This window comes from Xanthomonas sp. 4461 (genome assembly GCF_024806475.1).
Lineage (GTDB): Bacteria > Pseudomonadota > Gammaproteobacteria > Xanthomonadales > Xanthomonadaceae > Xanthomonas > Xanthomonas arboricola_F.
In genome coordinates, this window is the sequence record NZ_JANTYV010000002.1 from 847,539 (window position 1) to 905,209 (window position 57,671).

General features: G+C 61.2%; 43 protein-coding genes. 13 read left to right on the forward strand and 30 right to left on the reverse strand.

Annotated elements, in window-relative coordinates; translation table 11 throughout:
• The first annotated feature begins 104 nt into the window (after positions 1 to 104).
• The 4 genes from FHY19_RS11390 (at position 105) to FHY19_RS11405 (ending at position 6,555) form a co-directional block, all read left to right on the forward strand.
• Positions 105 to 680, forward strand: a complete 576-nt coding sequence (locus FHY19_RS11390; RefSeq protein WP_259166156.1) for a (2Fe-2S)-binding protein — start codon at positions 105 to 107, stop codon at positions 678 to 680.
• Positions 653 to 1,741, forward strand: coding sequence for a xanthine dehydrogenase family protein subunit M (locus FHY19_RS11395; RefSeq protein ID WP_259166157.1), 1,089 nt, complete (start codon positions 653 to 655; stop codon positions 1,739 to 1,741). The genes FHY19_RS11390 and FHY19_RS11395 overlap by 28 nt, the downstream gene beginning before the upstream one ends.
• Positions 1,738 to 4,035 (forward strand): xanthine dehydrogenase family protein molybdopterin-binding subunit, encoded by a 2,298-nt coding sequence (locus tag FHY19_RS11400; RefSeq protein WP_259166159.1) that lies wholly within the window; start codon positions 1,738 to 1,740, stop codon positions 4,033 to 4,035. The genes FHY19_RS11395 and FHY19_RS11400 overlap by 4 nt, the downstream gene beginning before the upstream one ends.
• Before the next feature lie 234 nt (positions 4,036 to 4,269).
• A complete protein-coding gene (locus tag FHY19_RS11405; protein ID WP_259166160.1) occupies positions 4,270 to 6,555 on the forward strand; it encodes a glycoside hydrolase family 3 N-terminal domain-containing protein in 2,286 nt (761 codons plus the stop codon).
• 108 nt (positions 6,556 to 6,663) lie between these two features.
• Here the strand turns inward: FHY19_RS11405 and FHY19_RS11410 are convergent, their stop codons facing one another.
• Positions 6,664 to 9,198, reverse strand: a complete 2,535-nt coding sequence (locus tag FHY19_RS11410; RefSeq protein WP_259166161.1) for an excinuclease ABC subunit UvrA — start codon at positions 9,196 to 9,198, stop codon at positions 6,664 to 6,666.
• Positions 9,199 to 10,837: 1,639 nt separating this feature from the next.
• Complete coding sequence (locus FHY19_RS11415; protein ID WP_259166163.1) at positions 10,838 to 11,476, reverse strand: HD domain-containing protein; 639 nt, start codon at positions 11,474 to 11,476, stop codon at positions 10,838 to 10,840.
• A 147-nt stretch (positions 11,477 to 11,623) separates the two neighbouring features.
• On the opposite strand from FHY19_RS11415, the gene FHY19_RS11420 reads away from it, so the two are divergent.
• Complete coding sequence (locus FHY19_RS11420; RefSeq protein ID WP_259166164.1) at positions 11,624 to 12,370, forward strand: EAL domain-containing protein; 747 nt, start codon at positions 11,624 to 11,626, stop codon at positions 12,368 to 12,370.
• 340 nt (positions 12,371 to 12,710) lie between these two features.
• On the opposite strand, the gene FHY19_RS11425 is transcribed toward FHY19_RS11420, so the two are convergent.
• The 3 genes from FHY19_RS11425 to FHY19_RS11435 all read right to left on the reverse strand — a co-directional run bounded on the left by FHY19_RS11425 (position 12,711) and on the right by FHY19_RS11435 (position 15,563).
• Positions 12,711 to 13,016, reverse strand: a complete 306-nt coding sequence (locus FHY19_RS11425) for a UBP-type zinc finger domain-containing protein (protein ID WP_259153168.1) — start codon at positions 13,014 to 13,016, stop codon at positions 12,711 to 12,713.
• Positions 13,013 to 14,722 carry an FAD-dependent oxidoreductase gene (locus FHY19_RS11430; protein WP_259166165.1) on the reverse strand — a complete coding sequence of 570 codons (1,710 nt, stop codon included), beginning with the start codon at positions 14,720 to 14,722 and terminating at the stop codon, positions 13,013 to 13,015. The genes FHY19_RS11425 and FHY19_RS11430 overlap by 4 nt, the downstream gene beginning before the upstream one ends.
• 211 nt (positions 14,723 to 14,933) lie before the next feature.
• A complete protein-coding gene (locus FHY19_RS11435; protein ID WP_259166166.1) occupies positions 14,934 to 15,563 on the reverse strand; it encodes an alpha-ketoglutarate-dependent dioxygenase AlkB in 630 nt (209 codons plus the stop codon).
• Positions 15,564 to 16,263: 700 nt separating this feature from the next.
• Between FHY19_RS11435 and FHY19_RS11440 the strand changes: the two genes are divergently transcribed.
• Positions 16,264 to 18,618: a GH92 family glycosyl hydrolase gene (locus tag FHY19_RS11440; RefSeq protein WP_259166168.1), complete on the forward strand. Its 2,355-nt coding sequence runs from the start codon at positions 16,264 to 16,266 to the stop codon at positions 18,616 to 18,618.
• Positions 18,619 to 18,780: 162 nt separating this feature from the next.
• Here the strand turns inward: FHY19_RS11440 and FHY19_RS11445 are convergent, their stop codons facing one another.
• From FHY19_RS11445 to FHY19_RS11485, 9 genes are all read right to left on the reverse strand, one after another.
• Complete coding sequence (locus tag FHY19_RS11445) at positions 18,781 to 19,320, reverse strand: hypothetical protein (protein WP_259166171.1); 540 nt, start codon at positions 19,318 to 19,320, stop codon at positions 18,781 to 18,783.
• Positions 19,321 to 19,418: 98 nt separating this feature from the next.
• On the reverse strand, positions 19,419 to 21,542 hold the full coding sequence (locus FHY19_RS11450; protein WP_259166173.1) for a peptidase domain-containing ABC transporter: 2,124 nt from the start codon (positions 21,540 to 21,542) through the stop codon (positions 19,419 to 19,421).
• A 533-nt stretch (positions 21,543 to 22,075) separates the two neighbouring features.
• The gene (locus FHY19_RS11455; RefSeq protein WP_259166176.1) at positions 22,076 to 23,272 is read right to left on the reverse strand and encodes an HEXXH motif-containing putative peptide modification protein; all 1,197 of its coding nucleotides are present in this window, start codon (positions 23,270 to 23,272) and stop codon (positions 22,076 to 22,078) included.
• Between the two features lie 19 nt (positions 23,273 to 23,291).
• On the reverse strand, positions 23,292 to 24,509 hold the full coding sequence (locus FHY19_RS11460; RefSeq protein WP_259166179.1) for a radical SAM protein: 1,218 nt from the start codon (positions 24,507 to 24,509) through the stop codon (positions 23,292 to 23,294).
• A 115-nt stretch (positions 24,510 to 24,624) separates the two neighbouring features.
• Entirely contained in the window at positions 24,625 to 24,810 is a 186-nt protein-coding gene (locus FHY19_RS11465) for a hypothetical protein (protein ID WP_259166181.1), read from the reverse strand.
• Positions 24,811 to 24,977: 167 nt separating this feature from the next.
• A complete protein-coding gene (locus tag FHY19_RS11470) occupies positions 24,978 to 26,207 on the reverse strand; it encodes an FtsX-like permease family protein (RefSeq protein ID WP_259166182.1) in 1,230 nt (409 codons plus the stop codon).
• An 8-nt stretch (positions 26,208 to 26,215) separates the two neighbouring features.
• A complete protein-coding gene (locus FHY19_RS11475; protein WP_259166183.1) occupies positions 26,216 to 27,553 on the reverse strand; it encodes an ABC transporter permease in 1,338 nt (445 codons plus the stop codon).
• A 1,120-nt stretch (positions 27,554 to 28,673) separates the two neighbouring features.
• Positions 28,674 to 29,546: an NAD(P)H-hydrate dehydratase gene (locus FHY19_RS11480; protein ID WP_259166185.1), complete on the reverse strand. Its 873-nt coding sequence runs from the start codon at positions 29,544 to 29,546 to the stop codon at positions 28,674 to 28,676.
• Complete coding sequence (locus tag FHY19_RS11485; protein WP_259166186.1) at positions 29,546 to 30,334, reverse strand: histidine phosphatase family protein; 789 nt, start codon at positions 30,332 to 30,334, stop codon at positions 29,546 to 29,548. The genes FHY19_RS11480 and FHY19_RS11485 overlap by 1 nt, the downstream gene beginning before the upstream one ends.
• A gap of 172 nt (positions 30,335 to 30,506) precedes the next feature.
• On the opposite strand from FHY19_RS11485, the gene FHY19_RS11490 reads away from it, so the two are divergent.
• On the forward strand, positions 30,507 to 31,136 hold the full coding sequence (locus tag FHY19_RS11490) for a TetR/AcrR family transcriptional regulator (RefSeq protein WP_259166187.1): 630 nt from the start codon (positions 30,507 to 30,509) through the stop codon (positions 31,134 to 31,136).
• Between the two features lie 111 nt (positions 31,137 to 31,247).
• Here FHY19_RS11490 and FHY19_RS11495 read toward each other — a convergent pair whose 3' ends face one another.
• The 6 genes from FHY19_RS11495 to FHY19_RS11520 form a co-directional block, all read right to left on the reverse strand.
• A complete protein-coding gene (locus FHY19_RS11495; protein WP_259166189.1) occupies positions 31,248 to 32,453 on the reverse strand; it encodes a hypothetical protein in 1,206 nt (401 codons plus the stop codon).
• A 54-nt stretch (positions 32,454 to 32,507) separates the two neighbouring features.
• On the reverse strand, positions 32,508 to 33,998 hold the full coding sequence (locus tag FHY19_RS11500) for a M48 family metalloprotease (RefSeq protein ID WP_259166190.1): 1,491 nt from the start codon (positions 33,996 to 33,998) through the stop codon (positions 32,508 to 32,510).
• Between the two features lie 5 nt (positions 33,999 to 34,003).
• Positions 34,004 to 34,390, reverse strand: coding sequence for a hypothetical protein (locus FHY19_RS11505; protein ID WP_259166192.1), 387 nt, complete (start codon positions 34,388 to 34,390; stop codon positions 34,004 to 34,006).
• Positions 34,383 to 36,014 carry a CHASE2 domain-containing protein gene (locus FHY19_RS11510; protein WP_259166193.1) on the reverse strand — a complete coding sequence of 544 codons (1,632 nt, stop codon included), beginning with the start codon at positions 36,012 to 36,014 and terminating at the stop codon, positions 34,383 to 34,385. The genes FHY19_RS11505 and FHY19_RS11510 overlap by 8 nt, the downstream gene beginning before the upstream one ends.
• A gap of 268 nt (positions 36,015 to 36,282) precedes the next feature.
• Positions 36,283 to 36,552: a hypothetical protein gene (locus FHY19_RS11515; RefSeq protein ID WP_259166194.1), complete on the reverse strand. Its 270-nt coding sequence runs from the start codon at positions 36,550 to 36,552 to the stop codon at positions 36,283 to 36,285.
• The gene (locus tag FHY19_RS11520; RefSeq protein ID WP_259166374.1) at positions 36,549 to 36,845 is read right to left on the reverse strand and encodes a hypothetical protein; all 297 of its coding nucleotides are present in this window, start codon (positions 36,843 to 36,845) and stop codon (positions 36,549 to 36,551) included. Before FHY19_RS11520 ends, FHY19_RS11515 begins: the two co-directional genes overlap by 4 nt.
• A 231-nt stretch (positions 36,846 to 37,076) precedes the next feature.
• Here FHY19_RS11520 and FHY19_RS11525 point away from each other — a divergent pair, with 231 nt between their 5' ends.
• From FHY19_RS11525 to FHY19_RS11535, 3 genes are all read left to right on the forward strand, one after another.
• Positions 37,077 to 38,963 (forward strand): DUF2075 domain-containing protein, encoded by a 1,887-nt coding sequence (locus FHY19_RS11525; RefSeq protein WP_259166195.1) that lies wholly within the window; start codon positions 37,077 to 37,079, stop codon positions 38,961 to 38,963.
• Between the two features lie 228 nt (positions 38,964 to 39,191).
• Complete coding sequence (locus tag FHY19_RS11530; protein ID WP_119129183.1) at positions 39,192 to 39,476, forward strand: hypothetical protein; 285 nt, start codon at positions 39,192 to 39,194, stop codon at positions 39,474 to 39,476.
• Entirely contained in the window at positions 39,473 to 40,375 is a 903-nt protein-coding gene (locus tag FHY19_RS11535; protein WP_259166197.1) for a nucleotide-binding protein, read from the forward strand. Before FHY19_RS11530 ends, FHY19_RS11535 begins: the two co-directional genes overlap by 4 nt.
• A gap of 698 nt (positions 40,376 to 41,073) precedes the next feature.
• Here the strand turns inward: FHY19_RS11535 and FHY19_RS11540 are convergent.
• The 4 genes from FHY19_RS11540 to FHY19_RS11560 all read right to left on the reverse strand — a co-directional run bounded on the left by FHY19_RS11540 (position 41,074) and on the right by FHY19_RS11560 (position 45,046).
• The gene (locus FHY19_RS11540; protein ID WP_259166199.1) at positions 41,074 to 41,604 is read right to left on the reverse strand and encodes a MarR family transcriptional regulator; all 531 of its coding nucleotides are present in this window, start codon (positions 41,602 to 41,604) and stop codon (positions 41,074 to 41,076) included.
• A gap of 1 nt (position 41,605) precedes the next feature.
• Positions 41,606 to 43,021, reverse strand: coding sequence for an XVIPCD domain-containing protein (locus FHY19_RS11545; RefSeq protein WP_326521120.1), 1,416 nt, complete (start codon positions 43,019 to 43,021; stop codon positions 41,606 to 41,608).
• Positions 43,022 to 43,044: 23 nt separating this feature from the next.
• Positions 43,045 to 43,680, reverse strand: coding sequence for a hypothetical protein (locus FHY19_RS11555; RefSeq protein WP_259166375.1), 636 nt, complete (start codon positions 43,678 to 43,680; stop codon positions 43,045 to 43,047).
• 775 nt (positions 43,681 to 44,455) lie between these two features.
• Positions 44,456 to 45,046 carry a TetR/AcrR family transcriptional regulator gene (locus tag FHY19_RS11560; protein WP_259166202.1) on the reverse strand — a complete coding sequence of 197 codons (591 nt, stop codon included), beginning with the start codon at positions 45,044 to 45,046 and terminating at the stop codon, positions 44,456 to 44,458.
• A 71-nt stretch (positions 45,047 to 45,117) separates the two neighbouring features.
• Here FHY19_RS11560 and bdcA point away from each other — a divergent pair, with 71 nt between their 5' ends.
• The 3 genes from bdcA to FHY19_RS11575 all read left to right on the forward strand — a co-directional run bounded on the left by bdcA (position 45,118) and on the right by FHY19_RS11575 (position 48,300).
• A complete protein-coding gene (gene bdcA / locus FHY19_RS11565) occupies positions 45,118 to 45,831 on the forward strand; it encodes an SDR family oxidoreductase (RefSeq protein ID WP_259166205.1) in 714 nt (237 codons plus the stop codon).
• A gap of 254 nt (positions 45,832 to 46,085) precedes the next feature.
• Complete coding sequence (locus FHY19_RS11570) at positions 46,086 to 46,949, forward strand: hypothetical protein (protein ID WP_259166209.1); 864 nt, start codon at positions 46,086 to 46,088, stop codon at positions 46,947 to 46,949.
• A 25-nt stretch (positions 46,950 to 46,974) separates the two neighbouring features.
• Positions 46,975 to 48,300, forward strand: a complete 1,326-nt coding sequence (locus tag FHY19_RS11575) for an XVIPCD domain-containing protein (protein ID WP_259166210.1) — start codon at positions 46,975 to 46,977, stop codon at positions 48,298 to 48,300.
• 439 nt (positions 48,301 to 48,739) lie between these two features.
• Here the strand turns inward: FHY19_RS11575 and FHY19_RS11580 are convergent, their stop codons facing one another.
• The 6 genes from FHY19_RS11580 to hflK form a co-directional block, all read right to left on the reverse strand.
• Positions 48,740 to 51,403, reverse strand: a complete 2,664-nt coding sequence (locus FHY19_RS11580; protein ID WP_259166212.1) for a M1 family metallopeptidase — start codon at positions 51,401 to 51,403, stop codon at positions 48,740 to 48,742.
• Between the two features lie 174 nt (positions 51,404 to 51,577).
• Positions 51,578 to 52,870 carry an adenylosuccinate synthase gene (locus tag FHY19_RS11585; protein ID WP_259166215.1) on the reverse strand — a complete coding sequence of 431 codons (1,293 nt, stop codon included), beginning with the start codon at positions 52,868 to 52,870 and terminating at the stop codon, positions 51,578 to 51,580.
• A gap of 437 nt (positions 52,871 to 53,307) precedes the next feature.
• Complete coding sequence (locus tag FHY19_RS11590) at positions 53,308 to 53,493, reverse strand: DUF2065 family protein (RefSeq protein ID WP_259166217.1); 186 nt, start codon at positions 53,491 to 53,493, stop codon at positions 53,308 to 53,310.
• Positions 53,494 to 53,992: 499 nt separating this feature from the next.
• Entirely contained in the window at positions 53,993 to 54,457 is a 465-nt protein-coding gene (locus FHY19_RS11595) for a transposase (protein ID WP_259166218.1), read from the reverse strand.
• A gap of 756 nt (positions 54,458 to 55,213) precedes the next feature.
• Entirely contained in the window at positions 55,214 to 56,077 is an 864-nt protein-coding gene (locus tag FHY19_RS11600; RefSeq protein ID WP_259166219.1) for a protease modulator HflC, read from the reverse strand.
• Positions 56,074 to 57,216: an FtsH protease activity modulator HflK gene (gene hflK, locus FHY19_RS11605; protein WP_259166221.1), complete on the reverse strand. Its 1,143-nt coding sequence runs from the start codon at positions 57,214 to 57,216 to the stop codon at positions 56,074 to 56,076. Before hflK ends, FHY19_RS11600 begins: the two co-directional genes overlap by 4 nt.
• Positions 57,217 to 57,671 lie beyond the last annotated feature (455 nt).

Below are 57,671 nucleotides of genomic sequence, written 5' to 3' on the forward strand. Positions count from 1 at the left end.
GCGCGATCGCAGCATCGCTACCTCTACACCGTCCCTACACCGCACCTTGACCCTGCGAGGGTCAAGGTGAGGGCCCTCCTCCCAGCCATCGCCACGGGGTTCGCATGAATGCCACGCCCGCCATTGCCGATCACACGGCGCCGGCAACCGCCACCGCTGCGCCAACCTACCCGGTCAACCTGCGCATCAACGGTCAGCCCTATCACCTGCAACTGGAAGCCTGGGTCAGCCTGCTCGATCTGCTGCGCGACCGGCTCGATCTCACCGGCAGCAAGAAAGGCTGCGATCACGGCCAGTGCGGTGCATGCACGGTGCTGGTCGATGGCCGCCGCATCAATAGTTGCCTGACCCTTGCGGTCATGCAGGACGGCGCCGACATCACCACCGTCGAAGGCCTGGCCGATGGCGAGCAACTGCATCCCCTGCAGCGCGCCTTCATCGCGCACGATGCATTCCAGTGCGGGTACTGCACGCCGGGTCAGTTGTGTTCTGCGGTCGGCCTGCTCAACGAAGGCAAGGCGCACGACCGCGACCAGGTGCGCGAACTGATGAGCGGCAATCTCTGCCGCTGCGGTGCGTATCCGCAGATCACCGACGCGGTGATGGAGGTGATGGGCAAGCCCGGCGACAGCAGCGACAGCGCTGCAACGCCGTGGACGCCAGGGACGGTGCCGGCATGATCCCGCTCACTTACACGCGCCCGGACAACGTCGATGGGGCGCTCACTGCGCTTGCAGTGCGCGGCAGCGACCCGCATCCGGTGCCTGCCGAAGCCCCCGTACGCCTGATCGCCGGCGGCACCAATCTCACCGATTTGATGAAGCTGCAACTGATGCGGCCCAGCAGCCTGGTCGACATCAACCGCCTGCCGCTGGACAGCATCAGCGCATTGCCGGCGGGTGGCTTGCGTCTGGGCGCGCTCGCGCGCAACGCCGACACTGCGTATCACCCGGACGTGGAAACGCGCTACCCGTTGCTGAGCGCAGCGATCCTGGCCGGCGCCTCGCCGCAGATCCGCAACATGGCCAGCAACGGCGGCAACCTGTTGCAACGCACGCGCTGCATGTATTTTTACGACCATGCCACGCCGTGCAACAAGCGCGAGCCGGGCACGGGGTGCTCGGCTTGCGGCGGGCTGACCAAATACCACGCCATTCTCGGCGCCAGCGCGCACTGCATTGCCACGCATCCGTCCGACATGTGCGTGGCGCTGGCGGCACTGGACGCAGTCGTACATGTGCAAGGCCCCAATGGCGAACGCGACATTCCCTTTGCGCAGTTCCACCGTTTGCCGGGCGATCATCCGGAGCTGGACAGCACGCTGGCAGCGGATGAATTGATCGTGCACATCGATCTGCCCGATGCGCGGCGCTTCGCTGCGCACAGTGCCTATTTGAAGATTCGCGAGCGCCTGTCGTATGCCTTTGCGCTGGCCTCGGTCGCCGCAGCGCTGGAGTTGGCAGAAGACGGCAGCATCCGCGAGGTGCGCGTCGCACTGGGCGGGGTGGCGCACAAGCCCTGGCGCAATCCCGAGGCCGAAGCGCAGCTGGTGGGCAAGCCGGCCACGGCAGAGAGTTTCGGCAGCCTGGCCGATGCGCTCCTGCAAGGCGCGCAATCGCAGGGCGAAAACGCCTTCAAACTGCCGCTGGCCCGGCGCGCGATCGTGCGTGCCTTGGACGTCGCCCGTAAGGGCACCATCGACAACCGCGGGCGAACCAGCGCGCTGGAGGAATCGCCATGAACGCACGCAGCATCGATCTATCCAACAGCGACCTGACGCCACCGGTTGCCGATATTGGCACTGGTTATCGCCCCACCGGCACCGGCGTCACCCGCATCGATGGGCGCGCAAAGGTCACCGGCCAGGCGCGCTACGCCGCCGAATGGCCAGTGCCGGATCTGGCCTATGGCGTTGTGGTCAACAGCAGCATTGCCAAGGGCGAGATCGTCGCCTTCCATCTCACCGCTGCACGCGCAGTGCCCGGCGTGCTGGACATCATTACCCATGAGAACCGCCCGCATATGCGTGGCATGGACCTGTTCTACAAGGACATGACCGCACCGGCCGGCTCGCCGTTCCGGCCCCTGTACGACAACAAGATCCTGTACAGCGGCCAGCCGATTGCCCTGGTGGTGGCCGACACCTTCGAAGCGGCGCGCCACGCGGCCCACCTGGTGGAGGTGGAGCTGCTGCAGGATCCGCACGACACCAACCTGATGACCAACCTGGACCGTGCGCACAAACCCAAGGCCATGAAGGCCGGTTTCTCGCCGCCGCCCAAGGACAAGGGCGAGCCGGAGACCGCCTTTGCCAATGCCGCAGTCCAGGTCCAGGCCGACTATTACAGCGGCGTGGAGCATCACAACCCGATGGAGCTGTTCGCCTCCACCGTGATCCGCGATGACGACGGCCACTTCACCATCTACGACAAGACCCAGGGCTCGCAGAACAGCCGCTGGTACGTCTCGCATGTGTTCGGTTTGAGCAAGCGCAAGGTCACCGTGCGCAATCCCTACGTGGGCGGTGCCTTCGGCTCCGGGCTGCGCCCGCAGTACCAGTTGCCGCTTGCGGTGATGGCCTCGATCCTGCTGGACCGTTCGGTACGCGTGGTGCTGACGCGGCAACAGATGTTCACCTTCGGCCATCGCCCGGAGACATTGCAGCGGCTCAAGCTCGGTGCCGACCGCGATGGCCGCCTGCGCGCGATCTGGCACGAGGCCATCGCCGAGACCTCGCGGATCGAGGACTACGTCGAGGTGGTGGTCAACTGGAGCGGGCAGCTGTACGCCTGCGACAACGTGCACCTGGGCTACAACCTGGTGAGCCTGGATCAGTTCAGCCCGATGGACATGCGCGCGCCCGGCGCCGCACATGGCGTGCATGCGCTGGAAGTGGCGATGGACGAGTTGTCGTATGAACTCGGCATGGATCCGTTGGCGCTGCGTTTGAAGAATTACGCCGAGGTCAACCCGGCCGATGACAAGCCTTATTCCAGCAAGGCGCTGCGCGCGTGCTACCAGCAAGGAGCCGAGCGCTTCGGTTGGGCGCAACGCCCCTTGCAACCGCGCGCCCGCAAGGAAGGCAACGAGTGGGTCGGCTGGGGCATGGCCACCGGGCAATGGGATGCGATGCAGATGTTTGCGCGTGCACACGCGGTATTGCATGCCGATGGCCGGCTGGTGGTGAGCAGTGCGGCCAGCGATATCGGCACCGGCACGTATACGGTGATGGCGATGATCGCTGCCGAATCACTGGGCTTGCCGCTGGAGCAGGTCACCTTTCAACTCGGTGATTCCACGCTGCCGGTCGCCCCGATCGAAGGCGGCTCCTCGCATGTCGCCACAATTGGCTCGGCGGTGGATGGCGTGTGCGGCAAGTTGCGCACGCGGCTGCTGCGCCTGGCCCAGGCCTTGCCCGATTCGCGCTTTGCACGGGTCAAGCTGGACGATGTGGTGTTTGCCGACGGCACGCTTGCGTTGCGCGCCGACGCCAGCAGCGCGGTTGCATTGCCCGAGTTGCTGCGCGCGGCCGCACTGGAGCAGATCGAAGACAAGTTCCTGCTGCTGCCCAATGTACTCAAGCAGCGTAAATACACCCGCGCCACGCACGGGGCGGTATTCGTGGAAGTGCGTGTGGACGAAGAGCTGGGCACGGTGCGCGTGACCCGCGTGGTCAGCGCGATCGCGGCCGGGCGTATTCTCAACCCGATCACTGCGCGCAGCCAGATCGTTGGCGGCGTGGTCTGGGGCATCGGCCAGGCATTGCACGAACACACCCAGTCCGATCACCGCTTCGGCCGTTTCATGAATCACGATTTTGCGACGTACCACGTCTCGGCCAATGCCGATATCCACGACATCGATGTGATCTTCGCCGACGAGGACGACCGTGTCGTCAGCAGCCTGGGCGCAAAAGGCGTGGGCGAAATAGGCTTGGTCGGTGTCTCGGCGGCGATCTGCAATGCGATCTTCCATGCCACCGGAAAGCGCATCCGCAGCACACCGATGACACCGGACAAGGTGATGGCGGATTAGGTCAGCCGGGCGTTGTGCGCGCGATGTACAACGCCTGGCCTGGATGCAGCACGACGGTGGGCCGACTACATCTATGCAGCGGGCCTTCGCGCGCGTACACGACAACGATGTGCTTTACCGGTTTGTGATCGATCTGCAGGCCGGTGCGCTGTAGGCGCTCGGAAAGCGAAAGCGATCTGATTGCCCGGCTCGCCCATGTTGTAGCGTGCACTCACGCCACCCAAGAATCCTCACATGTCTCCACGCACGACGCGACGCCAATTGCTGGGCGGTGCAGTCGCGCTAGGCCTGCTCGCACGCGTTCCCGCGGGCTGGGCGCTGCCGCCTGGACCGGGGCGCACGCCTGCTTTCATCGACGTCCTGATCGCGCGCATGAGCGTTGAAGAAAAAGCCGGCCAGCTCAGCTTGTTCAGCTCGGCGCAGCAAGATGGCAAAGCGGTCGTCGCCAACCCGCTCGCCCGCTCTGCGGATGGGGACGATCAGCTGGCTGCCGCCCGGGCCGGGCGGCTGACCGGGGTTTTCAATGGCTCTAATGTGCGCTGGCACCAGCAACTGCAGAAGGCAGCATTGCAAAGTCGGCTGCGCATTCCGTTGTTGTTCGCCGCCGATGTGATCCATGGCTACACCACCGTCTTTCCGGTACCGTTGGCCGAAGCGGCCAGCTTCGAACCAGAGCTGGCGCAGCGCACGGCGCGTGCAGCCGCCATGGAAGCCAGTGCCGTCGGCATCGATTGGACCTTCGCGCCGATGGTGGACATCGCCCGCGATGCACGCTGGGGCCGCGGTGTCGAGGGCGCTGGCGAGGACGTGCTGCTGGCACGGCGGTTCGCACAGGCGCGGGTGCGCGGCTTTCAGGGCGATGCGGGATTGGCCGATGCCGATGCGATGGCAGCCTGTCCAAAACATTTCGCCGCCTATGGCGCGGCCGAAGGCGGGCTGGATTACAACCGTGTGGATGTCTCCGAGCGGACTCTGCGCGAGGTCTACTTCCCGCCGTTTCAGGCCGCCTTCGCTGCCGGCGCGGTCACCACCATGGCCGCCTTCAACGAACTGTCGGGCGTTCCGGCAACGGCCAACGCATGGTTGCTGGATGGCGTGCTGCGGCGGGAGTGGGAGTACCAAGGCCTGGTCGTGTCCGACTTCAGCGCCGACCAGGAACTGGTGGCGCACGGCGTTGCAGCCGACGACCGCGAGGCAGCCAGGCTGGCCTTCATGGCCGGGGTGGACATCAGCATGGAAAGCAGCCTGTATCTGCGCTACCTGCCTGCCCTGGTTGCCGCAGGCGAGGTGCCGATGGCACGGCTGGATGCTTCGGTACGCCGCGTCCTGACCTTCAAGGCGGCGTTGGGGCTGTTCGACGATCCGTTCCGGCGCATCCGCCCCAGGCTCGCGCAGTCGCGTCAGCGCCGCGCCGAGACCTTGGCGCTGGCGCGCGAAGCGGCATGCAAATCGGTGGTGTTGCTGAAGAACGACGGCCAGTTGCTTCCCTTGCGACGCAGCGGCCAGCGCATTGCCCTGATCGGGCCGATGGCGCGCGACTGGCTCAATCACGCCGGGCCATGGAGCTTGTTCGACGAAGAAGACAACAGCAACACCCTGGCCGCTGCACTGTCGGGCGCGCTGCAGGACCCCGATGCGCTGCGCGTGGAAGACGGTTGTGGGTTCGATCACGCCCTGCCGGGCGGCATGCAGGCGGCAGTGGCGGCCGCCGGCGATGCCGATGTGGCGCTGCTGGCCATCGGTGAGCCGCTGAGCTATTCGGGCGAGGCGCAATCGCGCAGCGAGATCAGCATCCCCGACATACAGCAGCAATTGCTGGCTGCCGTGATCGCCACTGGTACGCCGGTGGTCGTGCTGCTGAGCACCGGCCGCGCACTCGCGCTGGAGGGGCCGGTGCTCAGCAGCGCGTCGATCCTGGTCAGCTGGTTCCTGGGTTCGGAGGCGAGCGGCGCTTTGGCCGACATCCTGTTCGGTACACATGCGCCATCGGGCCGCTTGCCGGTGAGTTTTCCGCACGCCGCAGGCCAGGTGCCCTACTTCTATGCCCACCCCGCCAGCGGCCGCCCCAACCCGCGGCCGGATGTCCTGGAGCCGTATAAAACGCACTACCGAACGGTGCCCAACACCGCACTGTTTCCTTTCGGCCACGGGTTGACCTATGGCCGCATCGAATACGCCGAGCTGCGCTTGAGCGATACGTCGATGACCGCGACCGGCAGCCTGCGCATCAGCGCGCGCATCCATAACCGCGGCACACACGATGCCGAAGAAGTGGCGCAGCTCTACATCCGCGACCGCAGCGCCAGCGTCACCCGCCCGGTGCGCGAGCTGAAGGATTTTCGCAAGCTTGCGGTGCCGGCAGGCAGCAGCGTGGAGGTGGAGTTCGTGCTGCGCCGTGAGGCGTTGTTGTTTATCGGCCAGGCCTTGAAACCAACCGTGGAGCCCGGCGTGTTCGATGTGTGGGTGGCGCCTTCTGCCGAAGCGTCGGGCGTATCGGCGAGTTTTGAATTGATGGGCTGAGTACGAACCGCCATCGGAATGGCTCAGCCGACGCCATCCGTCCACCGGCACGCGGCTGTACGACATGACGTACGAGACTCACGCACGGGCTGGCAGCAGCGTCTCGACTCACTCCCCGCGTAACACCTGCGCCAGAAACGGCGCAGTGCGGCTGGCGCGATGTTGCGCGACCACATCCGGCGTTCCGGCCACCACCACCGTACCGCCGGCACCGCCCGCGCCCGGGCCCATGTCCAGCACCCAATCGCTGCTGGCGGCCACGCGCATGTCGTGCTCGACCACGATCACCGTATTGCCGGCGTCCACCAGGCCTTGCAGCTGACGCATCAAGGTATCCACGTCGGCAGGGTGCAGGCCGGTGGTGGGCTCGTCCAGCACGTAGACGGTGTCGCGCCTTTGGGCGCGCTGCAGTTCGGTGGCCAACTTGATGCGCTGCGCTTCGCCTCCGGACAACTCGGTGGCCGGCTGGCCAAGGCGCAGATAGCCCAGCCCCACTTCACGCAACACCTGCAGCGGGCGCAGCACGCTGGCATCGTCGGCAAAGAAGGTGGCGGCCTGGTCCACCGTCATCTCCAGCACCTGCGCGATGGTGTGCCCGCGCAGTTCGATCTCCAGCGTCTTGGCGTTGTAGCGCGCGCCGTGGCAGGTCGGGCATGGCGCATAGACGCTGGGCATGAACAGCAGTTCCACCGACACCGAGCCCTCGCCTTCGCAGGTCGCGCAGCGGCCCTTGGCCACGTTGAAGGAGAATTGCCCTGGATCGTAGCGACGGCGGCGTGCGGTGGGGGTGGCCGCAAACAGCTTGCGTACCGGATCGAACAACCCGGTGTAGGTAGCCAGGTTGGAGCGCGGCGTGCGGCCGATCGGCTTTTGATCCACCCGCACCAGCCGCCGTACCTGATCGAGCCCGCCGACGATCGCCCCACCCAGCGGCACCTGCGTGCCGCGCTCCAGCGGTTCCAGCGCTTCGTCGTCCTCTGCCTGCGCTTGCCCAAGATGCGCGGCCAGCAATTCCACCAATGCCTGGCTCACCAACGACGACTTGCCCGAGCCGGACACGCCGGTGACCGTGCTAAACACACCCAGCGGCAGGTCCACATCCAGCGCGCGCACGTTGTTGCGGGTGATGCCGCGCAGCTGCAGCCAGCCGGTCGCAGTGCGCGCATGGCGCTGCACCGCCGGTGACGCGCCAAACAGATAACGTCGCGTGGACGATGCCTCCACCGCCTCCAGTCCCGCCGGCGGGCCGCTGTACAGCACCTTCCCGCCGTGGAGACCCGCCGCAGGGCCCACGTCGACGATCCAGTCGGCGTGGCGGATCACATCCACCTCATGCTCGACCACGAACACCGAATTACCCGCAGCCTTCAACTGGTCCAGCGCACCGAGCAGCGCCTGCGCATCGGCCGGGTGCAAGCCCGCCGATGGCTCGTCCATCACATACACCACGCCGAACAATTGCGAGCGGATCTGCGTGGCAAGCCGCAGGCGTTGCAGCTCGCCCGGCGACAGCGTGGGCGTGCTGCGCTCCAGGCTGAGATAGCCCAGGCCCAGTGCCTGCACCACGGCGATCCGCGCGCGCAGATCTGCCGCAATCCGTTGCGCGGCGATCACCTGTTCCGGGTGCTGCGCTGCGCCCCTCTTCTTCGCCTGTGGCCGCACATCGGCATCGGCCGCCGGGCGCAACAACTCGGCTACCTCATCCAGTGGCCTGCGCGACAGCTCGCCGATATCGAGCCCGGCAAAGGTTACCGACAGCGCCTCGCGCCGTAGCCGCTTGCCATCGCATTGCGGGCACAGCGTGCTGACCAGATAAGGCGCCACACGCTTTTTCATCTGCGCGCTCTGCGTAGTGGCAAAGGTGTGCAGCACATAACGACGTGCACTGGTAAAGGTGCCCATGTAGCTGGGCTCTTCCTTGCGTTTGAGTGCGCGCTTGACCTCGTCCAGGCCATAGCCGGCGTACACCGGCACCACCGGTTGCTCGTCGGTGTACAGAATCCAGTCGCGGGTTTTCTTGGGTAACTTGTGCCACGGCAGGTCCACATCGATGCCCAGCGTGGTCAGGATGTCGCGCTGGTTTTGCCCATGCCAGGCGCCCGGCCAGGCTGCCACGGCACGGTCGCGGATGCTCAGGTTGCGGTCCAGCACCATGGTGGCTTCGGTGGCGTCGTAGATGCGGCCCAGGCCGTGACAGGTCGGGCAGGCGCCGGCCGGCGTATTGGGCGAAAACCCGTCTGCATAGATGATGTCCTGCCCGGGCGGATAACTGCCCGCGCGCGAATACAGCATGCGCAGCGAGTTGGAGATGGTGGTAACGCTGCCCACCGACGAGCGCGCGCTCGGCGCGCCGCGCGCCTGCTGCAGGGCCACCGCCGGCGGCAGCCCATCGATGGCATCCACTTCCGGCACGCCCACCTGATCGATCAGGCGCCGCGCATAGGGCGAGATCGAATCCAGATAGCGGCGTTGCGCCTCGGCGAAGATGGTGCCGAACGCCAGCGACGATTTGCCCGAGCCGGACACGCCGGTGAACACCACCAGCGCATCGCGCGGGATGTCCACGTCTACATTCTTGAGGTTGTGCTCGCGCGCACCGCGCACACGCACCAGGCCGGAGGACGACGAGATTGCGTTGGACATGACCACCAGACCGACATTCGACAGCGCACTAGCCTAGCGCGGCGCGCATGCAGCCGATGTCAGTGTTAACCGCGAGTCCTGCGGCGCTTGAATCAACCAACTCGCTGATCGCCTTGGAATGCGACGATCGAGGGCGCGGTGCCCTCACCGCTTGTGGGTCAAGCCGTGAACCCGTCCCTGGGACCTGGGTGGCGGCATCCATGCCGCCATACGGTCCCGCAATCGGCGAGGACACCGCACCAGACACTTTTCTGGCTGCTTTACTGAAAACACCGACCATCTTGACTGGTCCTTGCGCGTCCACCGTCGCGGGACCTTACGCGGCATGGATGCCGCGTAAGAGCTTAAAGGGACGTACTTGCAGCGTGTCCCGCGATGGTGGGCGGGCAAGGGCCCTGCAGCAAACTCGCAGCGCCGAGGGCGCGGTGCCCTCACCGCTCGCGGGACACGCCGCAAGTACGTCCATGTAGGCTCGGTGCCGGCATCCATGCCGCCACACGGTCCCGCGAGCGGCGATGACACCGCACCAGAGAATTGGTCGGTCGCTTTAAAAAACTGCTGTTCGCGAGTTGCGGCTTGCTGGTGCGGGCCTCAGAACTGCAATGAGCTAGCGAGTCAGGAGCATCCCATGCATTGCTTGCAACCCTGCACACCGACCGTCCCGACTGGTCCTTGCCCGCCCCCGTCGCGGGACCTTACGCGGCATGGATGCCGCGTAAGAGCTTACAAGGATGTACTTGCAGCGTGTCCCGTGACGGTGGGCGGGCAAGGGCCCTGCCGCAAATTCGCGGCGTCGAGGGCGCGGTGCCCTCACCGCTAGCGGGACACGCCGCAAGTACGTCCATGTAGGCTCGGTGGCGGCATCCATGCCGCCACACGGTCCCGCAATCGGCGAGGACACCGCACCAGAGAGTTGGTCGGTCGCTTGAGAAGAAACTGGTGTTATCGCGAGTTGCGGTTTGCTGGTGCGGGCTACAGAACTGCAATGAGCTAGCGAGTCAGAAGCATCCCATGCATTGCTTGCAACCCTGCACACCGACCATCCCGACTGGCCCTTGCCCGCTCACCGTCGCGGGACCTTACGCGGCATGGATGCCGCGTAAGAGCTTACAAGGATGTACTTGCGGCGTGTCCCGTGACGGTGGGCGGGCAAGGGCCCTGCAGCAAACTCGCAGCGGCGAGGGCGCGGTGCCCTCACCGCACCAGAGAGTTGGTCGGTCGCTTGATAAGAACCTGGTGTTATCGCGAGTTGCGGCTTGCTGGTGCGGGCCACAGAACTGCAATGAGCTAGCGAGTCAGAAGCGTCCCATGCATTGCTTGCAACCCTGCACACCGACCATCCCGACTTGTCCTTGCCCGCGCACCGTCGCGGGACCTTACGCGGCATGGATGCCGAGTAAGAGCTTACAAGGACGTACTTGCAGCGTGTCCCGCGATGGTGGGCGGGCAAGGGCCCTGCAGCAAACTCGCAGCGGCGAGGACACCGCACCAGAGAGTTGGTCGGTCGCTTAATAAAAACTGGTGGTGCGGCATCGATGCCGCGTAAGCGCCTGGCGGGACGTACTTCCAGCGTGGCCCTACGATGGTGGGCGGGTAAGGCCCTGCAGCCAGGCCGCGGATCAGCCTCTCTACAGCCCGATCACCCCAACGCATGCGCCGACACCGGCTGCTCGCCGGTCTCGGCCAATGCCTGCATGCGTGTCACCACACCGGTGAACAACCGCGCTGTGGCGGCATCGCGCGTACGAAAGATGGCTTCCAGCTCGCCGTAGTACCACAGCGTGCCTTCGCGGCCGGCAGTGAACACACTGAAGATGTCCTGGCCCACGGCGGGGTTTTCCAGGTCCTGCACGATGCTGCGCGCGTTATAGAGCTTGTCGCAGCCGGACACCAGCAATGCGCGCTCCGGCGTCTTGCGCAGATGCTCCAGGTAGGCCAGCTTGCGCTCGCGCCAATCGCGCTTGCGTGCACGCTCGGTGTTGTCCACCTCGGCCTTGTCTTCGGCGGTCGCGTCGGTGCAGGCCATCACGATGTCGGCCACCGCATCGCCGAACTGCGCACGGATCGAGGCTTCGTGCCCGCCGCCGCAGTCCTCCACCACATCGTGCAGCAAGCCGGCGATCGCCTGCTCTTCATCGCCGCCGCATTCCAGTACCAGCGTGGACACGCCGAGCAAGTGGCTCAGGTACGGAATCTGCGTCCCCTTGCGCACCTGTCCGGCATGGGCGATGCGTGCGTAGTCCACGGCCAGGGCGTAACGTTCGGTGAGAGCGGTCATGGGGCGTCCGATGCGAGGGATGTCGCATTATCCCCGAGCCAGACCACACGCAGGGTGAGGATGCTGCGATGCGCAATTGGCTCAATGACGCGCCATTGCGGCCGATAGGATTAGGCTCGATCCACACCGCACGATTGTGTCTACGTCATGACCCAAGTTCCTGTTTGCAACGCCTGCCGCGATGGCCAAGCATTTCCCACCGCCATCACCATGGCTTTCCAGCCGATCGTCGATGTCGCCAGGCGCAGCATCTATGCCGGTGAGGCATTGGTGCGCGGCATCAATGGCGAGTCGGCCGGCAGCATCCTGGCCGCGGTGGATGAGCGCAACCGCTACGCCTTCGACCAGGCCTGCCGCATCAAGGCGATCGAATGCGCCGCGCAGATCGCGCTGCCGGCCTTGCTGTCGATCAACTTCATGCCCAATGCGGTCTACAACCCCGAGCACTGCCTGCGCGCCACGCTCTCGGCCACTGCGCAACATGGTTGGCCGCTCGATGCGATCATTTTCGAGGTCAGCGAGCAGGAACACCTCGCCGATCCGGCGCATCTGCTGGAGATCCTGCGCACCTACCAGGCGCGCGGCCTGAAGACCGCCATCGACGACTTCGGCGCCGGCTATGCCGGGCTCGGCCTGCTGGCCGACTTCCAGCCGGACCTGCTCAAGCTGGACATCGCACTGATCCGCGGCATCGACACCGACCGCAGCCGCCAGGCCATCGTGCGCCATGTCGCCCGCATGTGCGAGGAACTCGGCATCGCCGTCATTGCCGAAGGAATCGAACAAGCCGACGAATACCGCACCCTGCGCGACCTGGGCATTCACCTGCAACAAGGCTACCTGTTCGCCCGCCCGCAGATCGGAGCGCTACCGCAGGTGCAGTGGCCGGCGTAAGCGCTAACAACGCATGCGCATCCGCCAGGCCTGCGCGGCTGGCGCCCGGGATCGGCACGCGTAGACAGCGGTTCCGGCCGCGCCGCCCGCAGCACACCCTCTGATGACCGCCCGCTACGTCGTGTTGGCCACACTGGCTCCGCGTGCACGCGTGCGCGCCGGTCAATCACCCAATGACGCACGCTCAGAGCGACCAGCATCAAACGCAATCACCATGCAAGGCGCTCGCAAGGGACACCAAGCAGAGGCATGCGCTCTTACGATTCCCGATTCCCGATTCCCGATTCCCAGCGGCGCCTGGTAGCCCAACAGCGACTCCGCCAACCATCCAGCGCCGCCTTCATACATACCGCGGTATCGGCCCCAGCTGCGGCGTCTGGTCCGGTAGCTCCACTTCCACTTCATCTACGTAGCACCAGCCCCAGCCTTCGGGCGGGTCATAGCCCTCGATGATGGGATGGCCGGTGGCGTGGTAATGCGCCGTGGCGTGTTTGTGCGGCGAATCATCGCAGCAACCGACATGGCCGCAGCTTCGGCACAGGCGCAGATGCACCCAGGCACTGTCGATGGCAAGACACTCTTCACAGCCGCGCGCACTGGGCGTGACGTCTTCAATCTGCGTGGTGTGGGTGCAAGGGTGGCTCATGCGGTGGTCGACTCCTGATTGGCGCTGGCCAGTTCGGAAGCCGGCACCGGGTTGGCCTGATGGGCCAGGTATTGATGGATCTGCGCCACCACGGCGGCGCCCTCGCCCACGGCGGCAGCCACGCGCTTGACCGAGCCGGCACGCACATCGCCGATGGCGAACACGCCGGGGCGATTGGTCTCCAGCGGCAGACACGCAGGCACGCCATCGCCGCGCGCGGTCCCGGTAACGACAAAGCCGCGCTTGTCGGTCTGCACACACTCCTGCAGCCAACCGGTATTAGGGTCGGCACCGACGAACAAGAACAGGTGCCGCAACTCTACGCGCGTGGTTGCACCGTCATCGCGCGTTCGCAGCACCGCCGCCTGCAGCCCACGATCGTGGTCGCCTTCCAGCGCGGTCACTTCGGTGCCGGTATGCAATTGCACGTTGGGCAACGCGGCGATGCGCTCGATCAGGTATTGCGACATCGAGGCTTCCAGCCCCGTGCCGCGAATGATCAGGTGCAGCTCCTGCACGCGCGGCGCCAGAAACGCCACCGCCTGCCCTGCAGAATTGCCGCCGCCCACCAGGGCCACCACACCGCCCTCGCACAGGCGCGCTTCCACCGGCGAGGCCCAGTACGACACGCCATGGCCTTCGAAGCGCTCCAGTCCTTCAATTTCGGGGCGTCGATAACGCGCACCGGAGGCGATCACCACGGTGCTGGCCAACACCTGTTTGCCATCGGCCAGGTCCAGATGCAGCGCACCATCGTCGCGCCCGCATTCCAGCGTTGCCGCCTCGATCGGGATGGCCAACTCGGCACCGAATTTCAGCGCCTGGTTGTAGGCGCGGCCGGCCAGCGCCTGGCCGGAAATGCCGGTCGGAAAGCCCAGATAATTTTCGATGCGTGCCGACGCGCCGGCCTGGCCGCCGATGGCGCGCTGATCCATCACCAGCACCGACAAGCCTTCGGACGCGGCATACACCGCCGTCGCCAGACCCGCAGGGCCGGCGCCCACAATCGCAACGTCGTAGCGCTTGTCCGGGTCGATATCCGGCGTCATGCCCAGGCAATGCGCAGCTTCGGCATCGCTGGGCTGGCGCAGCACCCGGCCGCTGGGGCACACCATCACCGGCAGATCCTGCTCCTGGATGCCCAGCCGCTCGACCAGGGCGCGGCCCTCGGCATCGGACACATCCATCACCGTGTTGGGATAGCCGTTACGGGTCAGGAACCCCTGCAAACGGGTCAGATGCGGGTCGTCCGGCTCACCGATCAACACCGAGCCCGACGCATCGCCCTCGATCAGGCCGACCCGGCGCAGGATCAGCGCACGCATCACCACCTCGCCCACTTCGGCCGAGCTGATCATCAGCGCACGCAGATGCGCGGTGTCGAATGGCAGCGCCAGGCAGCCCTGCTGGCCGGCACGCCCAGCCGCCAGCGATGCGCGCCCGGCCAGCTGACTCACCTCACCGGTGAACTGGCCGGGCGTGTGCCGGGTAATCGGCTTTTCGTTGCCCAGCCCGTCGCGACGCACCACCTCGATGGCGCCTTCCAGCACCACCCAGACCGGGGCGTGCGCATCGCCGACTTCGAACACGATTTCGCCGGCCTCGAACCGCTGCGCCGGCCCGCTAGCGAAGCGCCGCGTGATTGCCAATTGGCCCGCGTCCAGCTCGGGAAACATCTGATGGTGACGGGTAGCGTCCAGAGGCATGGATCGGCAGCGTTTGAGGGGGGTGCATGCAAGCATGGCCAGTGGTGACGGCAATGGCAATCACCCGAAATGGGCAATGTCAGCCACGCCGGGCGCAACCTAGAGGCAAGCGCACGCGAGCGCAGGCCGCTATCAAAGTAACGTGTTTGTCGCCCTGCACCGGCCAGCGCCCAGCGGAGCGCCACCGGGCAAACGGACACAAGCGTGCACGTTACCGCTGCGTCGGCTGCCAATGCGGGCCGTGCTGGCCTGCCGCCATGCGCTCGGCCGGGCGCACGCGAAACACCACGCTCATGCGTTCGCCCACGGCCCGACTGGTCTTGGGAATGCCGTGCGTATGGGTCAGCTGCGAGGCATGGCTCATCGCCAACAGGCTGCCCGATGCCAGCTCCAAGGCAGTGGCCCGGCTACGGCCATCGTTTGCCCGCAGATTCATGCGCCTAGCAGCCCCCAGCGATAGCAGCGCGATGGGATATGGCGCAACCAGCGTGTGCAGTGCGTCGTGATGCATCGCCACGCTGTCGCGTCCATCGCGGTACAGATTCAAGCCCACCGCGTTGTACGGGGCGGGCACTACCGCCTGCACCGTCTCCAGCAGGCGTTGAAGCGGCAGGCCGGGCGGCAAGGCGTCGTCCAACCGGTAGGAGGCCAGCAAACGCGGCACCTCCACCACGCGGTCGTACATCTCACGCCGCTGGCTGTGCCAGTCGGCGCGCTCGCGCAGTGCCGCAAAGCACGCCAGCGCCAGTGCGGGTGTCAGCAGCTGCGGCCAATAGCGCACACCGCCTTCGGCATCGTCCAGCAACTGCAAGGGCGCGACGGGAGTGTCGAACAAATCCATCTGCGCCATATGCGGGCGCGTGTCCGAGATTTCAGCTGCGCGATGCGGGTATCCAGTGCGCCAACCCGACCAGTTCAGTTTCGTGCTGCGATAGATGCAGCCCGCATGTCGTTTACATCGCGTGCTCAGTTCTGGAAGTTGCCGCCTCGTTCCGTGCATCGCACCTCTACTGCCAAAGCCTTCGCTTGCGACCCGTCAAGCTGCGCTGACCAAGTTGTTGTTGCCGTTGCCGAGCACGTGGCGCACATCGTGTTGGCCGCACGCAGCGGGGCGGCGTTTTCATACCGCCACCGAATGAAGCGGCGCATCTGGCGGACATGCCGTAGAAGTTCTGGTCGTGTACGTCAGTGGCAAGCATGCCGGCAAGGTCAAGGCCCCGGCGAGCCGCCCGCAACATTGGTCACGTACATCGATCGACGATAGCGGCGTTCGATGTCGTTGACTGGCAGATATTGATTGGCACAGACGCAAGCGTTGAAGCATCCCAATGCGGAATCTTCAACGCGATAGCCGCATACCGCGCCTCCTCGTGCACGATGGATGCTGCGCTGCTGCTTGCGTACTCGCTAAGCTAGGCATCGCCAACCCATACACCTAGCGGCCCCAACAACGACTACTGCGTGGTGCGCGGCGTCACGCCTGTGGCCGGCAACGCCGCTGTGCTACGGTCCGGCGCTGTATCCGCCCGGAGACGTTTCGCATGCCGCACCGATCGATCGCATCCTCTCGTCTGCGCTGGCTGGTGCTGCTTGCCAGCCTTGCTGTCACTGCCGGCAACGCAGCGCCACGCGCTGCCGAGGCCGCCTTCAGCGCAGTGGATCCGTTTATCGGCACCGGTGGCGAAGGCCACACCTATCCCGGCGCCACGGTGCCGTTCAGCATGGTGCAGCTGAGCCCGGATACGCAGATCAAGCCGCGCAAGGAGGCCTACGGTTGGGCCGCCGGTTACCGACACAGCGACAGCACCATCGTGGGCTTCTCGCATACGCACTTTTCCGGCTCCGGGCATTCGGACCTGGGCGATGTGCTGCTGATGCCGCAGGTTGGCGAGGTCAAACTCGAACGCGGCGATATCACCAAGCCCGGCAGCGGCTATACCGCGCAGTTCGACCACGCCAGCGAGCAGGCGCAGCCCGGCTACTACGCGGTCACCTTGAAAGACCGCAACGTCCGCGCAGAACTCACCGCCAGTGCGCGCGTGGGTGTACATCGCTATCAGTTCCCCAAGGGCGTACCGGCGCATGTGCTGGTGGACCTGCGCACCAGCCTGTACGACTACCCCGGCAAGGTGCAGTGGTCGCGGCTGCGCGTACGCGGCGATGGCACCGTCACCGGCTTTCGCGAAACCCGCGGCTGGGCACCCGGCCGCCAGCTGTACTTCGCCATGCGCTTCTCCCGCCCGCTCACCGCCACGCAATTGCACGACACCGAGCAGAACGTCCCGTACAAGGGCTTTCCGCCGCCGGGCGAGAAGAATCCCGCGCAGCGCGCACAGATCGAAGGCCGGCAACTGGTCGGCGTGTTCGACGTTGCCAACGATGGCACGCCGCTGGTGGTCAAGGTCGCGCTCTCGCCAGTGAGCGAAGCCGGCGCCATCGCCAATCTCGATGCGGAGGTGCCCGGCTTCGATTTCGACCGCGTGCGCGCCGATGCACGCGCGCAGTGGACGCAGGCGCTGTCGGCGATCGACGCGCAAGGCACGCCGCAACAACGCACCCAGCTCTACACCGCGCTGTACCACACCCTGCTCGGCCCCACCCTGTTCATGGACAGCGATGGCCAGTACCGCGGGCCGGACAACGCCGTGCATCAGGCGCATGGCTGGACCAACTACTCCACCTTCTCGCTCTGGGATACCTACCGCGCCCTGCATCCACTGCTGACCCTGGTGCAGCCGCCGCAACGCAGCAGCGACATGGTCAACTCGCTGCTCGCCTCGCGCCGCGAGAGCGCCTACGGCATCCTGCCCGTCTGGGCGTTCCACGGTCTGGAAACCTGGTGCATGATCGGCTACCACGCCGTGCCGGTGATCGCCGACGCCTACATGAAGGGCATCGGCGGCTTCGATGCCGACGAAGCGCTCGATGCCATGGTCGCCAGCGCCAACTACGGCCCCTACGACGGCATCGCGCAGTACCGCGAGCTGGGCTATGTGCCTATCGACGAAGAAGGCGAAGCCGCGTCCAAGACGCTGGAATACGCCTTCGACGACTGGACCATCGCGCGCATGGCCGACAAACTCGGCAAGCCCGCCATCGCCGCCGAATTCAGCAAGCGCGCCGGCAACTGGAAGCACACCTTCGACCGGGCCACCGGCTACATGCGCGCGCGCACCCGTGCCGGCAACTTCCGCGCGCCGTTCGACCCCTCGGCCAGCGGCTACGGCAGCGACTACACCGAAGGCAATGCCTGGCAGTACTCCTGGTATGTGCCGCAGGACGTCGCAGGACTTGCAGCCGCACATGGCGGCGACAACCAACTGCTCGCGCGCCTGGATGCGGTGTTCGATGCCAAGGTCGACCCCAAGGTGTTCGAGCACATGGAAGACATCACCGGCCTGATCGGCTGGTACGCGCACGGCAATGAGCCCAGCCACCATGTCGCCTATCTGTACGCCTACGCCGGCCAGCCCTGGCGCAGCCAGGCGCGGCTGAGCCAGATCGTGGACACCCAGTACCACGCCGGCCCCGAAGGCCTGGCCGGCAACGACGACCTCGGCCAGATGTCGGCCTGGTACGTGTTCACCACGCTGGGCTTTTATCCGGTGGCACCGGGCAGCAACCAGTACATCATCGGCCGCCCGTTCCTGCCGCGCGCCACGCTCAACCTGCCCAATGGCAAGCGCTTCAGCGTGATCGCCGATGGCCTGAGCAAGGCGCGCAGCTACATCGGCAGCGCCACCCTCAACGGCCAGGCATTGAATCGCGCCTACCTCACCCACGAGGAAATCCAGGCAGGCGGCGAGTTGCGCTTCCACATGCAGGCCACGCCGAACAGGCAATGGGCCACAGATCCCGCGCAGCGGCCGTATTCGATGTCCACCCCAACACCTTAGAACGGCTGACACAGGTACCTAAAGGCCAACAAGTTAAAGTGGCTTTCGCCGCCTTGGCAAACAAAAATAAAAACCCTTGTATTTCTTAAAAAACTCAGAAAATTAAAAGGCCCTAAATATTTAAATCACCACTCCAAATAGCATAATTAAGTCAGCTTTTCTTCAACCAATGGAAGGAGCTTCCTTCAACGCATTTATTAAACACTCAGTAGCTGCGTCAACTCTATAGAAGTAATCGTCCCAATCTGCTGAAGATCGCTTACTTAGGTAAAGGTCAACTGCCGGGTAAACGACATGGTCTTCCCTGACAGAATGCACCATCATCGCAATCTCCACAGGCTCGCAAGACAATTGCGCATTTAGCATACACCCTAAGGAATTGAACAGGTTAACAACTAGATCCATCTCCTGACTACTGCGCGGCACGATGCCGACATGCCGCTCGTCCGGCATGCGTCCTACAGGACGATAGTCGTGGCCTTCGCAACTTGTATAAGTTACCAGGTTATGTTCAAACGCGATCGTCACCAGCAGATCTTTAACTCCCGGTTCAACAACATCCAAAAAATTGGGATGAAAGCGTGAGGCGAGACAGCTCTGAGAAGGAAACGGGTTGCCATCGTTATTAAGATTCCCGAACTCGGAGCGTCTCTGCGACATAGGAGCTTCTTCGGCAATCCTAACCATCTGCATTTCGTCCAACGGGAGGTCCCACAAACGAATGAACAACCCTAATCTGGCAGAATTGTTCTGCGAACGCGGCTGAAGCTGTCTAATACCCATTTCTGAACTTCCTGCGGTCATTGGATGGCAAGAGACGAACCAATCAGTCCCTGACTAGTAGCTATGCGGACAGTTCCTGCTTCAACGTGGTACACGCGACTTGCCCTCCGAATAGTTTCCGGACGATGCGCAATGGACAAGCAAGTAATTCCGAGTGCCGACAAGTTATCAAGAAGTTTATGCTCCAAATTTTCATCCAGGTTTGCAGTCCCTTCGTCGAGCAACAAAATTCTGGGTGCATGATAAAGAGCCCTCGCCAGAAGAATGCGCTGCTTCTGCCCACCGGAAAGAGCTGAACCTAGATCGCCTATGCGGCTATTGAATTTCATTGGCATAGCATCTATTTCATCAAGGATCAGAGCTGTATGGGCACATGCCCGAGCACGTTCTTCGTCTGGACTCGACTCGAAAAATGCGATGTTGTCTATAATGCTTCCTGACAACAGGGTGTCATCCTGCATGACCACACCGAACATCCGGCGATACTGCTGGAGATCATAGCTGTGGATATCCTCACCATTAATGCGAATTTGCCCCCTAGTCAGCTCGATCAACCCAAGCAGAACTTTAAATAGCGTCGTCTTTCCGCTACCCGAAGGCCCGGTGATGGCGACAAATTCACCTTGCCAAAAATCCAGGGAAACATCTGAGAGCACGTCGCCCTCAGACGCACTAAAGCGTGCGGTAACATCAATCATCTCAACATGAAGATCATGGGAAAAAGAAGCTGGCAGGCCGCCTTTCTGACTTGAATCCCTCTCTATTGGCGCCAAAGCGATCTCGGAAAGTCGATCCATATGCAAGCCCACAAGTCGCAACTCCATGACTTGCTCTGCGAATGCCATGGACTTTACCGAGAAATGGGATTTGTAAACAAATATGGCAAATAGTAAACCCAAACTAATTTGCCCCGCACCCACTTGGATCGCGCCCAAGTATACACTCGCGGACAAATCCAAACCTAAAAGCATTACTTTCGTGGCGGATTGCGTAGAGCTCACTAATCCTGATCGCATGTCGGCCTCCACCAAGCGGCTGTATTGGTTAATCCAGGCGCTGAGTCGCTCATGTTCCTTAGCGAAAATTTTAATTGGCTGCATCCCTCTGATGGTTTCAATAACATGCGAATTTTCTTCTGAGCGTGCCCTCACCGCTTTCTCGGTTAACAGTCGGGTGCGACCAAAAAATGTCATTCGCATCAAGAGATAAACCACGAATGTCATCATCGCAATAAGCGCAAGCTTTGCTGATAGCGCGCTAATGATCGCTAGAGCGACCACGGCGATCACCCCATCAAGCATGACGCGCGGCAAGGCACCTATCAAAACCTGTCGGATAGCGTTAGTGGATTGATACCGGTCCACCAAGTCACCGGCCGAACGCTTGCTGTAAAAGCTTAGCGGGAGTTGAAGCATATGCCTTATCAAGTGGCTCATGAATTGCTTATTGAAAGACGAGCTAAAATGCAGCATTACATAATCGCGAGCAAGAGTAATACCCCCATGCAACAAGGCCACTCCGGCAAAGCCGATCGTTATAGACGCAATAAAATCCAGATCTCGGTATTTTAGACCTGTATCAATCACAGTCTTTAACAGGAAAGGACTGAGCAAAGCAAATGTTTCTAGAAATAAAGTGAGCCAGAGCACCTGGGCAACATAGCCGGCAATACCACGTCTACCGCTAAGAAAAGCAAGAAGGGTAAACCGCTCACCCTCCCGACCTACACGAAAATCCGCACTTGGTGTTAATTGCAACGCAATCCCGGTGAAGTGATTAGAAACCTCATCATTGGACATCTGGAGAACACCGCTTGCAGGATCGTGGACAATAAATTTGTCCCTCCGGGCTTCGACAAGCACCACAAAATGCTCAAAATCCCAGTGAAGGAGAGCAGGTAGCTTTAATCGGAAAAGCCCAGACATTTCACAACGAACAGATCGCGTACTAAGCGAAATTTTCTCGCCGAGTTCAACAATGTCGCGCAGTGTTGCACCCTTCTGAGAGATCGGAAATCGCTTACGAAGATCAAGCAGGGAGATGTCAAGACCATGGTATCCAGCGACCATAGCCAAACATGCCAGTGCACATTCACTACTTTCGGCCTGGTATATCATTGGCGTCTTGCACTTACGCGACATCAGCTAACCATCCTGATCAAGATGAAAGGGAAAATAATTTCCTTGGCACACCTCTTACAGCCACTAAAGGCTCTATCGGCAAGCTCGTCAAGGCCTTTATTTGGATGCGTAAGCAGTGGCTCGAACGTGTAGGTACGGTGCAGCGCACAGCAATAGCGGAGGTAATGCGTGCACCACTTATTCTTCCGCTAGCGCCAATAAGTTTAATCTTGCCTCCCACCTGGAAATAGTGTGGATCACCCGTAGTCAATAGAAGCTCTAAACCGTCGTTAGCCATTAACGCCGGCGAGGCTGCTAGCTCAACACGTGGAGCTACGCGCAGATTTACGGCAATTAGCATCACCATCATCAGCGCAGCTAGCGGCAGTAACGTTACTAATCTCACTGGGAGTGGCCGGAACAAATCAATGCTACCGAAACTCCTCAAACGCCTATATTGCTCAGCCTCCGGGCGAAAAAATGGACGAGATTCAATAGGGTCGGGGCGCATTAATTCTCTACAATGGTGAGTAGGCTAGGCAAGCAATGCCAGATTAAGAAAGACCTGCGGCGAATTGATCAGAAACTTCGGTGAGCGAAGAAAATCGCAACGATTTTAACCGATCCCGCAGTGGCTCATATAGTGCGATACCTAGCTCACTTAGCTCTGCATGGTCTTGCAGCGGCGCGGCAAGTTCCCGCATATAGCAAGCCACAGTCGACCAACGTGCGCGTACTTCTTGGTTTAATCCCGCTGTTGCCATATAGTCAAATACAATCATAGCATTGCCAAAAGCGTGGTATCCCAGCAATATTCGGTCAAGAGGCCGGTCGCACTTTTTCAATGGTGAATAGTATGAGCGCGCGCCCGGAATTACAGTTGATCCAAGCCAACCGCACATATGGTAATACTGATGTGAGCACTCGTGAACAAGCATTTCAGCAGTTTCAGTGACTGAGGCGGGCACTGCGACGTCGATACCACCCATACGTAAAGCAGATGAATTACTACTTATCATATTTGCCGCCGGACGTACTATAGGCGTTATTTCGCTTAGCAATGCGCAGACCCATCCTACATATTTTGGTGAGACCTCACGCAGTAGTTGCAAAGCCGATTGTAGTTGTTCTGCGGCACTTACGAAATCTGTCTCAACGTCGCACCTATCGTTTATCCATTCCATTCGATGCCAAGAGTCGCCGACGAGCCGTATCGCCGATTGGCCATCAATTTTTATAAAATTTGATGGGCGCTCTACATGGTCCCACAACGGACCTCTGTCGCTGTCGCCGATGCAGTGCAACTGCAATCCTCTCCCATCTTTCCGCGTCAATGAAATTGATTTATTGTCAGCATGCAGCTTGCATTGCCCTTCAATTGATCTACCACATATCAATACAGGAGACTGCAGTTCAACATCAATAGCAACTTCATCTAATATACCGGTAATCAGGCCACTGATAACCACCTGAGCCAGTAGCCAATCATTATCTGCAGATCGGCAAGAAGGTCTTACAGCAGGGTGCAAGCCAGCAAATATACTACTAACCTCAGGAGTCCAGTATGCACTAGACGCCTCCCTAGATCTTATTCTCTCTAGCATAACTTCGATCAAGTTTTCATAACGATGACAGCCGATGCGATCGCGCACTTGTTGGCAGAATGCGATGTATTGAAGAGTCACCAATTCCGCCGCGAGTGATCGATAATCGCCTTCCATTGGCGAGGAAAAATAGCGAAAGACGTCCATTGAACCCTCTCATTTAAGCTCAAATAACATTTACATGAAAGTTCCGCGCCTTGTATCGTGGTTTGCTTGAAAGAATTGCGGCCATGATATCCATCGCACCTTCCCGACGAGCAACTACGCTAGCCAATGCCGAATGGATGGAATCGAGAGTTTGGCAGAACACCGAGGGTTGATCGAATTGCTTATCTTTAGAATAACGATTAAATAAATCACCAGAACGACACGTGCGATACCATTCGCATACATCACACTTTTGCGGTGGGTTATCAATGCTATCAATCAACGCTCGCCACATTGACCCAGCGAAGAAATCAGCCATCCTGGTATTTCGCACGGTCACATCGGTTGGACAAAAAGACCTGTCGAGCGCCATGATGTTGTCATCCGGACCGATAAACCCCTCGGCTGATACCGTTATGACGCCGTGGCGATTGGCACGCCGGTAATCCAAACCTTCAGCATATTGCTCGGACATCAGTGCAAGGATGATTTCAGTAAGCAGGTAAATGCGCACAGGCTTTTCTTTACTCGGATTCAACCAGTACTCGATAACCTCATCAAAAAAGCGCATCCATTTCTCTTGAGGCTGCAAAAACTTACTATCATGGCCTTCGCGAGGGAGTAGCAGGTTTAGGCTATAGACCTCGAGATCCTCAACGAAATGACGGATCAGCTCACCTCCGTGCAATTCTGGATTAGCAACACAAAGTACCCCACTAGGTGGAATACGGCCCTCTTTAGCTGCTTTTTGCAGAAGTTTCAATCCACGGACACTATTCTCATAACTACCGCGCCCGCGACGATCTGGGCGTTGACGATCATGAATATCTTTTGGCCCATCTATGCTAACACCAACCATGACACTGTGCTTAGCGAACAAGTCCACCCATTCGTCGTCAATCAGTGTTCCGTTTGTCTGCATACCAATGTGCAGTTGTGTACAGCTGTCCAGCGATTTACGGAGAATGTGGCACAAGCGGTCGAAACGTACCTTAGGAAGCAATGTAGGCTCGCCTCCATGCAGGCCCAGATAGACTTTCTCGATACCCATATCCAATACGCCCTGGCGTATGAAGCTGGCAGTATCGATGACTGTCTGCTCAGGAATCAGCGCCCGACTGAGCTCGGATATATTGTTTTCCTGCTCGAAGTAATAACAGTATGGACATGCAAGATTACAACGCTCAGCTAGCTTCAACACAACATCAATGCTGTTACCTCGAAATGGAGGAGACATTCGCACACTTCCTGTGAATGCAGACGAATCGATCTTATCGGGATTGCATATGCAATGAAGCTGGGCTTTAAAAGGTACCGGCAGTTATGCCGGTACCTCACCTTGTGAGACTTTACTACAGCACTTCTTGTGGCACACCTGATGCATGGGCAGAGCCATGGGCGGATCCGTGGGCTGCACTGACCATGTCCAAATGGGCATCGACCAGGTCCGTCATATCCCCTACATTCATGAGTGAGTTCGAGGAACCTTCAATCTTCGACTTCAGGCGCTCTGCGAGACTCTTTAACTTGCTGTCCATGAAACCTCCATTGTCTTTGTAGAGAGTGATTGAGAACTTCTATTCCGGTAGACCTACTGTTACTCCGGCAACATCCTGGGCCGGCACCAGATTGAGCATGCCAGACGCTGGCACACCAATGCTCTGCTTCACTAGCTCTAAAAGCCAACCGCGCTGAAAAAAAACAGTCAGGCGCTGCGCGTAGCAATAGCAGGCGAAACTGTTATTGCCCGCATTGCAGGAGGGAGGACTGCGAGTTGACCCAGCGGTATCAGCAAAATAATTCCAAGCAGTGAGTACTCGATAGGCAGACGAGAAAGTTCGTAATAGCCCATCAAAAGCAGATTCATTCCAATAGCCATGGCTATGCCAAGAAACGACCCGACCGTCGTCAAAAGCAAGTTTTCCACTTGAAAATAATGCAATATCTGTTTCCGTGTCGCTCCTAAGGCGCGGCGTATACCAATAGTACGAGTTCGTTGCTGGACCCAGAAGCTTGAGAGGCCGAGAATCCCAGCCAACGTGATGATCAACAATCCGGTGCAGACAAGTACTAAAAGACCAGCCATTGATTTATCGGTACGATAGTACCGATCGCGCAATGACTCTATAGTGCCGTTGTTCAGGCCATATACGCGTGGCGGCCCAGCCAGCCTAAGTGCCTGCAGTGCCCTCTTCAGAGTAGCCTCACTATCCTGCGGAGTAGTACGGAGCACGTAGTTGGCCCCTGAAGTGTAGGGAAGGTTAACTGGAAATATAACTGAATAATCCATGGTGATTGGATCATCCACCTCACTTGGACGAGTCAAGCGCTCAACGATGCCGACAATCCGGGTCGGCTGCCCTCCCCAGCTATAAAATGACTTTCCTATGGCATCTTCGCCAGGGAATAGCCGCTCCGCCGTCGCACGAGTCACGATAGCCGTTGGAATAACGACTTCACCTGGAATATCGGTGGACTTCCAGTCAACGTAGTCGTCACCAGTGAAGTCTCGACCTGCGACTAGGTTTAGACCCAATGTCTGGATGACCCCTGACCCGGCCAGATAGATAGCGGCGTCCAAAGTGGGCGTCGCTTGATCCTCACGCATGCTTACGGCGCTGTTTGTTGACGAATCGCCATACGGAATTTGGTTGACAACGGTCGCGGAAAGTACGCCTGGAATCGCACGCAGTGCCAGGAGATCGGTACGCGTCTGTGCAAGGGAATCTTCATCTTTTTGACTAGCCGGACTGAGCTGAAGCCTCAGTAATGCTTCTTCAGCGATGCCTGTCGGGCGCTGGATTCGCACCACCCGCTCGACGATCAGAAACCCTGCATTGCAAATAACCGCATAGGCAAAGGCGATCTCAAGAATGATTAGGGCTGCGATAATCTTATGGTGACGAAGGGCGGACAAGATCGGGTGAATATACATTCGAAACCTCAAAGATTCTTGAGCTGACTAGCAGGTGCAATTCGGCATGCACGCCAAGCAGGAAATGAGCCGGCGATAAGAGTGGCAAGGATAGAAAGGGTAACTGCCCAGACCAAGGTAGAGGCATTCATCATTGCCAAATGAGCATGACCCGCTGATTGCTGGCGTACTGCCCATAAACCAATCCATGCAAACAGCAGGCCCGCTAACCCACCTGCAATACCAACAATGCCGGCCTCCACCAGACATTGCAGAAACACCGCACTTCGCGGCGCGCCAAGTGCACGACGGAGCCCAATCTCGGGAGCTCGGCGCAAGAATTTAGCCAGCAGAAGCCCAGTGGTGTTAAGCAAGCAGATAAAAAGAAACCCGGCTGCAAGCCAAGTTTGCAGGCGTACATCGCTAGGCACCACTCTCTTGTACTTCAGCCAACTGGTGATATTGTCTAATCGCACATTCACGGGTCGCTGAAAACGGCCATTTCGTCGCTGCAGCGCGGAATAGTTCTCCAAGTATGCGATATAGGCGTCAGCATCGGCGGCAGAAGCAAGCTCCACCCAGTACTGCACCCATGCACAAGGAGAGTTGACACCGAGACGCCCTTCCTGAGTGTCAGCACCACCCCAACATGTAATGCTACCAGCTGTCCCCATCCGCAACTCACGCGACGTAGAGAAAGGAATGAAGATCTGCTCTGAGTCGCTAAAACCACCTTCCCGACTGAGGTCGTAAAATTTTGGATGTACCTCCCATGGCCCAATGACTCCCACGATACGGAAATCAACACCATTTAACCTCAAGATCTTTCCGATACTATTGGCACCCGGAAACAGGCTGTTTGCCAGAACTTCGCCTAACACTACAACACGTGCAAGAGATTGATCATCCGCCGCCGTCCACACTTGGCCTTGAGCCAATGGAACCTGAAACATGGGGAAAAAGTCAGCTGATGTATAACGTATGCGCTGGCGGAAAGGCATTTGAGCATTGTCGGGCGGCTCCACAATCACAGAGCCAGCCGCCATCAATGCTTGTCGGACGCCTTGCTTTTCGCGCAGCAGCTGCTCAGCATCTTGGCGCGTCATGAGGTCATGCGGTTCGCCGTTGGGGCTGAATCCTGCCATATCTTGCGCATCCATTCGCGGATGGAATATACGGCCACTACTATCAGGCATCGGATCTTTAGAAACCACCAGAAATACGGTCAATGTCGTCATGACTGCACCAATGCCGATACCAATAGCCAAAATCATCAAAATAGTAATCAGAGCATTGCGACGCAGGCTCAATAGGCCGTACTGCAAATGATATGAAAGCAGCAAGGGGCGACGGGCTAAGAAAATCATTCGATCATCCTTACCGTTAGAGATATCCCTTAGAAAAATATTGGTTAATGTAACTCATGATCAACCACATGTAAGAAAGCATCATATTAGTCACTTTTAATTAAAATGGACGCACAAGTGATACCTATAGTTTTCTTAGTGGAAGGATCCATGATCTTTGCCCAAGCTCCTCCCCCGACAACGTAAACCCCGCACTGTTTAACTCACGAGATCACACGCCCCATAGAACGTAAAGCCATCCCATGCTAGTCCGGCCCCAAGACACGCAGGGAACTTTTACGCAGTGGGTTGATTGCAGGCAACCTTTATAGATCACCCCATATTGGATGCTTATACGCCGAGTAAGTGCTGTATTGCATGCAATGGTGGTCACACATTGCATCGATAGCATCATTCATCCTTGCCTCCTTGTAGCACTCCATAAGCCACAACTTCCTTGTAACTTACTTCTCTCAAGACTTCAAGCAAAGAATGGTACCGAATCATGAAATTTTTGAGTGACGCACTGCTTATAGAGCAGATCACATGTTTTTGTGGCACAAGTCATACTTCCACCTCACGCCAGGGACCTTGGCTTGGGGCATAGACAGATTACCTTGGAAGCATAGCTAGATATACTTATCTTGAGGTTCTGCCTGCGCCAGTTCTTAGCCGCTGCGGTCCTGATCCAAAAGTGTGACTTTGGCCGTTTGCCGCACCTTTTAGCGCGCGTCGCTGCTCGTTGGCCAGCGCGATCTGGACGCGAACAGATGCTGCAGTGTGATGCCGCAGCATATCTCCAGCATACATAGCTCGCTCTTTTGCTGATGCTTGTAGCCATTGCATCTGGCACACGGACCGCTTCCAGTTGAATCTAGCGTGAGCGCACAAAGAGCGACGGCCCACCACTAACCTTTGCGCCCACCAACAAGCAAGGATGAGCGCAGATCACTGATCTTTAGCCTCAAAGCAAATAGCGTGCAGCCAACGCTTCGCCCGATTGATAGACCGCTTTTTCAATGGAAAGGATGGTTAAGCAAAAATTCTCGCCTGATAGATGCATTAGCCTGATGAAGGCGAAGCACATGACACGCCGCAGGCATTAGGCCGTGTACGCGAACTTAGACCTGCGCCAGTGGAGTCATCCATAACGTGCCAACCGATCCAAAATCCCAGGCACTTCCAGCCCAAGCTCCCGCGCCAGAAACCCCACCGTCCCCATCCGCTTGGCCAACTGCCTGCCCGCCGCCGCATGCACCAACACGCCCCATAACGCAGCCGTCAACGCATCGCAGCCGCGCGCGACAAACCCGGCAATCAATCCCGCCAGGACATCGCCAGACCCGGAGGTGCCCAACCCGGATGCGCCCCCGCGATGCATCCACAGCACACCATCCGGCCCGGCAATAAAACTGTCCGCACCCTTGACGATCACCACGCTACGCAGCTTCTGCGCAAACTTCAGCGCGTACTCGCCCGGCGCCGCTTCCACCGCCGCCTTGTCGTCGCCGGCCAGGGTCGCCATCTCGCCCGCATGCGGCGTCAATACGAATGGCCGCCCGATCGGCGCCCGCAAACCGCGCGACAACGCACCGGCATCCAGCACCAAGGGGCACACCGCCTGCTCGGCAGCGCGCCTGACCATCGCCGTGGTGGTGGCCGACGACGCCATGCCCGGCCCGATCACTGCCGCATCGCAGGCCGCCATCGCCCCGTCCAGCGCGCGGTGCCCGCGCACGATCTCGCCGTGCGCGTTCTGCGCCAATCCCAACACCAGGGCTTCGGGCACAGCCAACGCCATGCCCGGCGCCACGCTGGCGGCGGTGGCGATCTGCAACTTGCCCGCACCGGTGCGCAGCGCCGCCTCGCCGGCCAACAGCACCGCACCCGGCACGCGCATCGAGCCACCCACGATCAACACGCGCCCGCGCTGCTCCTTGTCGCCGCCAGGTGCCGGCAACGGCATCGACCGCAAGGCCGCGGCGGTAAGCAGGCGCACGCGCGGGGCGGCCATCAGCGCGCGCCGGCCGGGCGATCGGACTCGGTGGTCACCGGCTCATCAGCCAGCTCCGGCGGCACAAAATTGGTGTGCAGCAACTCCAGCGATTGCCCGTCGGCCGCCACCGCATACCCGGTGACCCCGCAGTTGGGCACATCGCCTTCGCGGTCGATACCCAGGATGGTGGCCTCGTCCATCCGCTCGATCAGGTAGCGGAAGCAATTGACGATCACCTGATGCCCCACGATCAGTACCCGCGCGCCCACATGGTTGCGTTGCAGATCGCCCACGATGGCGCGCAGCCGGAAGATCACATCGCACCAGCTCTCGCCACCGGGCGGGCGGAAGTAAAACTTGCCTACCAGGTTGCGCTGCTCGAAGAGCGCCGGAAACGCATCTCGAATACCGGACGTGGTGTAACGGTCGAGCACGCCGAACTCCTTCTCGCGCAAACGCTCGTCCACGCTGACCGACTCGGCCGGCTGCCCCAGCGCACGCGCCACCGCGGCGGCGGTCTGGCGCGCACGCACATAGGTGGAACTCAGGATCAAGGTCGGGCGCTCGTGCTCGGGCAGACCGGCCATCCATGCCCCCAGCGCTTCGGCCTGGCGCTCGCCCAGTGGCGAGAGCGGAATATCCGCATCGCGATGCTCCAGGTCGATCAGCGCCGCACCATTGGCTTCCGCCACATCGCGCGCCACATTGCCTGCGCTCTGCCCATGCCGCACCACCCACAACCGCGCCGGCCACTGCGCCGAGACACCGGCTACCGCACTGTTCTCACTCACACGCTTCTCCTGCATAACGTGCCTCACATGTCGCACAGCCGCCGTGAAAACATGGTTGACCGCCACATCTGTGACCGCCGTTTCAATACGCACGCGCATCCATGACTGATGGCCTATCAGCAAGCGAACGCAACGGACGACTAACGCCGCGCCGCTATACTGCAGCCCCCCGCTGATCTACCGCCCCATGTCCAACGTCCTGTTGCTGCGCACGGCAAAAGAGCGCGAAGAACTGCTGCTGGAAGAGGTGCTGGATGCCACCGAGCAGTGCATCGACGTCATCGGCCTGGGCGCCACCAGCTTCGAGCTGATCGCCGAGCGCGCCAAGGTCAGCTGCGGCAGCCTGCTGCAACGTTTCGAAGACAAGGACGCGCTGGTGCGCGCCTTGCTGGAGCGCAACTACATGCGCGCCATCCGCCAGATGTGGCTGGTGGAACACCCGGCCAACGTGCACGTGGTGGATTTCATCGCCGGCCTGCTCGAGGAATGGCTGCTGCAGGAAATCAACATCAAGCGCACCCGCATCGACCTGGAACTGCACCTGGCCACCCTGCGCGACCCGGTGCTGGCCGCCTTCATGCGCCGGCAGAGCGCATCGCTGATCGAACACCTCAGCGCCCTGCTCAAGCGCCTGCTCCGCGGCCACGCCGACCCGGCCAGCAGCGAACAGGAATTCCAGGCCCGCGTCTTCGCCGTCGCCGCCATGTGCGGCGGCCTGCACAGCGTGATGACCAGCGGCATGGAACTCAACCGCATGCATCTGCAGCTGATCCTGCGAGAGAGTTTGTCGGGGATTTTGAAGTCTGCGCCGGTGTAGCGATTGCTACAGCGCTGTACGGATGATTGCGTACGGCACTCGGTAATCGAGCGCAGCGGCACGCCACAATCGCTCAGACGCCGTCAACGTTCGGCACGCACGCGCCGTCGCTCATTTGGCAGGCGCCACTGCGGCGGTATCCGTCTTCTTGACTGCCTCGATCCTGCTCCAACTCAGCACCTGACTTGCAGGAATCAGGAAGCGTGGCTTGTGTTCATCGGCAAGCCCGCCGGGCGGCGCCACGTAGAAGTCAGAGCCCAATCGGGTTAGCACATCAACTGCCGGCAGCACAAAAACTGACGATTCTGGCTGCGCTCGCTCGCAGCGTGCGTCACCCCAACTCGCCCTGACGATCTGGCAGCCTTGCTCGGTCAATTGCAGCTGCACTCCAGGCAACATGCCGATGCCGAGTTTGCGAACGCTGACATCGACCGTCCCCAACAGCCCACCGCTGTAGAGCAAGACCGCCAACATGGCGGGACCGACGACCCGGAGCCGCTTGGACAGCTCAACCCGATGTGTGGCGTAAACCGCCCAGTGCACCATGACCAACATGCACGCGGCGAGGAATAAATAGAGCCAGTCCATTGCTCGCCGAGGAGGAGCAAAGTAGTCAACGGCAAATCCCGCCAATGGCCAGAACGCCAAGTACATCAGCGACATCAAGGTCAACGTTCCACGGCGCTTGCGCAATACCGGCCACCATCGGCGCACCCTGTCAATCTCCCAGATCACCGTCAGAATCGCCAGACCAAACGCACCGAGACAAAAGCCGGCCACGATGCCATAGCTCGCCGACCGCCCGTACCCAGCGTGTGCGCTTAGCAGCATTCCTGCGTAATAGGCAGCGGCAAGCGAGCCGGCGGCAGCAAACAGCCAGAACCTACCGAAGATCCGCTCCCTTCGCCTACCTAGCTCCCGTTGGGTACGCCGGTAATAGGACTGCAAACCTTTTCGCGCTGCATCGCCCTGCTTGGGACGCAATGGCACAGGCAGTAGATGCTGATCCACCAGCAACCCGATCACCCAAGCGGGCATGACCAACAACGCCAGAAACCCCATCAACGCGATCCCACCGAACAACGCTACCGCGCTTAGGACAACGCCTAAATCGCCAAGCGACAAGGAAGGCACATAGCCGATGCGTAGGAAGTGGGTCAGCACCATCCCACCGCCCCAGCAGGGAACCCACCATTTCAGATCGACCCCAAAGGTCTGCCGCAACATGCGCCACACCGGCGCGCTTGGTTGCGAATGAGGCACTCGCCGCGCATTTGCCGGTTCGTTCTGTGCTGCTACCTGCTCACCTTGCTGCATCATCGCTCCTTGGCATCGCTCCTGGCGTCGACAGCATTGCCTTACGGCAATGGCTCACCTGGCCTGCTCGCAAGCACGCCGCAACCGTGGATCGCCGGTTCCCGCACAGCGCGCCAGGGCGAGTTTTGCCAGGTCATCCTTGCCCATGCGCCGTTGGAAGCGAATGTCGTATGGCAGCAACTCTGGCGGATCGCCAAGACTTTTTCTGCTGATCGCAAGCAGCTGCAGCGCTCGTTCGCGCTCACTGTATCCGTCAACGTCTTCCAGCACGAACTGATGGGCAATGAACAAGGAGTCGTCTCGCGCGAGTTCCTGCTCCCGCTCCAAAATCCGCTCCCTGTCATTCGTGGATTTCTCCTCAATGCGCAGCTTCAGATAACGACCGAGTGGTGTCTGCCCTGCCGGCCTTCCAAGAAGCGAGAAAACTGTAGATTGATCGGAGAGACGAAGTCGCCGTTGTTGGGCCTTCTCGCCATCCATCAGCGTTTGAATTTGCTCAAGGTCGGCAAACAATTCCGCCACGCGCGGTTGCTGCTGCCATGGGAGGTCACGCATCTCCGGGCGCTCGGCATCGCCATAGTGTGTCTCGATGTGCTCGCGTGCTAGCTCAGCGCGTTTTCCCGCCTTGCGGTGCCCGCGACCGGCCTGGGCTACGGAACGGTTCACTCCCTTGACCAGCGAAGTAATCAGGTTATTGACCAGTTTGCTGTCGTCCACCTTGCGCGCGGCCGATTGCGCCTGATCGCTCGCTTTGAGGTACCGCTCCACCGTACCGGACAAGCCAGCTTCGGCGATCGCATCTGCGTCTACAGCTTTATTTTGCTGTTCCCACAGGTCCATCAGCGCCAGCAGATCCATCATTCCGATCGGGTTGTACCCGGCACCGATCATCAGATCGATGCCTTTGCGGTCGGCCTCTTCTTCCTGCAGTCGCATGCGCCTGGGCACAATACCGGCCTGAATCGATTTCATCGCGGCCTCGCGCATCAGCGCCTCACGCACATAACCGGTATCGCCGCTTCCTCTTCGCTGTGCATCCACATAGGCCTGATCCAGATACAGCGATGTCAGTCCACCGCCGATCTGGCTCAGCTTTTCAAGCAGGCTGGTTCCGGCATGCCGCATCAGCACATGCGCGTACTCATGCGCCACAAGCGCGGCGAGCGCGTCACGGCTGGGAAGATTCGACAGCATGCCGGCGGCGATGAAGATCGACCCGTCGTCGGTCGCGTAGGCATCGAGCAATGGTGCCGGTGTGACATGAATCCTCGCCGCTGGCGCCGACGCTCCAGCAACAGCGCGGATCTCCTGCAACACCTGATCGAGGTCAGCGTCGAGCTGCGCGTGCTGCACGGTGCCGTAGGTCCAGCGCTGCCTTTGCAGTGCCGTCATGGCCTGCCCTTGACGTAGCGACTGATTGGCGCCGGTAAAAATCTGCAAGCCACGTCCCACCGCATCAAGATGTTTTTGCTTGATCAATTTGTCTTCGGCGCAGGCATGCGCTGTCGCAAACAGTGCCAACGTCAAAACCAGAACCCGGCGCATCGGTGTCACCTGCATCCCTCCCCCACACCGCGCACGCCCGCAGTGACTGCATCACTGGCTTCGCTGACCGTGCTGGTGCAGCGTACGTTGCTGGAGAGTTTGAGATCGCCGGCGATCTTGACCTTCAACTTGTCCAGCCAGACAGGCCCGGCCGCCGTTTCGACCAGCACGTAGCCCTTGGGAGAAACCTGGCTGACCTTGGCCAGGCGCAGGTCCACGCCCGCAGGCAGCGGCCCCACGCGGCGGAATCTGCCTTCGCTTTCTGCATAAGTGACAACCTGCCCATAGACCTCGACAACGTGGGGCTGTTGCTTGTCTTGCGCAAATACCGGCTGCATCAGCAGGGCAGCAAGCAGAGGCATCAGCTGAAATCGCTTCACTGCATCATGCATTGGAATTCTCCGGTGTCTCGGCAGGTCGGGCAGGAGGTTGGTTGTATAGATCCCGCCAGCCGACCGCGCCAGTCACAACAAAGGCGAGTACCAGTGCGGAGATCCAATGGTTGGGCGGTTGCCGCAAAACCATCTGCGATAGAACGATGATCAGCAGGCTAGTGCCAGCGCAAACAACCGCCACAGCAACGCTGCGTACCCTGCGCAAGGAAGGTCGCCGCGTGAGCATCAAGGCGGCACCAGCACCGAAGGCAAGCAACAACATGCTGAGCAGCTCGACGACGCGGTCGCGCCAGCCGTCGCGATAGATCCGCCGGCTCCCCCAAGTCATCAGATTGTCCAGCGCCATGGCATGCAGGTACACGCCGGGAATCTGCTGATGCACAGGCGACATCACCTGGTCACTAAGGCCACTCAGGCGGGTGCCGACCAGCACTACGCGATCCTTCAGCATGGCCGCCACCGCAGGGTCGTCCAGTTGCTCTTCGAACACTGTTAGCGCGTACGCGCAGCGCTGACGCCGCTGGTCTTCGACATGCTCGTCGATACCGCTGAAAAAGCCATCCCGTGTCAGTCCCGCAGCCCCAGCCAGACGCGTCCACCAGCCGACATATGCACTGCGTACGCAGCTCAGCCCTCGCGGCGGCGCAGGCACGCGCGGCAGCGTCGATCCCCACTGCACAGAAAGTGGTGCGCCAAGCGTGTCGGAGGTAAGCGCACGCGCATCCTCGCTGCAGCCTGCAGCCGACCGCGTACGGCAGGCCACCTGATACAGCGCCAACGCCACCGAACGATAATCCGCGCCGAACCCCGGGCCGGTCGACAGCGGCGGCGCCCAGCCTTCGTCGCGCACGTTCTGTGCAGCGAGCAACATTGGATAGTCGTTCCCCAGCCCCTTCCAGCTTGTGACCACGTCTTGCGCCGCAATCGCAGCGCTGCCGCTTGCTACCGATGCCGCAGCCCCGCAGCCCGAAGCAGCAGGGCCAACGCCAGAAAAGATGGAACGTCTCCCTGGCGCCGACACCCCGAAGAAGACCGGCACCTTCCCGCATCCCATCTCGGCAGCGATCCCGGCTCGCGCATCATCGTAGCTGTCGTCGTAGTCGCGTCGCTGCTCCATCAGGATGTCGACATAAACCGCACGTGGCTGCTGGGTCAGCACGCGGCGCAGTACCTCATCGTAATAGCTATAGCGTGGCGGCCATGCGGAGTCCCGCGACTGCAAGGTGTGGTCATCGATAAGGACCACCGCGATATGGTCCTGCGCGATAGTTGTTGACGGCGACGTCCGTCCATAGAACGGCGCAAACATACGCGCGGCAATACGTTGCGACTGCACTTCCCCGGCACGCTTCAGGCCAAACGGGTCGATGGCACCGATCACAAGCGTGAGCAGGAACACCGCCACAAAAATCCGCAAGCTCACATCGATCCAGCGCAGCACACACGCCGCCGGTCGGCGCAGCCAGGTACGACGCCCGATCGTGTCGCTGATACCGACCAGCCCATCGCCCTGCTGTTGAAGGTCACCAGGGGCGGAAGCGCAATGATGTTCCGTAGAGATGTCCCGTGCGCGCAAACCTAGCTCCTGCCACTCGGCCGACGCAACAGACGGCCGGCTCATGGGTCGCTAGCGGCAGCGATCCGAATTGCTTGAGCACCCAACGTCCAGAGTGTGATGAGCTTTGCGACCAGCCCACGTAGCAACGGCAACAGCTTGCCAAGCGTATAAGCGTCAGTGGCATATTTCGCGTCATCCCGAAGGGACACGTGTGACCTGCTCCCCTCTCGTCGTGCAGGTCACCCCCAACGGAGCAAGCTGGACAAGTGGCTAGCCGATAAAAACAAAAGCTCTGTGCGGCAACAACAACGCCCAACCACACCGAACATAATCAAAGCCGCTGAAGCGCCAACTGATTCAGGATGCCGCGCATGGCGCCGGCCGCATCGAAGATTGCGCTGCCCAACACAGGCAATGTGCTGCGGTCCAGCCGATCGGCGTTGCCTGCAGCGATCACATCGCCATGGGCGGCGATGGTCAGCAATAACTGATCAAGTGCATCCACCTGCTCCATCGTGATGCCGAAGGCAAACGCATCACGCGGCTTGTCATCCCCTGCCCGCCTGCGCGCACGGGCCGGTGCCATCACTGGCCGGCTCATGCGGCCTCCCCGTCGTCAGCACGCGCGTTGTCAGAGTCGTCGAGCTCCAGGCGCGCGGGCCACTGCACCTGCGCCAGTGCCTGCGTTACCTGCTCGGCCAGCAGCTCCAGGCAGCACGCCAGTTCGTCCAAGCGGATGGCTGGCTGCCGCAACTGCTCTTCGGCCTGCGTACGCGGCTGCGCAAGGCGCGCCAAAAACCGCATGTGGTCGCGTAGTTGCTGCAGGCGGTATTGCGCCTTTTCTGGCAAAAAGTAGCCAGCTTCGGCGTTGGGTTGACGATGAGCCTCGGTCATAGGATCTCTCGCATCAAGAAAAACCACCATTTTCGGAGGTGGCAAGCCGCTGTACGAGGAGTTCCGAGGCTCCGTGAGGTAAAGATTGCTATCGCAACTGGAATAGGTCAAGTGCAATAGCGAAAACTAGAGACCCATGCCAGCTATGGCCGAGCTTGATTACCGATCCAGCCTTGTAAGTTGGCCTCTATCACTTGCCAGATGGCATATCGGTAGGTGCACAATGTCCGCTTGTTTCAAACCAAACAGGCGGGAAGGCCAAGCGTGATTGTTTACCAGTCGACCAAAGCCGCGTTTCTTCTGCTTTCGCAACAACAGCCCATCGAACAAGTAATTTCAAACGCTTACACCGTCAAGACAGGGAGATATGCGCCCGAGAGCGAGTTCCGAGCCTGGCGGCACTCCCTTACGCACATGGCTGATGTTCTAAGTGATGACAACCTGCCGGATGACATGGGCATCGGAATCGAATTCGGCATCGCACAAACCGCCAAGCGCATCGACTTCATTATGAGTGGGCTGGGCGAGACTAATGAACCGCGCGCGATCATCGTAGAACTCAAGCAATGGTCGACGTCATCCGTCACCGATAAGGACGGCATCGTCAAAGCGCAGCGCGGTGGGGCGAACGAGAGCGAAGGACTGCATCCATCCTACCAAGCCTGGTCTTATGCCGCACTGCTACAAGGCTTCAACGAAGCGGTGCACGAAGGAGGCGTGCAGCTACAGCCCTGTGCCTACCTGCACAACCATTTTCGCGATGGCACCATCGACGATCCCCGCTATGCGGCGTACACCGACAAAGCACCGCTGTTTCTGCGTGGCGTTGAGGAGAAGCGCAAGCTGCGGGAGTTCATTCGCCAGCATGTGCGACAAGGCGACAACGGCCAACTGCTCTACAAGATCGAGCAAGGCCGTATCCGTCCCTCCAAGATGCTTGCCGACAACGTTGTAGGCATGATCAAGGGCAATCAGGAATTTGTGCTGATTGACGAGCAGAAGTTGGCCTATGAGACCTGTCTGGCGCTTACTGCACAGGCCAGCGCTGAACGCAAACAGGTCCTGATCATCAAGGGGGGCCCCGGCACCGGGAAATCAGTAGTGGCAGTAAACCTGATGGTTGAGCTGACCAAGCGTGGCGTCACCACCAAATACGTATCTAAGAACGCCGCTCCACGCGCGGTTTACGCGCAAAAGCTGGCCGGGCATATACGCAAGATTGAAATCGGCAACCTTTTCTCGGGCTCAGGAAACTTTCATCAGACCGAACAAAATGTGTTTGGTGCGTTGGTGGTGGACGAGGCGCACCGCCTCAACGAGAAGAGTGGCCTGTACGGCAATTTAGGCCAGAACCAAGTGATGGAGCTCATCCGTAGCGCCCACTGCACTATCTTCTTCGTCGACGACGACCAGGTCGTCACCTTGTCAGACATCGGCTACACCGGCGAATTGCGCCGTTGGGCCTCAGATCTCAATGCCGAGGTGACTGAACTTGAGCTGGCCTCACAATTCCGCTGCGCCGGTTCGGATGGCTACATCGCTTGGCTGGACAACTTCCTCGATATCCGTCAAACCGCCAATGCCGATTTCGACCGTAACGCCTTTGATTTCCGCATCGTCGATTCTCCGGTGGAACTGCATAACCTGATCCGAGAGAAAAACAAGCTCAACAACAAGTCACGGGTAGTCGCCGGCTACTGCTGGGATTGGAAAAGCAAAGGCGATGCGAACGCTTGGGACATTGAAATTCCCGAGCATGGCTATCGGGCGCAATGGAATCTGGGGAGCGATGGCAGCTTGTGGGCAATCGCAGAGAACTCCGTCGAGCAAGTCGGTTGTATCCATACCTGCCAAGGATTGGAGCTGGACTATGTAGGTGTGATCATTGGCACCGACTTGGCTTGGCGCGGCGACCGCTTGGTTACCGACCCGAGTAAGCGTTCAAAGCAAGACCGCTCGATACGTGGATACAAGTCACAATCCAAGAATAATCCGGAGATTCATAACCGCGTGGATCGCATCATCCGGAACACGTACAAAACTCTGATGAGCCGAGGCATGAAGGGGTGCTATGTCTATGTAGCCGACTCAGAGCTGAAGAGATCGATCATTGGGTGACAGCTTCATTCCAAAGCAGATATCTTTCGAACCTATAGGAGGTCCTCTTCTAGGCTTTCCGGCCTACTCGCTACGCCCGATTTACATCTGGCGCTCTAGTCTTTCCCAGCGACTTAAGTCGCTAAGGTAGAAGGATTTCTGCATTTCGAAGGATAGTCGTCTAAGTGGAACCATGCACCGACATGAAAAAACTAACATTGTATTACTTAATAACCAAGGGGATCGAAGATGTTCAAGATTGACGGCCTAGACAAACTGACAAAACAGCTCACACAAGCGCAACTAGCCATAGAGGAGCTTGATGGCGAAATTGAAACGGTAAAATTCGATCCCAACGACCCCGCCAGCATTGAGTCTGCAATACATCAAACCAATACCACCCTAGATGCGAAGATCGCCACTTGGGCTGACAACCCACTTGTCGTGCAGCTAGTTGACGGGATGAAGGAACAATTTCGCGAAGCGATAATCGAACGCGCTGCTGCGGCACGTCTTGAGAGAGGTGAGCAATGACCGCGCTCGACTTGTTTGATCAGATAAATTCGACGGTGCTCGACCTCCAGGGAGCAACACTGCAAACCTACGAGCGCCCACTGCGGAAGTTGGGACAGCTCCTGAATCACCCCGATCTTGCTCAATTCAATGAAGAATTGACCGCTGACCTTAATCTTGACCAGTTCATCGAAGATGGCCGAAAATCTGGGGGCAGCTTCGTTGGCAGCAACGTGTTGAATTGGCCGGAAGATCCTGAAAGACAAATTGGCATGCAGTTATTGTTGGTCAAGTACTTGGCGGAGGACCCGCGAAGAGCAATCGATCTTTCGCATGAGTTCTATTACTCCGGCAAGAAGATCATCAGCGGCATTCAGACAATGACAGGGCAATTGATTGTCCCGTTCGCCAGGGATTTCAAAGCCTACGTGAAGGCAAGTGACAGTATGGTTATCAACCTTATAACGCTGCCAAAATCGAACAAAGTTTTCATCGTGCATGGGCGTGATGTTGCCGCACGTGAATCGGCCGCCCGATTTCTTGAGAAAATTGGAATCGACGTGGTGATTCTGCACGAACAGGCCAATCAGGGGCGCACTATCATCGAGAAGATTGTGGCGCACTCGGATGTCGGCTTCGCGGTTGTCCTGCTCACGCCAGATGATGAAGGACGTTCCGCCGGTACCGAGAGATGGGAATACCGTGCCCGCCAGAACGTGTTGCTGGAGCTAGGCTATTTTATAGCCAGACTGGGACGCGAGAACGTTTGTGCATTGAAGAAAGGAAACGTGGAGATTCCTAGCGATTTCGCGGGAGTGGTCTGGACGGCAATGGACGATAACAGTGGCTGGAAGACCGAACTTGCTAAAGAACTCAAGGCCGCCGGCTATGCGATTGACTGGAACCGGGTAATGGGATGATCCGCCTTCAAGCCCAACTAGAGGTGGATCATCTAGCCTCTGCATCTGCGTGAGCTACCAACATTAATTGATTTCGGAATCTCGCTTCTATCTATCGCAACCAGCAAGCTTACCCCCGAGTGTGGCAGGCACGGTCTGCACAGACTGAAGTACTAAGAGCGGCCGTCGCACTTTAAGCTTTGACTATTTCTCTCGCTAGCGCGGCGGCGCGAGCCATATTGAGCGTGCGATCTGGGCCGTCTTCTCGTATCTCGTCTGTTACAGGCAGGCTGCTATCACTTCAATCAGACATTCCTAATGCGAGAGGAAACACACGAAATGCTCCTGCCGAAAAATCTTGGGCTACGGGTATAATTCTCCGGTTACGACCAGTAGATACGACTACGAATGATGATATTTTTGCCTAGAGGTTAAAGCTGTTCGCGAGAATATTTTTTCTGCGACAACGGACTCTTTCACGCGGATGAAGCATTGGCATTCAATCTCGTACGCTGCGGAGGCTGGCGCCCCATCGATTGAAGATGTCCCGTTATCTGAGTTCGCGTGGGCATAGCCAACTCAGGTTACGGTGCCCGGCGCACGCCTTCTCTGCCAGGCGTTTTGATCAGGCCAACGACTGCCCCGCCGAGGAAGACTACGTGGTCGCGAAGTTCGCCCAGTGCATCCGCAATCACCAGCAGATGCGGTAGTTGGGATCATCAGACCGCATCGCCAAGCCCCAGCAACTGCTTGATATAGCGCGCCGCCAGCGTGCGTTCTCGGGCACGCCCGCTGCGCAGGGCGTCCTGCAGCGCCAGCAGTTGGTGCAAGGCAGGGTCTGCCAGCGCAGCGTTGGGCGCACCTGCCGACAACGGCGACAAGCCGGGGCCTTTGGCCGTGCCCTGCGCGCTTGGCCACACCGGTGCATCCCCTGGGGAGCTGGCAATGGCAATGGACAGTGGGGGCATGCCAAAGGCCGTAGGAATGCCACGCCTTAGCGGCCCAATGATCGCAGGAAAGGCGTAACGCACGCCGTGAACCGCAAACTCGTGCAGCGCCGTGCGCACCGTCTCCCACTCGCCGCGGCTTTTTTCCAGCGCCAAGCCGGATGCCACCGCGCGCTTGACGCTGCGATGCACCTGAGAGGCGCTCATGCCCAGCGCCTCTCCAAGGGAGGCATAGGTCCAGGCCTGGCCCGGTTGAGCGACCTGCTTGTACAGCACCACTAGATCCTGCGGCTTGAGTTCCACGTCAGATCCGCTCCAGCCCGTGCTCCTTCGCCAGATGCGCCAGGCTTGCGCTCATCCGTTCGCTATGTGCATCGCTGCTTCTTCCCATGCCGGTGTCCAACTGGCCGACCAAAGCCGTCGCCTGTGCGTGCAAGGGATGAGGCGCCTGCTGCGTGGGTTCCAGGTCTGCCTGTCGCTGCCTGCCGTGCACCTGTTCTGCCGGTTCACCTTCCTGCCGCTGAAGGTGAGCCGGCTGATTGCCACCCTGCTGGTGGCCCGGCCGCGCACCTTCCTGTTGATGTCCTTGATCTAGCTGCTGTTCTCGCACTGGGCCAGGGGTCGTGCTGGTCAGCACGTATTGCCAGCGCGTCTGCGCCGGGTTGCCTTGAACTGCAGCGATGAAGCCATCGTATTCCGCTGGATGAATCGTCTGGCAGCCTGCCGAATCGGTACTACCGCTAGAACCGCGATGAATCTTGAAGGTGTCGTTGAGATCCTGCACGCCGTTGAGATCGGCGTGATCAAACCACCCATCCGCATTGCTATCCCGCTGTACCCCGCCACGCCCTGCATCGACTGCTGCCTGACTTGGGCGTAATGCGTTGTCTTGGGTGCCTGGCCGGCTGGGATTTGGGTGCTGCCCCATCCGCATCTCGATGGTGCCTTCGCTCAGGCGACCGAGATCCCTGATGCCATCGGCATTGACGTCCTCGCCTTCGATCTTCCTTGGCCTTGTGATGCTTTCAAAGCCTGGCGACGGAGCAAATGTCCTGTTCTCTATGCCGCCTTCCGCGCGCGGGCGCCGCCCCGTGTTGCCGGCATGATGATCGTATTGCGCAGTCGGTTCGGTGTTGGCTTGCTGAGCTACCTGCGTGTGGCGCGTGCCATCGGCATCTTTCCACAGCACAACCAGGCGATCGTTATAAACACCCGTGCCGCCCTGGGCGTCGTTGATTGCAGGGGTTGCCGGATCGTCGCTGCGCAGGCTTCCGGCATGCGCGCGATCCTGCATGGCCGCGAGCGTTGAGTTCTCCTGGCGTAGACCTAGTACAACGCGTTCATTGGGCCGAGAGAGAGCATCGTGTGCGGCGTCGTTACCTCTCACCTCTACGATGCTGGCGTAGACGTCATAGCGCTGTGCGTCGCTCAAGGCAGCCATTTGCGCCTGTGGTGGAATTGCCGGTTGGTTCGTCGCTGCTTGTTGCAAGCGCTGCAGCACATTGGCATCCGCAGCGGCGACTGGCCCTTGTTGTTGATTAGCGATTGCACCGGCGGACGCTGCGCCGACATAGCGATCCAATGCGTCGCGCACGACCTCTGACTGGTCCTGCCTGCGCTCATTGAGCATTGCCAGCGCCTCAGCGGAACGATTGGCGTTGAACAACGCAGAAATCTGGTCAGCAGTTGCACGGATGTCTAAATCGTTGGATCTCGCCATTTCGATGCTCCTTGCAGACGTGGTCACTCGCTGATGAAACGGTCCTCACCCTCTGGATAATCCGCACATGCCGGTTCGCCTGTGCGCTGCTGGCGGCACGGCCATTGCGCTCTAGCGACCCGTTCTACCAGCTCGAAGCGCTCGCCTGTCCACCTAAGAAACCCAAAATGGGCGTAAGACCCGACGCGCTTGGGGTCATCGGTGGCCAGCGGCTGGTCGGGATCAAATTCCATCAGCCATCGCATTGTCGGCGCCACGGGCAACTTGTCGTCGAACAGAAAAAGCTCGGAGCCGCCGTGATCGTTTTGCCGGGCAACATCTTCTGCGGTCAGGCTAGGCGTTGGCGGAAACACCGCTGCACTGACATCGCGTGCGGTGCCGTCCTTGGTGACGCGATAAGCCTTTCGCCCTTTGCCTGACTGGCACGCAAGACCCGCCTCGTCCGCACTGCATTTCACCGACCAGACCAAGTACACCGTTTTCTCGGGATCAGCACTTTCGAACGAACGGATCGTTAGATCACCGGCAACCACGGTGAAGTCAGCGCGCCGCCCCAAGCCGGGTGCAGCCACGTACACCGCATCGCGCAAGCCGGCTTCACGCGCTTGCGGCGAGGCGTCAACCGCACTTGCAGGCAGGGCAAGCAATGCAGCCGCCATATGCGCAGGTGCCGGGCCTGTGCAAAACCCGTCCCTTAGCAACGGCGCAGGCGAGGAGCCCTGTGATTGCGTACGGTCCACACAGACGGCGCCCATCTGCCGTTCCAGTTTGAAGGACACCCAAGATGAAGGCGTGGCAGCAGGCGCCTGAGGAAAAGACGCTGCTTCGTGTGCACCACTTGGGGGTGTTGCGGCAGCCTGTTCCATCGAAAGCCGTGCACACCCAAGCGTCATGATGGGCACCAGCACGGTCGCCACGATGCAATGCGTCAGCTTCTTCACGGGCATCCTTGAACGCAGAGGGCGAACGCCCCGGACTGTGGCCACATGAAGAGGCTCAGTCAAGCGACTGATCAAAGACGAAAATGGTTTAGCGGCGCTCCCATCATGGGACCGAAATGAACACTGCATTCCGCAACGACGCCATCTGGTAGGGATTCAGCACGAGCGTCCGAGGTGAGCAGTAATTTGGATGGTTTGAAAAGTTCAACCAACACGCTGCGTGCGGCTCCATGTGATCGCTAGCATTGACCAAGGGGGTCGAAGTGAGCCTGTATTAAAGCCAGCCTGGAACATGGATGGCTCATAGGCGCTGCCCTGCCCCTTCCTTCTTCGCCGCACCAGTTGCACAACGGCTCCGCCTGAGCGACGGCCGATCACTACCATCCTGTGTTACCTGCCGATTGACCGCACTGGGTAGCGGCAGGCGCACCTCGATTAGCGAGCAGCTGCGCTCACACCACCGACAGCCCTCTTCTGCCCGCGCGCGCCCTGCCTAGCCGCGTAGCGCCACCCGAATCCCCTCCCCCGCCAACCGCGCACTCGCCAGCAGACGCTCCAGACTCTGCCCGTGCCGGGCGCTGGCGGACAGCCCGGCCATGGTGGTGCTGACGAAATCCGCCAGCCGGTCTGCATCGTGCGGGCAGTGTTTGGCGATGTGGGAGCGGATCAACTCCTGGGCGGCGACATGAAAACCGCAGGCGGCCTCGCGCGCCTGCGCGTCGTTGCTGCGCGTGCCTTCCAGCACCAGGCAGCCGGTGGCGGCGGGGTCTGCGGCGTAACAGCGCGCGGCCTGCTCTAGTACGTCGGCCAGGGCGTCGGCCAGCGGGCGGTTGGCGTCCAGAAGTTGCGGCAGCGGGATGGCCCCGGTCTGCGCGTAGCGGTCGAGGATGCGCGCATACAGGCCGGCCTTGCTGCCGAAGGCGGCGTAGAAACTGGGCGGGTTGATGCCCAGTGCCTGGGTGAGGTCGGCCACGCTCAGTGCGTCGTAGCCGCGCGCATGGAACAGTTGCTGCGCGGTGGCGACCGCTTGATCCGGGTCGAACGCCCGCGGCCGGCCGCGGGCACGGAAGGTTTCTGTAGTCATTGTTACAAAATCCTTGACGGCAGACGAAAACTATTATGTATTACTCGCTACATTAATTGCGAGGTGAGTGCATGTCAGCGTTCAAAGACAAGTCGGTATTGGTGCTTGGTGGCAGCCGGGGGATTGGAGCCGCCATCGTGCGGCGCTTCGTGGCCGAGGGCGCACGGGTGACGTTTACCTATGCCGGCTCTGCCGAGGCGGCGCAGCGCCTGGCCAGCGACACCGGCAGCACCGCGGTGCTGGCCGACAGCGCCGACCGCGATGCGGTGATCGCCACGGTGCGCCGCAGCGGGCCGCTGGATGTGCTGGTGGTCAACTCCGGCATCGCGCTGTTCGGCGATGCCCTGGACCAGGATCCAGACGCGGTGGACCGGCTGTTCCGCATCAACGTGCACGCGCCCTACCACGCCGCCGTGGAGGCCGCGCGGCAGATGCCGCCCGGCGGGCGGATCGTCGTGATCGGCTCGGTCAACGGCGACCGCATGCCGCTGCCCGGCATGGCGTCCTACGCGCTGAGCAAATCCGCGCTGCAAGGGCTGGCGCGCGGGCTGGCCCGCGACTTCGGGCCGCGTGGCATCACCATCAACGTGGTGCAACCAGGCCCGATCGATACCGACGCCAACCCGGAAAACGGGCCGATGAAAGACCTGATGCACAGCTTCATGGCGATCAAACGCCACGGCCGTGCCGACGAAGTGGCCGGCATGGTGGCCTGGCTGGCAGGCCCGGAAGCGGGCTTTGTGACTGGCGCGATGCACACGATCGATGGTGCGTTTGGGGCATGACGCGGCAACGCTGCGTTGATTGCACTGCAGCTCGACACGTGCGACCGATGGCGGCAAACGCCCTCCGTCAACACACATGGCGAGCTGACGTTGCACCGCCAGCATCTTGATTCACCGGCATCTCCTGCCGGCAGCGCGTGATCGCATTCCCATGCCATGCGGCGCATGGCACGGGTCATCGCAGGCCTGGTCCTTGCTGTCGCGCCGAACCCAAGTTGCCTATAGTTGCGGCGAACCCTGCAATGGATTGACCAATGCACATGATGTCATCCGGCCGGTGCCTGGCCCTTGCACTCGCCGTTGCTGTGACCGGCAATGCCTGTGCACGGACGCCATCACCCGAACAGAAAAGGACTTCCTCCATGCCAGACAACGTCACCACCGGCCGCACCATCAACGGGCACACCTATTCGGATGCTCCGGTTGACGTAAAGCTGGGGCCGAACACCTTCCGCATCCCCGCCAACTACCTGGACAGCCAGATCGCGCCATGGCCGGGCGAAGGCATCACGCTGGTCATCGAATGGCCAGACATGACCCCCACCCCGCCTGGGGCACGGGCCAACCCGCGTACGAATGATTTCCGGAAAGAAATTTCCGTGTCGATCGACTATGTCGACCGTGTTCCCATTGAGGTATTGCTTGAGCGTTTCTCGTCAAACGATAGGCGTACAGAGGCAGACTCAGTTGAGCGGGGCAATCCTGTCGCCCGGCTCGATCTCCGCATAGCACAGCCTGAAGCATTCGGATTAACGCCCTATGCCATTGATGAGGAGAAGATGGCGGCATATGTAAAAGCGTATGAAGCCCACCACGGCGAGCCTCCGACGCGCAACCCTGCGTTTGAAGACGACTGGTACGTCGCGCGCGACTCCAGCGGCAATTTGACCACGTTCATCAAGTGCGACAGCAAAAAATTTCGAGCAGATGGCGTTCGGCTTGAGGGATCTGAAGTGGTCCATGAAAAAGGTGCTGTTGCTGCAAGTTGCGTCCACTACTTCTCTGACATCGAAAACAAACTTTCCATCAGTCTCAACTACAAGCGTGCATTCCTGAAGGACTGGAAGCGCATGGAAGATGCGGTGAGGAACGTATTAACCCGCACTAAAATTCAGTGATTAGGGTATTTACAGGGAGTAGCCGGTGAGCGGACTGAGTGAGCAGGATCTGGAAATTCTTTCCAACTATGCAAATAAAGGCAATCGCGAGCTGTACTGGAACTATCTCTCGCAGCTTGATGGAGCAGACGGCTATGGGACGCTGGCATTAGGCGTAGTGCGCAACGACAGCTTGCCAGGGCAAGTGGCTAACAATTACGCGCAAGACTATGCCAGGACACAGCACGATACCGGCTCGCGCTTTGCCAATGCTGAATTGAGCGAACGCCAGTGGGAAGAGTTCGGGCAAACGCTGCTCAAGAAGGATTTTGAGCTTCGACAAGCTTGGTTCGACAAAGAGCGTCCGGATATGGCACTGAACCTTCCCGGCAAGGACGTCATGCGAGCACACGACCAAGCCTTCCTGGACCATGAGCTCGACCCCAACTGCTGGACCCCACGCGTCCTCCTGCAAGCAGCCCTGGAAAAAAGCGGCCCCCAGAAGTTGGAACAGATCTGGACCAACATGCTCGACAACGAGTACATCGGCGCCACTCGCATCAGCAACACCGGCTACGAGACCTTTGCGCAGATGGGACTGGCGGCCGGCAGCCAGTACCTGGCCAAGCTCGGCACCACCGAGACGATCCAGATGCTGGACGGCCGCTCCGCCGTCGACCCCAATGTCATCGGCAGCAACAGCTTCTATGCGATGTACTTCGAAAAAGAACAGAAATGGGTGAACGTCAGCGCAGGCGGCGGCCATCTGTCCATGCGCGAAGAAACCAATGCCGGCCGTATCGCCGAACTCGATGATGCCCGCGCCGTCCGCCTGGAACGGCAGCAGAAAACCACGCAGTTCCACGAAGACGATCCGTACCGCTCCATCACCCGCAGCCCGTTCACGGCGTCGGCCGACGGCCTGCCGGATCGGATGCAGCCGCCTACCAAACTGGCCGAGATCGGCCCTGATCATCGGGACTACGCATTGCTGCAGCAGGTGCGTTCGGGTGTAAGCGCGATCGATGCGCAAGCCGGGCGCACACCGGACGAGAACAGCGAGCGCCTCATCGCCAGCGTGATGGCCCTCGCCCGCCAGAACAACCTGGACCGGGCCGATCACGTGCTGCTGAGCGAACAGACGGCCGACAGCCCGGCTGGCCGCAATGTGATTGTGGTGCAGGGCGAGTTGAACAACCCGGCGCACCTGCGCGCCCATATGCCGACCGATGTGGCCGTGCAGACGCCGGTGGAGCAGTCGCTGCAGCAGCTGGAAGTCGCCAGCACAAATCGCCAGCAGGCGTTGGCGCAGAGCCAGCAGCAGGAGATGGACAACCGGCAGCGTGAGAGTGCGTCGATGCGCATGGGATAAAAGGCCGGCGGTGAGGCATTGCGGCGGTTCTATGGGCCATGACGTGCATGGCTGCCCCGGTTGGCAGCGTCGGCGTGGCGCACGACGATCTCCGGCACCGGCTTGCGCGGATCGGGTGGCGGTGCATCGAATACCAGGGGCGCCGGGCTACAGCGATCAGAGAACTGCGAACATCACGGCCCCGCAACGCCCGCCTCATGTTGCGAGCGAACGGCCAGCACAAACACCGTGTCGATCTGCGCGACATGGCAGTACAGCGCCAGATAGCCGTGCGTACCGCAACCGATCACCAGTTCGGGCCTGTCGCCACAAACAGGCCGATCGGCGGATTGATTTCCAGTCTGTCGATTGCCTCCCCCACCCTCCCGGTGGCCGGCAGCGCGGCAAAGAAAAGCCCGGCAAGGCCGGGCTGTTTCCTGTGCTGCGATGACTGCAACGCTCAGCGCTTGCGCGCCTTCAACCACGCCTTGATCTGCGGCAGCGAGGCCGCCCGCAGCTTCACCCGCGTCTGGATCGTGTTGATGGCGTTGTCCGCGGCCTGCCGCGAGGTCGGCGCGATGTACTGGTCGGCATAGGCCTTGATCCTGTCGGCGGTGGCAAGCTCTGCCGAGTCCATGCCCAGGCCGGGGTAGTAGCGGGCACGCGAGGTGGAGTCCACCAGGGTATCCACCTGCGTGCGATGCGCCACCGCGAAATCGAAGGCAAGCTCTGGATGCTGGGAGGCGACCCGGTCGATCATGCTTGCGCCGGTGGTGGCGCCCGGCTCTGGTGTCAACGCCAGTGCCAGCGCGCGCCTGGCCAGCGCCTCGTCGATGGGCATGGAGAGGAAATCGTAATAGGTGTCGCGCACCATCGAGGAGGTTTCCTGCTTGGCCAAGGCATGCAAGGCGTCCCAGGTGGCGGTGTCGGCATTGCGCGCAACCGCGCCCAGCACGCTGTCACGCAGCTCCGGCGACAGCGATGCGGGAGTGGCCTGGAAAGCGGCAAAGCGCCGGCGCGCCTCGGCGATCACTGCGGCATCTCCCATGTCGCTGAGGCTGGCGATCAGGCGGGTACGCAACTGCTGGATCTGCGCCGAGTCGCCATCGCGGTTGTCCCAGCCCAGCGTAGCGAATTCGGCCGACAGCCGCGGCACTGCATAGGCACGCCACGCGGCGCGCCCAGCCGGGTCATGCTCGAAGCTGCCATCCACACCGTCGTAGATGCTGGCCACCATGTCCCAGACGTCGGGCGATGCGCCGACTGCCACCTGTGCGGTGAGATCCAAGACATCGGACTGTGTCTGCACGCCCGCGTCGGCCAGTGCGTCGGTGTCGTTCAACACGCCCAACTGGTCCACCACCGGTAGCGCGCCAAACCTGCTGGTCAGCGCCTTGAACTGTGCGGGCGCGTACAAGGTGCGGAAGTAGCCCTTTTGCCCGGCGTTGACCACCACCGCTGCGTCGCAGCCCGGCACCTGCACCTGGGCGGTGCCGTCTACCAGCACGCGCACCGGCGTGGCGTCGCCGCTGCGCACGACCACCGGCACATGCCAGCGCAACGGCTGCTTGTCGGGGCGGTCCAGCGTGAACTCGCCCTGCTCCAGCGTCACCGTGGTCTGGCCACCCACACAGCGGGTGCTGGCCTTGATCAACGGCACGCCCGGCTGCAGGGTGAAATCGTGTGCCACCTGGGTGAATTGCTTGCCCGGTGCCACGGCGTCGATCCGCTGCCACAACTGGTCGGTCACCGCATTGCCGTACTGATGCTGCTTGATGTAACTGCGCACGCCTTCGCGCCAGTGATCCGAGCCGACGTAGTCTTCCAGCATGGCAATCACCGCCTCGCCCTTGGCGTAGGTGATGGCGTCGAAGGCCTGGCTGGCCTGCTCCACGGTGGCCACGTGCTGCACCACCGGGTGGGTGGTCACATACGCATCGCGCCGCATGGCCAAGCGGCTCTTCTTGGCCGGGCCGGTCTTGTCGATGTCCCATTCCGGATGCAGTTTTGCCGTGGTGCGCGCTTCCATCCAGTTGGCGAAGCCTTCGTTGAGCCACAAGTCGTCCCACCACGCCATGGTCACCAGATTGCCGAACCACTGGTGCGCGATCTCGTGCGCGGCGACGGTGAACACGCCTTGCTTGGTATCGATGTTGGACACCGCCGGATCCAGCAACAACGAGTACTCGAAGGTGAAGATCGCACCCCAGTTTTCCATGGCGCTGAAGAACTGGCTGCGCCCGGGCGCGGCGATGTTGTCCAGCTTGGGCAGCGGGTATGGGATGCCGAAGTAGTCGTTGTACTCGTGCAAGACATCGCGGCCGGATTCCAGTGCGAATTGCGCCTGGTCCACCTTGCCCTTCTGCGCGATGACACCGATCTCGGTGCCATTGTCGGCGGTGACGGTGGCGCGTTCGAAATCGCCCACGCTGACGAACAGCAGGTACGTGGACATCTTGGGCGAGGTCTGGAACGCGATGCGGGTGCGCCCGTTTGCGCCCGGCCGCGACGAGGCGACCGGCATGTTGCTCACCGCCATCTGCCCGGCCGGCGCATTGATCGCCAGGTCGAAAGTGGCCTTGAAGTTGGGCTCGTCCCAGGAAGGAATGAAGCGGCGCGCATCGGAGTTTTCGAACTGGGTGAACAACGCGCGGCGCGCACCTTGCGCGGTGGTGTAATCCAGCGCGAACAAGCCGTTGGCCTGCGTGTTGATCACGCCGCTGTAATCGATGGACAGCACGTACTCGCCCGCTGCCAGCGGCTTGCCGAACGCGAACGTGGCGGTCTGCGCCTCGGCATCGGTGCTGATCTTGGCCGTGTGAGGCTTGCCGCCTTTTTGCGTGAGCGTGCCGCGCGCAAAGCTCAGGTTGGCCGCCTGCAACACGATGCGGTCGGTGGGCTGCAGCACGCTGATGTCGATGGCGACCTTGCCGTCGAAGAGCATCTTGTCGGCATGCGGAGTGATCTCCACTGCGTAATGCGTGGGCTTGGCGGTGCGCGGCAACTGGGTGGTGATGGAGGCGGCGTCGGCGCTCTGCGGCACGGGCGCAGCTGCGAAGACGGAGGCAGCCGGACTTGTACCGACCAGGGCCAGTGCGATGGCGGTCACCAGGGGAAGACGCATGGAAAATTCTCGATGTGGGCGAAGTGGGCACGCGGTGGCGTCAGGCCGCGGATGATCCGCCGGAACAGTGCACGCAGGCACCGCCAAAAGTCATGCCAAATCTCAGTAATCCTCAAACGCCAACGGCCCGGACAAGCCGGGCCGTTGCGCAATGAGGTGTGCAGCCTCAGCCGATCAGGCGAACGGGTCCTGCAGCACCATGGTGTGGTCGCGGTCCGGGCCGGTGGAGACGATGCTGATCGGGCAGCCGGCCAGCTCCTCCAGCGCGCGCAGGTAGGCGCGTGCGGCAGGCGGCAACTCGTCCCACACGGTGATGCCGTGGGTGTTCTCGGTCCAGCCCGGGAACTCCAGATACACCGGGGTGCATTCTTCCCAGCCCTGCGCATCCAGCGGTGCGTATTCGGTGCGCTTGCCGCGGTATTCGTAGGCGATGCAGACCTTGAGCTTTTCCATGCCGTCCAGCACGTCGAGCTTGGTGATGCACAGGCCGGAGATGCCGTTGATGGCCACCGCACGCTTGAGCGCGACGATGTCCATCCAGCCGCAGCGACGCGGGCGGCCGGTGGAGGCGCCGTACTCGGCGCCGCGGTCGCGGATGCCCTGGCCCACTTCGTCGTCCAGCTCGGTCGGGAACGGGCCGCCGCCCACGCGCGTGGCGTAGGCCTTGGCGATGCCCAGCACGTAGTCGATGGCGTCGGCGCCCACGCCGGTGCCGGCCAGCGCGCCGCCCACGGTGGTGTTGGAGCTGGTGACGTACGGATAGGTGCCGTGGTCGATGTCCAGCAACGCGCCCTGCGCGCCTTCGAACAGCACCCGCTTACCCTGCTTGCGCAGATCGTGCAGGATGCCGGCCACGTCGTACTTCATCGGCTGCACGTACTCGCCGAACGCCAGCGCTTCGTCGTAGGTCTTCTGAAAATCGACCGCGTCCACGCCCAGGTACTTGGTCAGCACGAAGTTGTGGTAATCCAGCGCGGTGCGCAGCAGTTCTTCCAGCTGCGGCGGGTAATGCAGGTCGGCGATGCGGATCCCGCGGCGGGCCACCTTGTCTTCGTACGCCGGGCCGATGCCGCGGCCGGTGGTGCCGATGGCCTTGCCGCCGGCCGCCTTTTCGCGCGCCTGATCCAGCGCGATGTGGTACGGCATGATCAGCGGCGCAGCCGGCGAAATCTTCAGGCGCGAACGCACCTCCACGCCGGCGCCTTCCAGCTCGCTGATTTCCTTGATCAGCGCGGCCGGGGAGATCACCACGCCATTGCCGATCAGGCACAGCGCGTCGTCGCGCAGGATGCCGGACGGGATCAGATGCAAGACGGTCTTCTTGCCGTTGATGACCAGCGTATGGCCGGCGTTATGGCCGCCCTGGAAGCGGACGACCGCACCGATCTCTTCGGTGAGCAGATCGACGATCTTGCCTTTGCCTTCATCGCCCCACTGGGCACCGAGCACGACAACTGACTGACCCATGACGGGTGGACTCCTAAAGTTTTGCTGCAGCCATCGGGGCCGCGGGATGGGACCGGTTCGGGGCTGACGGCGCCACCTTGCGCGCGGCTCCATCGGGGAGCGTTGCAGCGGCGACCAGCCCGGACACGGAAAAAGCCGAACGGGGTGCTCTGGTTGGAGCGTGCCCGGCCGGCTTTTGTGCATTATCCGGGTTTCGGGTGACGTGCACTACCCCTGCCGGGGCGGCAGAACGGGGACTGGTCAGATTGCAGCGGGCGGCGGTTGCCGGGTGCTCCTGGCGCTGCCGGTCCCTAGCCCGGACGGATCACCACAGCGACAATCCCAACCGCCCATCGTGGGTCGCAGGAGCGCACCTGGGCGCGACAGGCATTACCGGTGAAACCGTCGCGCCCAGGTGCGCTCCTACGCTGCCGTTGCGGTCGGACTGGACCACTCGCTCAGTGACGCACAACCAACAACGCGATCACGCCCAGCAGCAGCGTGACGCCGCCGATGGCACGCAATTGCGCAGTGGGCAGGCTGAACAACTGCTCCACCATCCGTTTCCAGGCGGTGGGCGCAGTAAACAGCAGCAAACCTTCGATAACGGCGATCAGGCACAACGCTGACAGAAACTCGTGCATCAACAGCACCAGGACAACAATGGGGGACTACAGTGTGCCGGTTCGGCCACCCGACCGCCCTACCGCGTAGGAGCGCACCCGGGCGCGACAGGCATTACCGGTAAAGCGGTCGCGCCCGGGTGCGCTCCTACGCGGAAAGGTGGCGTGCCTCGCTAGATCTGCAGACCGTCCGAAGCACATCACCTGATCCACGAAACCACCAGATCAACACCCCGACACGCAGCACCTCGTAGGAGCGCACCCGGGCGCGACGGGGCATTCCCGGCAAGGCGGTCGCGCCCGGGTGCGCTCCTACGTGGCAAGGTGGCGAGCCTCGCTAGATCTGCAGACCGTCCGAAGCACGATCACCTGATCCACGAAACCACCGGATCAACACCCCGACACGCAGCACCTCGTAGGAGCGCACCTGGGCGCGACGGGCTTTACCGGTAAAGCCGTCGCGCCCAGGTGCGCTCCTACGTGCGGGGTACGGCAAACAGTGGGCACGCAATGGTTTTGCTCAAACCCAGATTGCGTCCCAGAACGGATAATCACCGATGTGGGTGGCCAGCCCGGCCCGGAGCGGATTGGCGATGAGGTAACGCGCGGCTGCGTGCAGGTCGTCGTCTTTGCGCAATGCGTGGTCGTGGTAGCTGCGGCTCCAGACCGGTGCGTGATGCTGCCGCTGATCGTTCACCGAACGCGCTGCGCACGCTTTCATGCGGGAGACGGCGTCGGCCAACGAGGTGACGCTCCCCAGCTGCAACAGCCAATGTGCGTGATCCGGCATCAACACCCAGGCCAGCAGCCTGGCATCGCAAGGCGTTGCTGAGGTGAATGCCCGGCAGGCGGGTGCTGCAAGCAGAAAATCTGCGAACACGGCGCGACGCTGCCATGTCGTGGTGGTCAGCAGGTAAACGCTGTTGGGCGAAGACTGCCTGCCGCGGCGCAGCGCGCGATGCCCTGGAGAGTCGATGTTGGCCATGGCGCGATGCTCACGGCCTTGGACAATGCGGGATATCGGCGATTGCCGCGTTCTATGCTAGGGGGATCCATGTGGCGACTGACTGTCAACGGCAATCCGTGGGGGCGGCCGGTAAGACACGTCGCGCCCAGGTGCGCACCTAGCGGAACGAGTCTGACCAACACGATGCGAGAGCGGCGCCAGGCATTTGCCGATTCCGGACATGCCCATCAACGTGGCATTCCACGAAAGGCCATGCCATGCGCCCGATCCGTTGGCAGACGTGCCTCACGCGTAGGGGCGCACCCGGGCACGACGGGCATTGCCGGTAAGGCGGTCGCGCCCGGGTGCGCTCCTACCAGGCGATGTGGCGTGCCTCGCTAGATCTGCAGACCGTCCGAAGCACGATCATTCGATCCACGAAGCAACCGGATCAACACCCCGACACGCCGCACCTCGTAGGAGCGCACCTGGGCGCGATGGGCATTCCCGGTAAAGCGGTCGCGCCCGGGTGCGCTCCTACCAGGCGATGTGGCGAGCCTCGCCAGATCTGCAGACCGTCCGAAGCACGATCATTCGATCCACGAAACCACCAGATCAACACCCCGACACGCAGCACCTCGTAGGAGCGCACCTGGGCGCGACGGGCATTACCTGTAAAGCGGTCGCGCCCGGGTGCGCTCCTACGGCTGGGGGCGCGTATCTGCTCGGTCGGCAGGAAAGCGCCATACAAAAACGCCCGCGTTGCGCGGGCGTTTTTTTGGTCAAGCAGAGCGATCAGCGATCGCTCTTGAGGTACTGCAGAAACGGGTCGTTCTTGTCGAGCACGATCACGCCGTTGCCGTCGGTCATGGATTCGCGATAGGCCTCCAGGCTGCGGTAGAAGGCGTAGAACGAGGGGTCCTTCGCTCCGGCCTGGCCGTAGATGCGTGCGGCGTCGGCATCGCCTTCGCCACGCAACTTCTGCGCATCGCGTTCGGCGTCGGCCTTGATCACCGTGCTTTCGCGGTCGGCTTGCGCACGGATGGTCAGCGCCTGCTCTTCGCCTTCGGCGCGCAGCTTGCTGGCTTCCTGCTTGCGCTGGGCGCGCATGCGCTCGTAGACGTCGGTGATCACCTGGCTGTCGGTCGGCAGGTCGATCTGCTTGATGCGCAGGTCGGTGATCTGCATCCCCAGGCCCTTGATGGCGCCGTTGATGCCCTTGAGCTGGCTGGCGATCAATTCGCTGCGGTCGCCGGAGACCAGCTGCTGCAGGGTGCGCGAGTTGATCTGGTTGCGCAGCGAGTCGGTGATGATCGGTGCCAGGCGCGAATTTGCCACCGACTCCTCGCCACCGGTGGCGCGATAGAACGCACGCACATCGGAGATGTAGCCGATGGCGAAGAAGTCCACGCTCACGTCTTTCTGCTCGGCAGTGAAGTAACGCGCCGGGGCGGTATCGAGCACCTGGAAGCGGCGGTCGAACACGCGCACCGATTCCACCACCGGAATCTTGAAGTGCAGGCCGGGCTTGAGGTCGGCACGCACCACGCGGCCCAGGTTGAGCACCATGGCGGTCTGGTCTTCGCGCACCACGAACACCGAGCCCATCAGGGTCAGCAACACGGCAACGATCAGGCCGATGACTAGCGAATTCTTCATTGTTCGGTTCCCTCACGGCCGGTCGGACGCGGGCCGCGTTCCGGGTTGCGGATGGCCTCGCTGGTGGCGCTTTGCGGCGGATTCAACAGCACGTCCTGCGGCACCATCGACGGCATCCCGCCCGTGCCCGCGTTGCCGCCAGCGTTGGCAGCCCTGCCGGCATCGGCCGGCAGCGGCACATAGATGACCTGGCGGCCGTCGCTGCCGATCACCTTGCGGTTCTCCGACAGCACCTTCTGCACGGTTTCCAGCCACAGGCGCTTGCGCGTGACCTCGGGGGCACCGGCGTACTGCTCCTGCAGCAGGGTGAAGCGGTCGGCGTCGCCTTCGGCCTTGGAGATCACCGCCTGCTTGTAGCCTTCGGCGCCGGTGCGGGTGCGTGCGCCCTGGCCGCGTGCCTCGGGCACCACCTTGGCGGCGTAGGCCTGGGCTTCGTTGATCAGGCGCTCGCGCACCTGCTGGGCACCGTTGACCTCGTCGAAGGCCGGCTTCACCTCTTCCGGCGGACGCGCGTCGGGCAGGGTCACGCCGGTCACGGCCAGGCCGGTGTTGTAGGCATCCAGCGCCAGCTGCAGGCGATCCTTGGATGCGATCGCCAGCGGGCCGCGGTTGTTGAGCACGGTATTGAGGTCCGACCGCCCCACCTGCTCGCGCACCGCACTTTGCGCGGCCTGCTCCAGCACCAGATCGGCATTACGCGAACCGAACAGGTACTTGCGCGGGTCGCTGATCTGGTACTGCACGTTGAGCGAGACATTGACGATGTTCTCGTCGCGCGTCAGCACCGGCACCTGATTGCTGAAGGTCTTGATCTCGGTCGCGTTGACCTTGCGCACCGATTCGATCGGCCAGGGCAACTTGAAGCTGGGGCCTGGCTGCAGGATGCGCGAGAACTGGCCGAAGCGCAGCACCACACCACGCTGCTGCTCGCCGATGAGCTGGAAGCTGGAGAACAGCACCATCAGCACCACCGCGACCAGGATCCAGCGCCCGACGCCGCCGTCGAACAGCTCCTTCAACGGCGCGGGCAGATTGCCCCAGCCACCACCGTTGCCGCCACCACCGCGCGGGCCCCAGGACCTGCGACGGTTGGGATCCGGGCCGTCTCCGCCCTTGTTGCCGGGTGTGTTCCAGGCCATGCACGCTCCATGATCGAGGGGCTGTGCGGGCCAGTCCCGCAGTGCCGCCGTGTTGTTTGATTCGCCGATTCTACTAGATGGGGCAGACCGGCCGTTTTGAAAGGCCCCACCTGGTGCATCGACGGTTTAGCCGGCGGGGTGAATCGAGGGGTCGGCCGGTGTTAGCGGGTTGGAGACGAGGTAGCGCCGGCAGGTGATGGCTCGGCAGGAGCCCTCGACGCGCGAGAACAACGCCAACAGCGAAGGCGCGGAGCCGGCCGCTCCGCTGGCGGGAGGTTTGCTCGAACACACCACCCGTGGCCGACGCACCACGCCGCACCGAACGCATCCCATGGCAGGCGCGGACAAGCCCACAGTGGGCAGTTGGCGGTAGCCGTTGGCATCCAGACGCTTGCCACTCGGTGCGGCGATGACGCCGGACGCCATCGCCTGCCCGTCGGAGACTTTCAGCTCGG

Excerpts from the sequence above, each read along its gene's own strand:
- FHY19_RS11585 (WP_259166215.1), bottom strand. The coding sequence starts at position 52,870 with ATGGGTCAGTCAGTTGTCGTGCTCGGTGCCCAGTGGGGCGATGAAGGC.
- FHY19_RS11545 (WP_326521120.1), bottom strand. The coding sequence starts at position 43,021 with ATGGCGAGATCCAACGATTTAGACATCCGTGCAACTGCTGACCAGATT.
- FHY19_RS11600 (WP_259166219.1), bottom strand. The coding sequence starts at position 56,077 with ATGAAGAATTCGCTAGTCATCGGCCTGATCGTTGCCGTGTTGCTGACC.
- FHY19_RS11495 (WP_259166189.1), bottom strand. The coding sequence starts at position 32,453 with ATGCAGCAAGGTGAGCAGGTAGCAGCACAGAACGAACCGGCAAATGCG.
- FHY19_RS11460 (WP_259166179.1), bottom strand. The coding sequence starts at position 24,509 with ATGTCTCCTCCATTTCGAGGTAACAGCATTGATGTTGTGTTGAAGCTA.
- FHY19_RS11510 (WP_259166193.1), bottom strand. The coding sequence starts at position 36,014 with ATGAGCCGGCCGTCTGTTGCGTCGGCCGAGTGGCAGGAGCTAGGTTTG.
- FHY19_RS11500 (WP_259166190.1), bottom strand. The coding sequence starts at position 33,998 with ATGCGCCGGGTTCTGGTTTTGACGTTGGCACTGTTTGCGACAGCGCAT.
- FHY19_RS11390 (WP_259166156.1), top strand. The coding sequence starts at position 105 with ATGAATGCCACGCCCGCCATTGCCGATCACACGGCGCCGGCAACCGCC.
- FHY19_RS11435 (WP_259166166.1), bottom strand. The coding sequence starts at position 15,563 with ATGGATTTGTTCGACACTCCCGTCGCGCCCTTGCAGTTGCTGGACGAT.
- FHY19_RS11415 (WP_259166163.1), bottom strand. The coding sequence starts at position 11,476 with ATGACCGCTCTCACCGAACGTTACGCCCTGGCCGTGGACTACGCACGC.
- FHY19_RS11490 (WP_259166187.1), top strand. The coding sequence starts at position 30,507 with ATGTCCAACGTCCTGTTGCTGCGCACGGCAAAAGAGCGCGAAGAACTG.
- FHY19_RS11475 (WP_259166183.1), bottom strand. The coding sequence starts at position 27,553 with ATGATTTTCTTAGCCCGTCGCCCCTTGCTGCTTTCATATCATTTGCAG.
- FHY19_RS11590 (WP_259166217.1), bottom strand. The coding sequence starts at position 53,493 with ATGCACGAGTTTCTGTCAGCGTTGTGCCTGATCGCCGTTATCGAAGGT.
- FHY19_RS11405 (WP_259166160.1), top strand. The coding sequence starts at position 4,270 with ATGTCTCCACGCACGACGCGACGCCAATTGCTGGGCGGTGCAGTCGCG.
- FHY19_RS11480 (WP_259166185.1), bottom strand. The coding sequence starts at position 29,546 with ATGGCCGCCCCGCGCGTGCGCCTGCTTACCGCCGCGGCCTTGCGGTCG.
- FHY19_RS11560 (WP_259166202.1), bottom strand. The coding sequence starts at position 45,046 with ATGACTACAGAAACCTTCCGTGCCCGCGGCCGGCCGCGGGCGTTCGAC.
- FHY19_RS11535 (WP_259166197.1), top strand. The coding sequence starts at position 39,473 with ATGACCGCGCTCGACTTGTTTGATCAGATAAATTCGACGGTGCTCGAC.
- FHY19_RS11465 (WP_259166181.1), bottom strand. The coding sequence starts at position 24,810 with ATGGACAGCAAGTTAAAGAGTCTCGCAGAGCGCCTGAAGTCGAAGATT.
- FHY19_RS11505 (WP_259166192.1), bottom strand. The coding sequence starts at position 34,390 with ATGCATGATGCAGTGAAGCGATTTCAGCTGATGCCTCTGCTTGCTGCC.
- hflK (WP_259166221.1), bottom strand. The coding sequence starts at position 57,216 with ATGGCCTGGAACACACCCGGCAACAAGGGCGGAGACGGCCCGGATCCC.
- bdcA (WP_259166205.1), top strand. The coding sequence starts at position 45,118 with ATGTCAGCGTTCAAAGACAAGTCGGTATTGGTGCTTGGTGGCAGCCGG.
- FHY19_RS11520 (WP_259166374.1), bottom strand. The coding sequence starts at position 36,845 with ATGACCGAGGCTCATCGTCAACCCAACGCCGAAGCTGGCTACTTTTTG.
- FHY19_RS11440 (WP_259166168.1), top strand. The coding sequence starts at position 16,264 with ATGCCGCACCGATCGATCGCATCCTCTCGTCTGCGCTGGCTGGTGCTG.
- FHY19_RS11425 (WP_259153168.1), bottom strand. The coding sequence starts at position 13,016 with ATGAGCCACCCTTGCACCCACACCACGCAGATTGAAGACGTCACGCCC.
- FHY19_RS11555 (WP_259166375.1), bottom strand. The coding sequence starts at position 43,680 with ATGGCGGCTGCATTGCTTGCCCTGCCTGCAAGTGCGGTTGACGCCTCG.
- FHY19_RS11515 (WP_259166194.1), bottom strand. The coding sequence starts at position 36,552 with ATGAGCCGGCCAGTGATGGCACCGGCCCGTGCGCGCAGGCGGGCAGGG.
- FHY19_RS11595 (WP_259166218.1), bottom strand. The coding sequence starts at position 54,457 with ATGGCCAACATCGACTCTCCAGGGCATCGCGCGCTGCGCCGCGGCAGG.
- FHY19_RS11410 (WP_259166161.1), bottom strand. The coding sequence starts at position 9,198 with ATGTCCAACGCAATCTCGTCGTCCTCCGGCCTGGTGCGTGTGCGCGGT.
- FHY19_RS11455 (WP_259166176.1), bottom strand. The coding sequence starts at position 23,272 with ATGGACGTCTTTCGCTATTTTTCCTCGCCAATGGAAGGCGATTATCGA.
- FHY19_RS11530 (WP_119129183.1), top strand. The coding sequence starts at position 39,192 with ATGTTCAAGATTGACGGCCTAGACAAACTGACAAAACAGCTCACACAA.
- FHY19_RS11400 (WP_259166159.1), top strand. The coding sequence starts at position 1,738 with ATGAACGCACGCAGCATCGATCTATCCAACAGCGACCTGACGCCACCG.
- FHY19_RS11420 (WP_259166164.1), top strand. The coding sequence starts at position 11,624 with ATGACCCAAGTTCCTGTTTGCAACGCCTGCCGCGATGGCCAAGCATTT.
- FHY19_RS11580 (WP_259166212.1), bottom strand. The coding sequence starts at position 51,403 with ATGCGTCTTCCCCTGGTGACCGCCATCGCACTGGCCCTGGTCGGTACA.
- FHY19_RS11570 (WP_259166209.1), top strand. The coding sequence starts at position 46,086 with ATGCACATGATGTCATCCGGCCGGTGCCTGGCCCTTGCACTCGCCGTT.
- FHY19_RS11485 (WP_259166186.1), bottom strand. The coding sequence starts at position 30,334 with ATGCAGGAGAAGCGTGTGAGTGAGAACAGTGCGGTAGCCGGTGTCTCG.
- FHY19_RS11470 (WP_259166182.1), bottom strand. The coding sequence starts at position 26,207 with ATGTATATTCACCCGATCTTGTCCGCCCTTCGTCACCATAAGATTATC.
- FHY19_RS11450 (WP_259166173.1), bottom strand. The coding sequence starts at position 21,542 with ATGTCGCGTAAGTGCAAGACGCCAATGATATACCAGGCCGAAAGTAGT.
- FHY19_RS11430 (WP_259166165.1), bottom strand. The coding sequence starts at position 14,722 with ATGCCTCTGGACGCTACCCGTCACCATCAGATGTTTCCCGAGCTGGAC.